We start from the raw sequence: 55,403 nt of genomic DNA on the forward strand, positions 1-55,403 counted from the left end.
TCAACCCCAAAGTCGTCGTCTACGAGGTATTCGAAAGCGGCACAACAGCAATCGTCAATTACACCGACCTCAACGGTGTCCCGCGCCGGGCCGAGAACGTGAGCCTGCCGTGGTCGCTGCGACTGGAGACCACGATCCCCTCTGTCATGCCCAACCTGCTGGTACAAGGCGACGGGCGGGCAATCGGTTGCCGCGTGATCGTCGACAACCGCGTCAAGGACGAAAGGACGGCACACGGAGTGCATGCCGCAACCTATTGCTTGGTGAAGGCGGCATGAGCGCGCTCACCGACAGCGTCGCCACCGACGACGCCGCGACCGACGCCATCCCGGTCACGCACCGTGCCGCCGCCCGTCCCCGCTTGCCGCGATTCCTGCGAACATTCGCCGTTCCGATCGTGCTGCTGTGGATAGCGATCGTCGCGGTCCTCAACACATGCGTTCCTCAACTGGAGGTGGTCGGGAAACTCCGCGCCGTCTCGATGAGCCCGAACGACGCGCCGGCACTGGTCGCCACCAAGCGAGTCGGTGAGGTGTTCAAGGAGTACAACACCAACAGCAACGTGATGATCGTGCTGGAGGGTGATCGGCCGCTCGGCGCCGACGCACACGCCTATTACGACCAGATCGTTCGAGAACTTCGCGCCGACGGCAAGCATGTGCAGCATGTTCAAGACTTCTGGGGCGACACGCTGACAGCTGCGGGCGCGCAGAGCATGGACGGCAAAGCCGCTTACGTCCAGGTCTACATCGCCGGCGACCAAGGCGAAGCCCTGGCCAACGAGTCGGTGCAGGCTGTCCGCACGACAGTCAAATCCGTGAAAACGCCGCCCGGCGTCCACGCCTACGTGACCGGCCCGGCAGCCACGTCGACGGATCAAAACGCTGTCGGCGACGCCAGTATGGAGATGATCGAGGGCCTGACCTTCGCTGTCATCACGATCATGCTGCTCCTGGTGTACCGGTCGGTGGTGACGGTGGTCGTCACCCTGGGCATGGTCGTCCTCGGCCTGTCGGCGGCGCGCGGCATCGTCGCGTTCCTGGGTTACCACCAGGTGTTCGGCCTGACGACCTTTGCGACCAACATGCTGGTGACGCTCGCGATCGCTGCCGCTACCGACTATTCGATCTTTCTGATCGGGCGGTATCAGGAGGCACGGCGTTCTGGTGAAGACCGAGAATCGGCCTACTACACGATGTTTGAGGGCACCGCGCACGTCGTGCTGGCGTCCGGCCTGACCATCGCCGGGGCAACGCTGTGCCTGCGTTTCACCCGATTGCCGTACTTCCAGACGATGGGCATCCCGTTGTCGGTCGGCATGGCGATCGTGGTCGCCGCCGCGCTCACCCTCGGACCTGCGCTGATCTCGATCCTCACCCGTTTCGGCACCGTCCTCGAACCCAAGCGGTGGGGCCGTGCGCGCGGGTGGCGACGCGTCGGATCGGCCACGGTGCGCTGGCCCGGGGCGGTGCTGGTGATGGCAACGGCGTTGGCCCTCGTCGGCCTGCTCACCCTGCCCGGGTACCACACCACCTACAACGACCGCATCTTCCTGCCCGAGGACGTGCCCGCGAACGTGGGAATGGCTGCCGCCGACCGGCATTTCTCCGACGCCAAGATGAACCCCGAGCTGGTCATGGTCGAAGCCGGTCACGATCTCCGCAACCCCGCCGACTTCCTGGTGATCGACAAGATCGCCAAAGCCATGGTCCGGGTGCACGGAATCGCACAGGTACAGACCATCACTCGGCCCGACGGCAAACCGATCGAGCACGCGTCGCTGGCCTACACACTGGGCCAGAGCGGTATCGGTCAGCTGATGAACAACGACTATCAGCAGCGGGTCATCGGCAACACCCTCAAGCAGGCCAACGAGATGCAGACGACCATCGACTCGATGACGAAGATGCAGAGCATCACCTTGCAGATGGCCGATGTCACCCGCAAGATGGCCGACAAATTCGCCAATACCTCGGCCCATACCAGCGAAATCCGCGACCACCTCGCCGACTTCGACGACTTCTTCCGCCCGATGCGCAGCTACTTCTACTGGGAACACCATTGTTTCGACATTCCGGTGTGCTGGGCACTGCGGTCGGTCTTCGATTCGCTCGACGGAATCGGCACCTTGTCCGACGACATCGAGGACCTGGTGCCGGACATCAATCGGCTGGCCGAACTGACGCCGCAACTGGCAGCGCTGATGCCGGCGATGATCCAGACGATGAAAAATCAGAAGGAGTATCTGCTCAACCAGTATCAGGCGCAGAAGGCGCAACAGGATCAGAACATCGCCACCCAGCAGAACTCGACCGCGATGGGCCAGGCCTTCGACGCCGCCCGCAACGATGAGACGTTCTATCTGCCGCCCGAGGCGTTCCAGACAGCCGACTTCAAGCGCGGCATCAAACTGTTCCTCTCGCCCGACGGGCATGCGGTGCGGTTCACGGTCTTCCATCAGGGCGACCCGCTGAGCGAGCAGGGCACCGCGCACATCGAACCGCTGCGCGTCGCCGCCGCGGACGCGATCAAGGGCACGCCGCTGGAGGGCTCGACCGTGTACATCGGCGGCAGTGCGGCCATGTTCAAGGACATGCAGCAAGGCGCCGACTATGACTTGATGATCGCCGCGGTCGCCGCGCTGATCTTGATATTCCTGATCATGGTGGTGCTGACCCGGGCCGTCGCGGCCGCGGGAGTGATCGTGGGAACGGTGGTCCTGAGTCTCGGTGCCTCCTTTGGTCTTTCGGTTCTACTCTGGCAACACTTGATCGGCATTCCGTTGCACTGGATGGTGTTGCCGATGTCGGTGATCGTCTTGCTGGCCGTCGGCGCCGATTACAACCTCCTGTTGGTTTCTCGAATGAAGGAAGAACTCCACGCCGGACTGCACACCGGCATCATCCGGTCCATGGCCGGCACCGGTTCGGTGGTGACATCGGCGGGCCTGGTGTTCGCCTTCACGATGATGGGCATGGCGGTCAGCGACCTCACCGTCATCGGCCAGGTCGGCACCACCATCGGGCTGGGCCTGCTGTTCGACACCCTGGTGGTCCGATCGTTGATGACACCGTCGCTCGCCGCGCTGCTGGGCCCGTGGTTCTGGTGGCCACAACGCGTTCGGCTGCGTCCGGTTCCCCAACCCTGGCCTCGCGCCACAGGATTGGCGGCCGATGAGCCCGCGAGGCATTCGAGGATGGAATCATCGCAGGTGTGACACGAGGTGGCTGGACGGGACGGTTGTGGGCTGAAGCCGAGGGCACGTATGCGGCGATCTTGAAGCATCCGTTCCTGGCCGGCCTGACCGACGGCAGCCTGGACTCCGAACTCTTCGCCCACTACGTCGTTCAGGACGCGCACTACCTACGCGAGTTCGCTCGCACGCTGACCGTTGTGGGCAGCAAGGCGCCGACGCATACCGGTGTCGGCATGTTCGCCCGGCACGCCGCCAGTACCGCCGAAGTCGAACTCGCCCTGCACGAGTCGCTGCTACCCGAACTGGGAATCACGAACGTCGACACCGTGCCGGTCGCGCCCACCACCCTCGCCTACGCGAGTTATCTGTTGGCCACTGCTCACCACGGCACGTTCGTCGACGGGCTCGCCGCGGTGCTGCCGTGCTACTGGATTTACGCCGAGGTGGGCGCCGAGCTGCTCGAGCACGGTTCGCCTGACCCGCGCTACCAGCGCTGGATCGACACCTACGCCGACGACGAATACCAGACCATCGTCGCCGAAGTGTTGGCGCTGGCCGACCACGTCGGCCTCGACCTGTCCGTCGCCGACGAGGCCCGCGCCCGAACGCATTTCGCCACCACCGCCCGCTACGAGTGGATGTTCTGGGACGCCGCGTGGCGCCGTGAGGTGTGGCCTGTCTGACGACGCGGCAGAACTAGATCGCCGCGGTGCCGCCGTCGACCACCAATTCAATGCCATTGACGTAGCTCGAGTCGTCCGAGGCGAGGAACAATGCGGCCGAGGCGATCTCCTCGGGGCGGCCCATCTCTCCGCGCGGAATCAGGGATTCGAACTGCGCCTTGGTCTCCTCGTCGAACAACTCCTCCTGCTTCGCGGTGGCCACCTGGCCGGGGGTCAGCACGTTGACCCTGATCCTCCGGTCCTTCAACTCGGACACCCACACCCGTGCGTAGGCCGGCAGCAGGGCCTTGCTCGCCGCATACACGCTCCACTCGGGATAGCCCTTGAGTGAGGCGTTCGACCCGGTCATGAAGATCGAGCCACCATCGTTGAACAGCGGCAGCGCCTTTTGAACCGTGAATAATGTGCCGCGGGCGTTCAACCGGAACGTGGCGTCGAAATGCTCCTCGGTAATCTCGCCGAGCCTGCCCTGCTCGCCCGTCCCCGCACTGGCCCACAGCACGTCGATCGCGCCTTTTTCCTCCATGACCGTGTCGAACAAGCGGTCCAGATCGTCGAGGTCCGCGGAATCGGCTTGCACGCCGGTCACATTCCGGCCGATCAGCGCCACGGCGTCATCCAGCGCGTCCTTCCGCCGGCCCGTGATGAAGACGTAAGCGCCCTCGTCCACGAACAACCTGGCACCCGCCAGCGCCAAACCACTTGTCGCGGCCGTGATTACCGCAACCTTGCCATCGAGCTTTCCCACGACCACTCCCGCCGTTCGAGTTTCTTATGTACACCGCTCTGAGTACCTAATGTAGCGACGAGTTGCTCGTACCGCAAGCTATGTACACCGATTCGTACCAAACCGAGCTACGCTGAGTGGGTGACGGAGTTGGAGAAGGGGCCGCGCGGCTTGCGCCGTGGCCGGGGCGCACGGGAGCGTATTCTCGGCGCCTCGCATCAACTGTTCCGCGATCAGGGCATCAACTGCACCGGCTTGGATCAGCTGTGCTCAGTGGCCCAGGTGTCGAAACGCACGTTCTACCAACACTTCACCGGCAAAGATGAGCTGATCGCCGAACATCTGCGCCGATTCGATCCCGACCTCCTGCCCGAGGTGTTCGACCGCACCGACCTCACACCCCGCGAACGGCTGCTGGCCGCCTTCGACATCCACGGGCCGCTGTGCCCGTTCATCGCGGCAGCCGTTGAAATCAACGACCCCACCCACCCCGCGCGGGTGTGGGCCTGCGATTACAAGAAAGCCTTCGCCGCGCGCTTCACCGACGCCGCCCGGGACGCCGGTGCGACCGACCCCGAACAGCTCGGCGAACAATTGGCACTGCTGCTGGACGGCGCCTCGGCCCGCAACCGCGTGCTCAACTCCGACACCTTCGCCACCGCCGCCTCCATCGCGGCAGTGCTCATCGACAACGCCATCCCCGCCGCACCGCCCGGTTGACCCCAAATGAGTTGGGCGGCATCATGTCTTCCTTCAAGATGACATTCGAGGGCGTGCGTCAGGTGAGCAAATCCCGCCATCTCGGGTGCCAGAGGAGCCAGACAGGTAACGATGGCCCGTGGCTGGATGCGTCGGACACGTTGCCGGAGAGGTGTTTCCAGCCACTTCGTCGCCGTTCCCAGACACCGCCGTAGTCGGCACCGAAGGGGCTCTGGTTGAAGCCTTCTCGTACCACGGAGAGCAGCGGAAGTGATGCCAGTTCGTCTCGGCTGTCGATCGACTGCAGTGGTATCGCCATGTGCGATTTCATCCTGCTGCTCCTTTCTCTCCTAGTCCCGTCGACCGGCAGTTGAAGCGAGTCGCGGCGCGGATCGGGCGGCGTCATGGGATGGGCCGCGGAATTGATTCGGCGATCACCCGGGCACAGAGGGCCGGATCGTCGATCATCGGTACGTGGCCCACGTCGGGCAGCGTGATGAATCGTGCCTGGGGCAGCCGGCAGCGCGCGGCGGGCCCGAAGACCGACGGCGGAATGATGCGATCTTGCGCCGACCAGGCAACGGTGATCGGGCAGTGATCGGATTGAAGTGGCTGCAGGCTCTCGGTGGTGTCAAGTAGATCGTCGGCGGCTTCGCATCCGACGATGTCTCGGTAAGCGTCGACGGCTCGACCGACACTCAGACGCTCGGCGTGCTCGGCGACGTCCCGCAAGGTGCGCCGGCGCAGCGGCCCGAATCTCAGCAGCAAAGGTATGAGATAGCGGTTTGCATCGGCGAATCGTTTGGTGCGGCGCAGTCTGTCGCGGCTGTGATGGCGGGTCTCGCCCGGGTTCCACAGCCCGGTAGGGGACAGCGCGCACACCGAGCGGGCGCGGCCCCGTCGAGCGAGTTCGATTGCCATCCACCCACCCATCGAATTACCGGCGACGTGAACGGTGGCGAGATCGTGGTCGTCGAGCAGTGATTCGGTGGCGTCAGTGAGCGCCCGGATCGTCGCCTGTCCCGATATTTCCGGACCGCCGCGATGCCCGGCCGCGGTAGGCACGATGAGCTCGAACCGCTCAGCGAGCAGGGGCGTGACGTCAGCCCATACCGCGGCCGACATGGCGGCGCCGTGGAGCAGCAACAGCGGGGCTTTGGGGGTCATGGTCCTCGAAGGGTCGGCGGCGGTCTGCCTCTGGTTCCGGGGGTCATCGAACCCGGCCGAGCACCCGGGGCGGTCGCGATGGCGTTGCTCTTTCGCACTGCACAGCGCGCTGTCCAAAGCCCTCATCGGCCGATGCTAACAGTCGTTGGTTTCACTACACTTGTTAATTATCGTAGGAATGTCATACTCCTCGGGTGGACGTCAAGGTCGACTCGACACCGGCCGATCGGGCCGCTGACCGCCGGGTACGCCGGTCACGCGCCGCTCTGATGCGGGCCGCGGTCGAAGTGGTCATCGAGCGCGATACCGCCAACATCACCGTCTCCGAGATAGCCGATGCCGCCGACGTCAGCCGCCCACTGCTGTACCAGCACTTCCATGACCGCGACACGTTGCTGCTGGAAGCCGCTCTCGACTTGGCCGAGCGCGAACTCATGCCGCAGATCACCCGGGAACCACGACTGGAAGTCGTCGTCGAGCACTTCGCTCAGCACCGGCGGTTCTACCGAGCAATCCTGAAAAGTTCACGGTCCTACGACCTGACGCACGCGCTGAATACGATGCTCGGCCCGTTCAACCAGTCGCTGATCGATCTGGTGTCGAGAGACCGGCTCGAACCGCATGGCGTCGAGGACCTGACTCTCTTCATCGCCGGAGGCTTGTCCACCGTCATCAACACGTGGCTGATCGAGACTCCCGACCCTCTCGACGTGCCTGCCTTCACTCAGCGACTTCTGAAGATCCTGCCGCGTCTCGCCGACATCGGCGCGGTCGAACTACCGTGAGACATTCGAGGCGCTCACCTGTCCGACAGCAGCAGTGTCGGATCGACGCCCGAACAATCCCAGACCCAGCCCGATCATCGCGACGGCCAGCCCCAGATGCAGCCAATTGTCGGCGTTGTTGAACGGAACGAAATCGAGGCTTTTGCCGGGTTCGACGAGCAACCCGTAGATCCAGAGCAGCAAATAGACGATGCCCCCGCCAATCAGATAGCCCTGCGCCCGACCGAAATGCCGCGCTGACCTGACACCGGCGACGCCGAAACCCAGGTGCACGATATTGTGCAGGACCGAGACGTTGAATATCCCGAAAAGCATTGCCCCGGAGTGGTGGCCGGCAAAAGCGAGCTGGTCGTAGTGCGTTGTGCAGCCGGGTATGAACCCCAGTACACCGACCACGAGAAATACTGTCCCCACGGCTGCCGCCGCGATCTGAGCCGGCGCCCACCGCATAGGCAATCGGAACTCAGTGGAGTTGGCGACTTCGTGAGTTGGCATGGTAGAGAGTCTCTTTCGACTGATCGGTGGAGCTAGGGTGTCGGATCCGGTGCCGACGGTTTGGTACGCGACAGTGCGCCGTCAGGCACCGACAGGTGGGGTCGAGGCAAGTGGGAGCGCAATCCCACACGAAAAGCCGTCCACTTCAGGTGATTTGACGGCTCAGGCAGCATCGACCGCGGTGATCTCGTCGGCACGTCCGGCGTGAGTGTCTACTCGGCGGGGCCAGCGGCGAACCGGAGGCCTCGACCCGGACCGGGCTGGGCGTTCAGCGCTACCCACGCTACACCCGGCGAGCCGACGTGCCACGAGAAATTTGTGGCGCACGACCCTCGGTGTTGAGGTCAAGTCCAGCGGCGTGGCAGCCGGTCATGAGTGGGTGTACCGTCAAAATTGCTGAGACCGCAGCCAGTCCGGGAAGAGCCAGCAGTTCTGCGTTGGCTTAGTTGAGTCGAAGACTCGTGCCGAACATTCGCTCGCCAATCGTCCGTCTCGAATCCTGCCGCGATCACGCGCCAATCCCCCAATCCGCTTGCTGCACAGAGATTTTCATTTGAGAACCAAAATTCAGGAGATGCCATGACTTCAGTAATCGAGTCGGTGGACGTAGAGGTGCCGATTGCGGCGGCCTACAACCAGTGGACGCAGTTCGAGTCCTTCCCCGAGTTCATGGGCGGCGTCGAGCAGATCACCCAGACCGACGACCAACACACCCACTGGGTGACGAACATCGGTGGCGCGCATCGCGAGTTCGATACCAAGATCACCGAGCAACACCCCGAGGAGCGGGTGGCGTGGCAAAGCACGGACGGCACCACTCACGCCGGTGTGATCACGTTTCATCGTCTCGGCGAAAAGCAGACCCGAGTCACGGCGCAGATCGACTGGGAACCAGAGGGTTTTGTCGAAACGGCCGGCGCATTGTTGGGCATCGACGATCGTCAGGTGAAATCGGACCTGAAACGGTTCAAGGAGTACATCGAGTCGCGCGGTAGCGAGACCGGTGAATGGCGCGGCGACGTCCCCGCCGGATCCTGACGCAGCCAAAGGACCACGCCCGCGAACAACCGAATGAGGGTTCATGACTGAGACCGAACGGTGTATGCGGGTGTGGCGTGGTGACCAAGCCGGCGGCGCACTGCGGGACTTCACCGTCGAGGTCAACGAAGGCGAGGTGGTGCTCGACATCATTCTTCGCCTGCAGCAGACCCAGACACCCGACCTCGCTGTGCGGTGGAACTGCAAGGCGGGCAAATGCGGATCGTGTTCGGCAGAGATCAACGGCATTCCCCGGTTGATGTGTATGACCCGGATGTCGGGCTTCGCCGAGGGCGATGTCATCACCATCACACCGCTCAGGGCGTTCCCGGTGATCCGTGACCTGGTCACCGATGTCTCGTTCAACTACGCGAAGGCCCGCGAGATACCAGCGTTCGCTCCACCGAAGGACGTACAACCGGGTGAATACCGAATGGCGCAAGCCGATATCGAGCGGTCGCAAGAGTTTCGCAAATGCATCGAATGCTTCCTGTGCCAAGACGTCTGCCACGTGATCCGCGACCACGACGAAAACAAGGAAGCCTTCGCGGGCCCGCGCCATCTGATGCGCATCGCCGAGCTGGAAATGCATCCGTTGGACACCGTTGACCGACGCAAACAGGCGCAGGACGAGCACGGGCTCGGCTACTGCAACATCACCAAGTGCTGTACGCAGGTCTGCCCCGAGGGCATCAAGATCACCGACAACGCGCTTATCCCGATGAAGGAACGCGTCGTCGACCGCCAATACACGCCCCGGGTGTGGTTGGGAAACAAGCTGTTTCAACGTTAACCGGTCGGCGGACTGCGACCGCGCTGAAAACATTGCTGCAACAGCTAGGTGTGAAAACCACCCGCCGGGGGGTAGACCGAAGCGTGGCGCTGACAACGGTCTCAAGACGGGGCCCATCGTGGCGCTCAAACCAGTAACCGACGACTTGCGTGATTTGGCCGAGGCCCACGGAGTCGCTACGCGTTACCGCAACGAGAAACGTGAGATCGTCGACGTCGATGCAGACGTGGTGATCAAGGTGCTGGGACTCCTCGAAGTAGAAGCCGCCAGTCCGAGCGACCGGCGTCGCGAGTTGGCCAGGGTCGCCGAAGTCCGGCAGACCAACCTGCTGCCACCCACGATTGCCGTCCGCGTCGGCGAACGACCCCGGCCGCTGCCCGGAGCCGCCCGGTTGATCGCGGACAACGGCGACGAGTTCGCGGTCCGCGACGAACTGCCCTCGGACCTGTCACCGGGCTGGTACCGGCTGCATACGGCGACGGGCGGACAAGCGACCGTCGTAGTCGCGCCGCCCAAGCTGCCGCCGACGCCGAATACGTGGGGGTGGATGCTGCAGCTCTACGGCGTTCGCTCGCAACGATCCTGGGGCGTCGGCGATCTGGGTGACCTGAAGGAGTTCGTGAACTGGACGGCGTCTGAGCACGACGCGGGCGCGGTGCTTCTCAACCCGCTCCACGCCCCCGGGCCTACCCATCCGGTGCAACCGTCGCCCTACACTCCGTCCAGCCGCCGCTTCGTCAATCCACTCGCCTTGCGTATCGAGGACCTCGAGGCATACCGGCGAGCCGACCCCGACACCCGTGCGGAAGTCGACGCACTGCGGGTCTGGCACGGTACTGAACGTATCGATTACGACCTGGTGTGGGCTGCCAAGCGGGCGGCGCTGGAGTTGCTATGGCGTGCCGAAGGCCGCCCCGACTCGTCGACTCTCGAAGTGTCCCAAGGTTTGCGCGATTGGAGTACCTACTGCGCGCTGGCCGAACGCCATGGAGGTCGCTGGACTCAATGGCCCGAGCCGTTACGCCACGTCGGCGGGTCAGCGGTGGCGGCAGCACGGCGGCAGTTGGCGCCGCGGGTCGCGTTGCACGCCTGGATTCAACAGCAGTGTGCAGCGCAGCTGAGCGCGGTACGCGAGGTGGCGCACGATGCCGGGATGGCCATCGGCTTGATCCACGATCTCGCGGTGGGCGTCGATGCCGCGGGCGCCGATGCGTGGGCACTTGCCGATGTGCTTGCCACGGGCGTGACGGTCGGGGCGCCGCCGGACAACTACACGCCGGCGGGCCAGGACTGGGGGCTGCCACCCTGGCGGCCGGATCGCCTGGCCGCCACCGGTTATCGCGGGTTACGCGACATGCTCGAGGCCGTGTTGGGCCATGCCGACGGCCTCCGGATCGACCACGTGGCCGGGCTGTGGAGGCTGTGGTGGGTTCCGCCGGGTGACGGTCCCGACCGTGGGACCTACGTGCATTACGACGCGAACGTCATGCTGGCCGTCATCGCGTTGGCCGCCCACCAGGCCAAGGCCGTCGTCATCGGCGAGGACCTCGGCACCGTTGAACCGGAAGTGACGCAGGCACTGGCGGACAACGAGATGCTCGGATGTGCTGTGTCGTGGTTCGTCCGCGACGAGAGTGCGCCCGGTCAACCGCTACTACCACCGGCGCAGTGGCCGAAGCGCGCAGCCGCCAGCATCTCCACGCACGACCTGCCCACCGCGGCAGGATTCCTGCGAGGCGAGCATGTGCGGGCTCGCGCTGAACTCGGGCTGCTGAAGGATGTCCCGGCCGAGCAAGCGGCGGCCGACAAGGAGCGCGCTGAATTGTTGGATATGCTGCGATCCTTGAACCTGTTGCCGCCCAACGACAGTCAAACCGAACCGGACGAGGCGACCATCATCACCGCCATGCACCGGATGCTGGCGTCGACGCCGAGCCAGGTGAAGCTGATCTCGCCCTACGACGTGATCGCCGAGGCGCGACAACCCAACCTGCCCGGCACGATCGACGAGTACCCCAACTGGCGACTGCCCCTGCCGGTGACTCTCGAGGAACTCCGCGCCGAACCCCGAGTCACCGCAATTGTCAACGCTTTTCGAAGCAACCATTGAAAAGCAGCTCAACAGAGCCCGGACACGCGAAGAACGGGCGGAACCCGCGCATCGGGCCCGCCCGCCTTCGCGGTTCAACTGGCTACTCGGCGGCCTTCTGGCGGGCCTCGGCGGCTTTCTCGGCCGCCCGGGCGGCGTCGGCCTCTGCCTCTTTTTTGGCAACGTCACGAGCGGCCTCGGCCTTGTCCTGCTGAGCCTTGCCCTCTTGGCGAAGAGTTTCGTTGTCGGTCACCGTGCCGATGACCTCTTTTGCCTTGCCTTTGACGTCTTCCACGACGCCCTTGACTGCTGCTTCGGGTCCGCTGTCGCTCACCGGGTTGTCCTTTCTTTTTTAGGTGGCCGTTCTGTACCCATCTCCGCGTCTCTTTTCACCTGGTATCGCGAGCCGATTTTTCGTGATCGTCATCACGGCCGCCTGATGGCGCGGTCCCGGGTGGTCTCGACCGACGCGGATCCGCCGCGGGCCCACTAATCCGCGGGCGTGTCTTCACCCGGTGGGCAGGGTGAGCCGAAATTGAGCTCCGCCGTCGTGCGCTAGGCAGACGAGGTCGCCGCCGTGGGCGCGGGCCAGCGCTCGTGCGATCGGCAGGCCCAAGCCGGCTCCACCGTGGTCGCGAGTGCGGGCGGTATCCAGCCGCACCAGGCGCTCGAAGACGCGTTCGCGTTCATCCTCGGGAATGCCGGGACCGGTGTCTGTGACCGTCACGACGGCGAGATCTTCACCAGCGCTGGACTCTTGACGATCCAGGTGGATGGTGATGAGCCCGGCGCCGGGGGTATGCCGGCGAGCATTGTCGAGCAGGTTCGACAAGACCTGTGCCACGCGGGTCGCGTCGGCCCGAATCCCGAACTCTGTCAATCCAGTTCGGGTAACGGTCAGCTGGGGCGCCAGCATGGCGGCGCGGTCGGCCTCGGCATCGACGATCGTCGCGATATCGGTGGGTTGGACGTCGAGCGGCAGCCCCGCGTCGATACGACTCAGGTCCAGCATGTCGGCGACAAGACGCGCCGCGCGGCGGGCGTCGGAGATCAGCAAGGTCGCGCGGCGGTGCTGGCGGAGCCCCGCGGAGTCGGTGTCGTCGTCGCTGACGTTGCTGGCGAGTTGTTCGGCGGCGACCTGGATTCCGGCAATCGGAGTGCGTAGTTCGTGAGCGGCGTCGACCAGGAAGCGCCGGGTCGCGGTCTCGGCTCGCTGCGCGGTTTCCGCGGCGTGCTGGGCGCGCCGTTCGGAGGTTTCCAACACGTCGAGCATGCCGTCGAATGCGCTTGCGGCGCGGCCGAGTTCAGTATTGTCGCGGTCCGGATTCAGGCGTAGACCGCGATCTCCGGTGGTGATGTCTTTGGCAAGTGCGGTGAGCCGCTCGAGTGGTCGTAACGCCACCCGACTTGCGGCCACCAGCAGGGTGGCCGCCACCGCGAGGGTGATCAGCCCGGCAACGATCATCAGCCGGCGCAATTGTCGGGTGACCTGCGTGGTCTGCGAGGTGTCGGCGACCAGGATCAGGCGCGCTCCGCCGGGAAGCGGGTGCACGACGGCCGTGGCGGTGGATTCCGGTGGCGGTGGCCCGCCGGGTGGTGGCGGCGGCGGTCGCTCGCCGAATGGCGGCGGTGGCGCGCCGAACGGTGGCCCCCACTCTGGAGGAGCCGGCGCATCCGGTGCGGCCGGGCCCGGTGGCCCCGGTGGTCGGTGCCACCAGGGCGGCCCCGCGGGCGGAGGTGGCGGTGGGGGTGGTGGCAGCAGAGGTGTCGCCGGCCCGGCCGTGGTGTCCGGTCTGATCGCGGGGTCGCCGTAGGTCGCGCCCTGTCCGGTGATCAGCAGGGCTCGGATGCTGCCTCCGTTCAGTTCGGCGGCGATCTGGCTCGGCGCGGTGTGGGCGGCGACGAGCGCATCGGCGCGGGAGGTGGTGGCGACCAGCCTGTCGTTGAGGTTTCTGCGGGCTTGCGCGTCCAGGCTCACGTCGATGACGACGCCGAGAGCGAGCATCAGCAAGGTCAGCAGACCAACCACGATGAGGGTTACCCGACGCTGCAGCGACGGGGTCGCCGTCGTGGCCCGATCCGGTACGGGCAATGTCATGACCGTGGTGGTTGCAAGCGGTAACCGATGCCGCGGACCGTCTGCACAATGCGCGGTCCGTGGGCTTCCAGTTTGCGGCGCAGACTGCTGATGTGCACCTGGGCAAGGTTTGTGTCGTAGGCGTCATAGCCCCAGACCGCAGTGAGAATCTGTGCGGCGCTGACGATCCGGCCGCGCTGCTCCACCAGAAAAGCCAATAGCCGCAATTCGGTGGCGGTCAGTTCCAGAGGATGACCACCGCGAGCGGCGAGGCCGGCCCCGACGTCCAGGGTGAGATCGTCGACCTGGATCACCTGCGGCAGGCGCCCGCGTCGGCGCAGCACTGCGCCGACCCTGGACACCAGTTCGGCCAGTTCGAAAGGCTTGACGACGTAGTCGTCGGCACCCCCGTCGAGTCCGCGTAACCGGTCGGGCAGGCCGTCGCGAGCGGTGATCAGCACAATCCCGGCGTCTCCCCAGGCCCGGATGACGTCGATCAGGGTGAATCCGTCTCGCCCGGGCAGCATCACGTCGAGCACCACCAGGTCCGGGCGCACGCCGTCCAGGACCGTTTCCAGGCCGTGTCCGTCGGGCCGGGAGTCGGTGTGATACCCGACGTCGGTCAAGGCTTCGGCGACCATCTCGCGAATGGTTTCAGAGTCCTCGACCACCAGTACCCGTGGCACGCCGGCGCTGAATTTTCCCGCCGCAGGCGCAGCGGAACGGCGGCTTGGTGGCGCGGCGCGGGAGCGATCGAGCATGGTCCATTGTTAGCGCCGCGATCCTGAAATGGGTCTGAAGATCTGCCGTGCCGGCCGCGTTCTTCAGATTCACCTCAATTTCGCTGCCTAGCTTCCGTGGTATCGACCACCGAAGGGACACATGCGATGACAACCGATGACAACGGGATCGAACACGTCGGCGACCACGACTCCGGAGCCGAGGAGAGCCATTCCGACCGGGAGCTGACGTCGACGGAGGCAGATCTGCCGGAGGCGAGCCCGGCCCAGACTGGAAGTCCGCGCCGTCGCCGATGGGTTGGCCTCGGTGAAACGTCGCGCCGGCGTCCGGTGCTGGTGCCGATCAGTGCAGGCGTGGCGGGACTGGTGGTGGGTGCGGGTGTGACGGCGGCGCTCTTCACCGCCGGCGCCCCTCCCACTCCCGCGCTGTCGGCTGCCGACGCACCTCCTGCGCCTGGCGCCATCGCGTTCCCGCCGCGAGCCTGGGCAGGTCCGCCCCCGCTGCACGGCCCGCGGGGCCTCGACTACCCGCCGGCACCGCCGCCCGCGTGGGGTCCACCGCCTCCGCCGGCGTGGGGTCCACCGCCTCCGCCGGCGTGGGGTCCGCCGCAGCCCGGTTGGGGTCCACCGCCGCCTCCAGGATTGGCACCGCCCCCGGCCGGTCCCGGTGCGCCGCCCCCACCCGGGTGGGGTCCGCCGCCACCGCCGCCGGGCGGCCCACAACCACTGCCGATCGGTCCGCCACCGCCGGGCCCCGGTGCACCCCCGCCGCCTCCGGGCTGAATCCATCAACCGCTGGTAGCCGAAGGAGTGCTGTCCATGCTGCTGTTTCTGCTCGCCGTTGTCGCGGTCGGGGCCTTTTGGGCCGGACAACAAAGCCGCCCTCGTCCTCCTGCCAACGTGACGCGTGGTCCGGTCACCCCGGACCCGCGTCACGACAAGGTCGCTGACGACTCGTCCGCATCGATGTGGCCGTGGGTTGTCGTCGTCACGCTGCTCGGCGTGCTGGTGTTAAGTGTAATCGGCGGCGGGACAGCCATCTTCGGTGATCCGGGCGGCGTGTTCACCGGGCTGCTGGGGCCGTGATGATCCGTCACCAGGCACGGTAGGGCAACAGACCAACCAGAGATCGGTGCGCCTCCTGATGGGGCGCGGTGCCCTGACAGGCATTACGGTCATCGTTGCCGCACCTTGTCGCGTGTCGGGGTTGGTCATCATCGCCTGCGGGCGCGGGGAGGAGCTGGACGGGTGAGTGCGGCAGTGGCGGAGTCGCTTTCGGCTCTGCTGTTACTGATAGTGCTGGCGGCCGCGGTGATCCGTCCATTCGGGTGGTCCGAGGCCGTCTTCGCGGTACCCGCGGCGGCCATCGTGGTGGGTGTGGGGGCGGTCTCGATAAGTGACGCGCGAAGCGAAGTATCTGAGCTTGCCCCGGTGGTGGCTTTCCTCGCTGCCGTGCTGGTGCTATCCCAATTATGTGGCGCCGAGGGGCTTTTCGATTGGTGCGGGGCCTGGATGGCGCATGCCTCAGGCGGGACGCCGCGGCGGCTGTTGGTCGCAGTGTTCGTCGTCGCCTCGATCGTGACCGTTGTCTTCAGCCTCGACGCCACGGTGATGTTGCTCACCCCGGTGGTGGTCGCCACCGCGTCACGGCTGCGGGTCAACGCCCGCCCGCATCTGTATGCGTGCGCCCACCTTGCCAACAGTGCATCGCTGTTGCTGCCGGTGTCGAACCTGACCAACCTGCTGGCTTTCAAAGCCAGCGGGTTGAGTTTTGTGCGGTTCGCGGCACTGATGGGCTTGCCGTGGCTGGCCGCCATCGCGGCCGAATTCTTGGTGTTGCGGTTCTTCTTCTCCGCCGACCTCGCTACGAGCGACATCGCCCGGCCGACGGAGGAGCCGACACCCGCCCCGCCGTGGGCGGCAATCATCACTGTTGCTGCCACGCTCGCGGGATTCATTGTCGCTCAAGCGTTTGGCGTCAGCCCCGCCTGGTCCGCCGCTGCCGGCGCCGGGTTCTTGTCCGTGCGGTCGCTGGTGTTGAAGAGGGCGAGCTTCGCGACGATCGTACGAGCCGTCGAACTGCCGTTCCTGGTGTTCGTGCTCGCCCTGGCGGTGGTGGTTCGGGCGCTGATCGACAACGGACTAGGGGCACACCTCCACGACTGGCTGCCGCACTGGGGCGGGCTGGCGGGATTGCTGGGAATCGCCGTCGTGTCAGCGGTTGCGGCCAACGTCGTCAACAACCTGCCCGCGGTGCTGATGCTGATCCCGATAGCGGCTGGTGCCGGGCCCGCCGTAGTGCTGGCGGTGCTCATCGGCGTCAACGTCGGGCCCAATCTCACCTACACCGGATCGCTGGCCACCATGTTGTGGCGGCGGGTTTTACACCAGCACGGCCAGAAGACATCCTTCGGCGAATTCACCGTGGTGGGCGCGCTGGCCACACCCGCCGCCCTGATCGCGGCCGTCGCCGCGCTGTGGGCGTCGTTTCAGCTGATCGGACCGTGAGTGACACCGCCGAGCCGGCCGAACGCCGGCGTGCGACGAATAGCCAAGTGACACCCGAACGAAGGAGTTTGAGAATGACGCCCACGAGCACGCTTTGGCTGTTCCCATTGATCGCGGCAGGAGGTGCGCTGCAGGCCGTCGGTGGTCCGATGAACAACACCCTTCGGGTTTCGCTGGTGAACCCCTGGCTGGCAACGCTGGTGTCGTTCGGACTCATCGTGCCGGTCTTCCTCGTCGTTGCCGCGGTGTTCGTGCGACCGTTCCCGACCGCCGCCGGCATCGCCGGAATGCCATGGTGGGCACCGCTGGGCGGAATCGTCGGGTCGCTGGCGGTGGTGTGCGGCTTGCTGTTCATCGGCACGATCGGCGCCGGCGCCTACGCCGCACTGACCGTCAGCGCCAACCTCGTGACCTCGTTGGTGATCGACCACTTCGGCTGGCTCGGCGTCCCGCCGCACCCCATCACGCCGTCGCGCATCATCGGTGCGCTGGTGCTGGTGACGGGGGTCATCCTGATCACCCGGTAGCCGGCACCACGTGCAGTCGCGCTGTGCCGCAATGTAATCGCCTGCAGGCGTCGGCCGGGGTTGTCGACAGCTGTGAATGGGTAGCCACTGCTGTGTCGCAGACGCCTGCGGCGTGCAATCAGAGAGGCAACGATGTCTGCACAGGACAGCACAGCGGAGAACTCCGGCGGCGATTCCAGCAATGCCGCGGAGCAGACTCAGCGAGCAGCAGAACAATCCGATCGAGTCGGGAGTTACAGCCCGGAGCAGTATCCCGAGGATCCCAGCGCCGCCACTCCGCCACTGGATGATGAGAGCGCGTCCGAACCACCCAAAAGCGACTAGAACGGTGAAACCCGTTTGCCGCTGGCGTCATGTGGTGAGCAGGTAACGGGCGATCGCGTCTTCGTCCCAGGAGATACCGTTGCCGGGTTCGGAAGTAGCTGTCAGACAACCACTGTGAGGGCGCAATGGGTGCGCGAGGATCGGTTCGGCGAGCCGAATGTATTCGAGGTAGCCCGGCTGCGCCACCAGCGGCATCAGGTGGGCGCTGGTCTCGTGGAACAAATGCGAAGACAGCGGCACGTGCGCGGTGTCGCATAGCGCCGCGGCGGCGAGCCAGCCGGTGACGCCCCCTGTTTTCATCAGATCCAGCATCGCGAGGTCCGCCGCATCACTGCGAAGCGTCGCCCCGGTATCGGCTGGCCCCCGATGGACTCGACTGGGTGATCAACCAATTCCCTTTGCCGGCAGTCATTCTCAACCGGTGTCAGGATGTGCTCGCGGCCAATCCCTACGCGCGGACGCTGTCGCCAGAGTTCACGATCGGCGAGAACATCTTGCGCTGGCGGCTTCTCAGCGCGGCCGCCCGCGAGCTGTACGTGGACTGGGAACCATCCGTCGCGAATCTGGTGCGGGGGCAGCGCGAAGTCGCCGTCGCCGACCTCAACGACCGCCGGTTGCACGCGTTGATCGACGAACTCAGCGCCGGCAGCCCACTTTTCCGCAGCTCGTGGAACGACGCTGATGTTGGCTACCGCTCGGGGCAAGGTCCGAATGCGCCACCCACGCATCGGCGACGTCGAGCTGCGCCGTAACCGGCTCGGCCTCGGCAAAAATTTTTCTTGCTTGGCTCTTGCGTCGGATGCCTGGCCAGTGGTAAATAAAATCTACACCAGATGGCATAGATAAACCAGCTGGGTTGGCATAGATGGCAAAGAGAAAGGACAACTGGAGGTGGCCACCATGCTGATGCGTACTGATCCATTCCGCGAACTCGACCGATTCATCCAGCAGCCTTTGGGAAGCGCTGCGCGGCCGGTCGCGGTGCCCATGGACGCCTGGAGGGACGGCGATGAATTCATCGTCGAACTCGACCTACCGGGCGTCGATGTCGATTCTCTCCAGCTCGATGTCGAACACAACGTCGTGACTGTGCGTGCTCAGCGGGCAGCCGCACCGTCGCGCGAGATGCTCGCCGCCGAGCGGCCCCGCGGGCAATTTTTCCGGCAACTGACGCTGGGTGACACCCTTGACACCGCCCGGATCGCCGCGGACTACCACGACGGGGTGCTGAGGTTGGTGATCCCGGTGGCCGAGAGGGCCAAGCCGCGCAGAATCTCCGTCAACCGCTCGTCCGCGATCGTCGACGACGCGACGGAGATCACGAAGAGCGCCGCCGCGGGGTCTAACTCCGGTTCCGCAGAGGAGCCGGTTCGCGCCTGACAGCCTCGTGACTGCAGTCCGAGGGCCCACCGTTGAGTACGGCCGGCGATTCAAAGCAGGGAGGTGATGACCAACCACCGTGCCAGCCGAGCCGGTCACCATGGTAGTCCACGAAGATCGAACTTGGGCAACGCTTTTCATGGTGGCCGGCCGGTTGTCACGACCGCGCCGAAACAAATGCGAACTCATGTTGACCAACCAAAGCACTACCCGCAGAGGAAGGTGAATCATGATCGAATACCCGCCCCTGACCGCAAGCCCTCCGTCAACGGTCGAAGCGGATCTGGTCGACTGGGTCGACCAACACCAACCCGTCTCGTTTCCCGATGAGGAATATCCGTATCTCGGCAGGCGCTAGCCACTGCCGGTTGTGGCGCACCACGTCGGACGCGGGTGCCCGCACTGTTTCCCCAACACCGTCGCGGGGCATGCCCCCCGGATGGTCGAGACGGCGTCACGTCGCGCGGCGTCGGCTGTGCTGCCGTGACCACCTATGGCGGTGCTCCGTCGTTGATGCACGGATGGGTGCCGCTTTGCGTCGAGATCGTCGCCGCGGTCGCGTTGGGATACGCCCTGACACGACGGCGCCCGTCGTGCAGCCCATTTCACGTCGGCGTGGCTCTGGCTGTCGGTGTGGCAGCGGTGGTGGCCGCGCAGTGGGCGTTGCACGACTCGGGTATCTCCGGCGAGGTGGCGCCATGGCCCATGTGGGCGTGGACCTTTACGTCCGCCTTCGCGATGACCATCGCGGTGTCGAGATGGCGTGCGGGCAACGGGTGGTGGCGGCACGGCGCGGTGCTGGCGTCTTCGCTGTGCCTGCTGAGCACGGGCCTGGTTGTCAACAGCTGGATCGGCTATCTGCCGACCGTGCCTGTCGCCTGGGACCAGTTGACGGGGCGTCCCCTGCCGCATCAGCGCGACTGGAGTACTGCGGCAGCGATGCGGTCGCGTGGTGAGGTGCCGCCGGACGGGCAGATGATCCCGGTGGACACCGGTGATCGGGCTTCGGGCTTCCGCCATCGCACAGAGTGGGTCTACCTGCCTCCGGCATGGTTTCGCAGCAGACCCGGTACGACGTCCGCGGTCATGATGATCGGCGGCGAGTTCAGCACCTCGGCTGACTGGGTGCGTGCGGGTCAAGCGGTGGCCACGGCAGACAGCTACGCCGATGCGCATGACGGGAACGCCCCGGTCTTGGTTTTCGTCGATGCCAACGGCACGTTCGTCAATGACACGGAGTGCGTCAACGGGATTCGCGGCAGGGCCGCCGACCATCTGACGAAGGACGTGGTGCCACACATCGTCGGCCAGTTCGGTGTCGGGGTGGGACCCGCCCATTGGTCGGTTGCCGGGTTCTCGTCCGGAGGCACCTGCGCTGTCGACCTGGCGGTCATGCATCCCGAGACGTTCGGCACCTTCGTCGATATCGGCGGCGACGAGCGGCCCAACGTAGGAACCCAGGCGCAGACAGTTCAGCGTCTCTTCGGTGGGGATCGACACGCGTGGTCGGAATTCGACCCCGCCACGGCTATAGCGCGCCACGGCCGTTACGCAGACACCGCCGGACTGTTCGTCGTTGCGGATTCGGCTCATTCCGACATCGACGCGGCGAACCGGCTTTGCGACGTGAGCGCCGCGCACGGCATCAGGTGTTCGGTCACCGCGCTGCCCGGGCGGCATACCTGGCCGTTCGCCGCCGCCGCGTTCGAGATGGCGTTGCCGTGGCTGTCGGGTTATCTCGCTATCGCCCAGCCGCCGAGTCGGAGCAGCGCTAGCTGACGTGCTCGGTACTGGCGGGATGCTTCGCCAGCACGTCGGCCACGTGATCAAATGCGTTGTAGCACTGCATCTCCCGGCCCAGACGCTCTGCCGAGTTGCGAAAGCGGGGTTGGCTCAGTACTTGATCGATCGCAGCGGAGAGATCGCGGCGCTTGGGGCGCGACGTGCGCAAGTCGATTCCCGCGCCGGCATGGGCGACTCGGGCGGCCACCTCCGGCTTGTCCGACGTCGCACCGGCGACGACCAGCGGTATGCCATGGGACAAAGCATGCTGCACCCCGCCGAAACCACCGTTGGTGACCATCACATCGACAACCGGTAGCAGAGCCGCGTAGGGCACGTAATCAGTGACAAACACGTTGCGCGGCAGCGTGATCGGCAACGTCACTCGACCGCGCCGGCCGGTTGTCGCAACGACGACGGTGTCGGCGCGGGAACCCAGCGCCTGCACGGTCGGGATGACGAGCTCAGTGAGGTCTCCGTTGTCCCATGTGCCCTGAGTGACATGAACGACCGTTCTCGTGCCAACCCGTCGCTGATCCGCCCGACGGAGCGGCACGCTCTGCGGAACCACGGGACCGGCGAAGGTCACCGTCGCGGGCAGGTCGCGGCGCGGGTATTCCAGACCCGGAATGGACAGCTGCAGGACATGGTCGGCCAGCAACGGCCAATCCGTCAGGAACACCGGCATCGGCGCAGCACCTACCGACCGCAGTGCGTCGTCAAGCCGGGACCGGATGCCGCGGAACAGGACGTCGCTCACGACTTGGTTCATCCTGCGGTAGTCGAAAGACTTTGGTTGCCAACCCATTCCAAACGGTGGCGTATCGCAACTCGACAGCATCAACGGACTGACGCCACCTACGACGACGCGAGGCCGCGGCAGCGGCGACAACAACAACGGCAGCACACCGGTGAAGGCGATGTCGCACAGCATCGCGTCGACACACTGATCCTCCAGCACCTGCCGTAAGGCGTTCCATTGTGCCGCCATCGGAGCGATGAAAACCGACGACATGTCCTGCCGCCCATTCAGGAATCGCTGCATCAACCCGGGCGCAGCGACACTAGGGCGTTGTGGTCGCGGTGCCGCGGTCGCAGGCAGGGGGTGATGCCGCATGCGTCGTTCGCTGATCGCGTCCCGGTACTGCCCGTCGGCGAGGAAGGTCACCTCGTGACCGCGCCGCACGAGATCGCCGCCGAGTTCGAGAAGCGGGGTGAGGTGGCCGGGGATGCTGCCGGCCGCCAGCAAATAGTGAGCCACGGGCCTCTTTCGTTCCGATGCTGGTCGCAAGCGTTCTCTGACGACAACGCGACCGGCGGGGGTTCGAGGCGCACACTTCACGTAGCGACAGACTGGGTGTTTGATACCCCGGGTGACGGTAGCGAAAACGCCGTCGTGATCTCGCGACGGTTTCAGTTCCGCAAAGGTACGGCAGCCCACCTGCGACGCAAGGATCGACGGCGCGTGCCTGGCTTACCGTTGCATGTTATGACCGGAATGGATCGTCGCGCGAAGCGATGGCGCGCAGCGCTGCACATGATCGTCTCGGTGTTGTGCGCTGCCGCCCTTGGACTCGCAGTCGCCCCGGCGGCTCGTGCGGCGGCCGTGACGGCGACGTTGGCCGTCTCATCGACCTGGCAGACGGGTTTCATCGCTCGCTTCGCCATCAGTAATGCCGGCACCGCTCCGTTGACGGATTGGACGCTCGAATTCGATTTGCCGGCAAACGAATCCATCTCACACACATGGAACAGCAGCGTTGCGCGATCCGGGACGCACTACATCCTGACCCCCGCTAATTGGAATCGGATCATCGCCCCTGGCGGCTCAGCCACCGGAGGTTTCCGAGGCGTTGTGAACGGCCAGTACACATCGCCGTCGAACTGCCTGCTCAATCGGCAGTATCTCTGCACTGCGATGTGACGACCGGACCGTCAAAATAGTTGCGACAGAACGCTATCGGGGTCCGTCGACTTCGTAGGTGCCGTTGTCGTCGGCGACGAGGACCGTGACGTGCCGTCGAGTACCGTTGACGGTGGCGTCGCAGGTGAACGTCGTCCCTTTGGCCGCACTCGGATTGCGGCCGCCGTTGCACGTGACATCGGTGACGGTGTTCGCGCCGTAGCCACTGGCAGGGTCGGACAGCGTCTGCTGCACGCCCGCTTGGACCCGATTCACGTCGAGGGCCTTCCCGCCGGTGAAACTGGAGAGGTTGGCGAAGGCAACAGCGACGACGACGACCACAGCTAGTCCACCGACCCCGGCAAGCACCCGCGTCCTGTATCGGTTGCGGGCAGTCGCGACGCCGACTTCAGCTCTGCTGCTGGGCTTTTGCGGCTCCGCCACGGGCGGCGGCGGTGCAGGGCGATCTGGCCGCTGCAGGTACCAGGGAATCTCCGGCGCCGGGGAGCGATGCTGCTGCGGCGGGGGCGGGTACGCCGACGGAGGTCTCGGGGGTGTGGATCTGGGGGGCGGAGGCGGTTGGGGGCGCGCAATGTGCGTGCTGTCACCGGGACTCGGGCGGCGCTGATGCCACGGCGGCTGCGGACCGGGGTCGTGCCCGGAATCTCGCTGGGGTGGCTCGTTCACGGGAAATTGCCGTAACACTGATCGGCGTCGCCGACCAAACCGGAACGGAACGCGACAATCCGCGTGAAGCCGGCCGGCACGCTGTCACCGTCGGCATCGCTGGCGACGAGGTGATTGGTGAGCAGTCCGGACACTGCCTCATCGAGGTCGCCGGCGTTCAAGACCAGGTGACTGCCCGATGGCGTGGTCACGGGGGTCGCCATGCCACGCTGGGCGACTCCGGTGAGGCAGGCGGTGCGCAGCGCGGCGCGTTTGCCGGTCAGCGGCACACCCCGTTCCTGTTGGACGGCAAGCATGTAACGCGAAGTGACAACCGAAAAGGCAGTGTCGTCGCCCTGCAGGAGTTCACGGCTCTTGTCGTCGGCGTAGGTGCCAATACTTTGTAGCCCGGGAAGATCGACGTTGATGGTGTTCGTCGCGGGGCAGTAGGACGCCGGCGGGCTGGGCCGGGCGTTGGCGCACCCAGCGGAGCCGTCGACGGTCAGGGTCGGCGCATGTTGCGGGTGGAAGATCTCGGTCAGGGTCTCCGTCAACTGATTCAACGAGTTTTCGGTGATCGCCATCTCGCCGGGTGTCGAACCGTTCGGGGCATCGCTCTGCAGGGCGGGCGGGAGGCCCACGTGCCGGCGCTCGATTTCCTTGTGGTCGATGGCGGCACAGGTGGCGGCGTCGCCGTCGAAGCCCTCCTGGAATGCGCCGACCCGGTCGAGGGCGGAGCCGTGCGCGCCGGGGGCATTCTGCGATTCGTCCGTGGGGTCGCGCAGCGTGATTCCGCCGGCGATCACATGGTCGAGGCCGTCGGTGGTGTTCATCGCAAAGCGTGTCGAATGGCCCTCGGCGACCCAGTGCAAATAGACCCCGGCGAAGCAGTCGGCCTGTTGCTCCTTGACGATGGTGCGCGTCCCGGTGTGGACCGTGCGCGCCTTGGTCTGCACGGCGTGACCCATTTCGTGTGCGAGCACACCGGCCACCGCGGCATCCCCGAAGTACTTGCGCGCGTTCGGCATCAGCGACCCGCGGTCCCACGATATGGAGTCGTCGAGGCGGCAGTACGACGCGTTGGGGTCGCCGGCAACACGGCTCTTGCCGCACACACGTGGGCTCGCCGGATTGGTCGAGTCGTATGACCTGATCGTCTTCACCGGTCGGTACTGTCCGGAGAAGAATCGGGGGTAGGTCGCAGCCCAGAAGTCCTGAATGTCGTTGATAGCCAACAGGGAAATGCGATCGACGTCGCCACCGTCCGTGGACTTCACCACCCCGGTCGGAGCGGGCGCATCGGGTCGAACGCCGCTGAATCCGTCGGTGGCCTGCAACCCCCCGACGCGGTCAGGGTCGTACAACATCGAGGCCGCACGACCATCCATGACAGCGGGAGTACATCCAGCGGCCATCGGGAGCAACACAGCGAACAGCAGCGCTGCGCCGCGGTGCCAGCGATCCAGGAGCGGCACAATGGCACGCCGGTGCGGGCGGTGCTGCATGAGGTCCCTCCCGGCGGTCAATGCCGTTGGCGCTGGCAGGTAGGCGTTACCCGTCAGCGACGTTAGCCCAAACTGGCGGGCGTCACGCTGCGAACAACGCGCAATCAGTCCGCCACGACATGCACCGCGGCCCCGCTTGCCAGCAATTGCGACGCGGTCAACCCGAAGGTGGCCTTGAATGTGTCGGACAGATGCGAGGGACTGGCGAAGCCGGCCTCGGCGGAGGCTTCGGTCAGACTCCGCCCCGCAGCGATGGCGGCACCGACGCACAGCAGACGCGCCCAGGACCGGTACCGGCGCAGGCTCGTGCCGGCGTCACGCCGGAACAGGTGCAGGAAGCGAGATTCCGAGAGGCCGGCCTCGGCGGCGAGCTCGCGAAGCGGTGGGGCCTCGGACGGCGCAACGTTGATCCGTGTCATCGCCGCCGCGATCCGCGGGTCCATCGTCTGAACCGACGCGGGTGCGGCCCGCTCGAGCCATTGCCACGCCCGGTCGGTGTCCGACGGCATAGTGGTGAGGGCACCGCGCGCGGAGTGGTCGACGAAGATTCCGTTGGGCGACTCCCGGCACTGGTCGCGGCACGTGCCGGCGCGCCCCGACGAGGGGTCGAGGTAGCAGGACATTAGCCGTCCGCCGTGCGTATCGAGCTCATGGTCCACCCGCGGCGGCACCAATGCGGTGCGGGAAGTGACTGTCCGGCCGTTGGCCGTCACGCTGAGGTCGCGATCGACGCCGACAACCAGACACCACACCGAGCCTGAGTGGTGACCCAGCTCCAGGCTCGGGCCCGCGTAGAGCCCGTATCCGGGCCACAACCACACAGCCGGGCAGCAGGTTTGTGGAAGCGCGGACGCGACCGTCGCTGCCATTGTTGTCTCCCATGGACCATCTGGACACAATTGTCACCGTCATCGTCGCAGTGTTCTTCGCCGGTATGGGCGTGTACGGACTCGTCACCCCGAACCGGCTGGTCTCGCCGTTCGGAATCGCACTGGACTCGGTGACTGCTCGATCGGAGGTGCGAGCGGTCTACGGCGGCTTCGGTTTGGCGATTGCCGGCGTGCTGGGCACAGCGGTGGTCCGGGCCGATCTCCGGGCAGGCATCGTGGTCACGGTGGCGGCGGCGCTGGCGGCATGGCCTTCGGTCGATTGACCTCGCTGGTGGACGGCCGGTCGTCGTTCTGTCGCAACTGGTTTTACTTCTGTGTCGAGTCTGCCGCCGCCGCAGCGCTATTCGTCATTGCCGGTGCCGGTTGAAGCCGTCGCTTACGGCCTCAGGGATGCAGGTTCCACTGGCCGCAGTCCTGGGCCAGAACGTCGTTCACGTCGACCTCCTGACCGCCGACGATAGGCCCCGGACTCGATGCGGTGCTCACAATGCGTTGATAGAGCACCGCGGCGGGATCGACCTGGCCGTGCGACCAGGACCGGGTCTGCCAAGCCCATCGGTGACCAGGAGTGCGGGAATTTCCGATGACGCCATCGGCGGCGGCCCACTGGCACACGTTGATACCGCCGTACACGCCGGTGCGCTGCACTCCGATCACCGAGTTGATGCCGCGAAACCACTGCAGCGCCACCCTGTTCCAGGTGTCGCGATTGATGTCGTCGTCGACGGTGAAGAAGATCGGCGCGCTCTGGCCCCCACCAGCCGCCGCGTGCAACTGCGCGGCGGTGCGGGCGTCTGCAACACCGCCGGCGAAACCGCGAAGGAAGTCCGACGGTGCGGTTCCGCCCGGCTTGCCGTACTGGTAGTTGCTGACGATCACCAACCCGTTGGCGGTCAGCGACTCCGCGTAGGGCCTCGTAATCGGTTTGGCGCCAAAGGACGATCCGGGACGTGACAGCGAAACGTAGTTGACCACCCCGGAATGGCCGGCGGCCCGAATGTCCTGTGCCGGAATCTGATGCATGGCGAAGTCGATGAGCGTGGGGGCCGCGGCCCTGGCGGTCGGGATACCGGCACCGACCGATGCCGCCCCCAAGCCGGCCAGCGCCGATGCGGCGGTGGCAAAACGAAGCGCGTCACGCCGGGAAACCGGGCGTGATCGCCGGAGGCCGCCAGTCGCCGACGAGTCCTGCATCGCGCGATGTTAACAATGTGACTGCTGTTAACCGGTGAGGCCACGCTGACCGTGTTGGTTTCGAAATGGCAACGTTCCACGACCCACTTCAACGGGCTCTCGTCGCTTTACGGTCGCCCGATCGGTGATCGCTAAGCTGGCTGTGAATCGTCGTCGAAAGAGAGTGCCGCCAGCATGCCAGCGGAAAGTCCGGACAGTGAAGACAAAGGGCCCGTCCGGAGGATCGTGCTCGGTTACAGCGCACTGCTGGCTCTCACCGCGGGATTCGTCAACGCTGTTGCGTTGCTCATCTTTGCGCTTCCGGTCGGTAACCTGACCGCGTTGACCACCCAGTTGGGCATGAAGACCGCCAATCCCTGGCTGTATGAAGGCCACGTGCTGCTCGCCGTGTTGGTGGGGTTCTTCGTCGGAGCAGTGCTCGCCGGGGTCGCTCTGCCGACTCCGCGGCAGGTGGTCGACAGCCGAGCAGCGGCCGTGCTCTGTCTAGAAGCGGTATTCCTGCTCCTCGCCGCCGCGGGCGTGGAGGAGACCTTCGTCAAGAATCTGATCACCAGTTCAGGCATCGAGGCGCCCGCCGTCCAAGCGCTGTTCGCTGCGGGAGCGCTAGGTCTGCAGAATGGGCTCACGTCGAGCTTTCGCGAGATGGCGGTCCGGACAACACATTTCACCGGGACAATCACCGACCTGGGTCTGATCGTCGGGCGCAGCCGGACGCAGGGGATCGACAGCTTCAAAGCCACCACGCTCGGCGTGACGTTGCTGCTGTTCCTGACCGGCGGTGCGGCTGGACTGCTTGCCGGCGCCCGTTTCGGTGGGTACGCACTCCTCGGCCCGGCGCTGGCCTGTATCGCGATGGCTGCAGTAGCACTGTGGCGGTCGGCCGGCCCTCGCGACCGGATGGCAAGCTCACCCGATCGCGAGAAGCGGGTTCCAGCCAGCGAGAATTGATGCGGCGTCTCGCGCGGTCACTACGGCGACGCCGGCCGCAGGGCTGCGGACAGGCCGGCTCGTGATCGGATGCCCAGTTTGCGGTAAACGTTACTGAGATGCCTTTCAACGGTTTTCGGAGCGACGAACAGCTCGGCGGCGATTTGTTTGTTGGATTGCCCGGCGGCGGCGCGTTCGGCGATTTGACGCTCAGCGGTCGTGAGCCCGATCTCCGCATCAGTCGGGCCGGCCAGGCGTACTAGTTCGGCGCGTGCACGATCGGCCCACAGCGGTGCGCCGAGGCGTTCGAAGGTGTGCAACGCCTCGCGCAGGTCAGGCTCGGCTGCCTGCTTGCGGCGCCGGCGCCGGCGAAGTTGTCCGAGCAGGAGCTGGGTGCGGGCGTTTTCGAACGGCATAGGCAACCGCCGATGGTGTGCCATCGCTTGTTGGGCTGCGTGCTCCGCGGCCTCGAGTTCACCCAACGCCGCGAGTAGGTGACTTCGGCCGCGGGCTCCGATTGCTTGCATCCATGGCCGGTCGTGTTGTGCACCATTGTGTTCGAGTGCGGCAACGAGCGATTCGGCCTCGTCGGTGCGTCCGAGCGCGGTCAGTGCCTCGATCGCATCGGGAAGCCAACCGCCCATGACGATTTCGGTATCATGGCTCGGGTCGAATGCCTCGATTAGTGGTTGCACCACCGTGACTGCTTCGGAGTATTCACTCCGGGATACAGCGAGGAATGCCAAGGCGGTGATGGGCGGGCGGACCAGGTAGAAGGTCGCGGTTGCCTGGGCGTTGTGGAGTGACTCACGAGCTGCCGTAGCGGCTTTGAGCTCGTCTCCGCTATGAGCGGCAATCATTGCCTGACATCCCCACAGGCCGACCATGACGTGGCGACCGCCAATTTGCTCGGCGCGCTGGAGGGCATCGTCGATGAGTTCGGTCGCCTCGCTGTAACGGCCCATCCACATGTTGATCCTGGCCGCTTCGGTGGTGGCCCAGAGGATGTCGATCTCGGTTCCGCTCTGCAGCGCACGTCGCTGCACCCGGGTCATCTGTTCGCGCGCCCGGTCGAGTTGGCCGGCCCAGGCGGTGGTGAGTGCGGCGACCGCGCTGGCTCGCAGCGTCACCGCCGCCTGCGTGTCGGGGTCCTCCAATGCCAGCGCCGTCTTCAGTGATCGCTCATCGAGGCCCAGCCCGTGCATGAAGCTGACCAGCACCCAGATGGCCAGGGCCTGGCTGCGGAGGCTGTCGATGCCAAGCCGCTCGGCTTCGGCGACGGCGATTCGGGCGTGTTCAACGCATGCACTCATCTGGCCGGCTTGATTCATTGCCGGTACCAGCAACAGGCGAGCGTGCAGTGTCAGTGCAGGTTGGTCGGCGACCTCGATGGCCTCATTGAGGTAAGCGATGGCACTGGCCATGCCTTCATCGTGTGCTGAGCCTCCGGCGAGGAGCATCAGCGCGCTCCAGCGCAGGAAGCCTCGGGCCGGCAGGTCGTCGATGGTCGACTGGACATGACTGCGGGCTTGGTGCAACGTGCCGGACCGGAAATGCTGTTCCGCTGCGCGCAGGCGCCGAATGGGTGTGTCGCCCCCGAGCTTGATGGCCAATTCCAGCAATTCGGCGGCGACGGCCGGAGCGCCCTTGGCCGCGGTCACCTCGGCGGCCTCGTCGAGCGCCTGCAATGTGGACGGGTCACCGGTGGTCGAGGCCAGCGCGAGGTGTCGCGCCTTGAGCTCCGGTTCTTCGACGACCGCCGCGAGTTTGCGGTGCATGTCCCGGCGTTGCGACGGGCTCGCGCCGGTGTAGATGCCGCGGGCGAACAAGGGATGGCAGAAGTGCACCGCGTTGCCCCTCAACTCGACGATCCCTGACGATTCGACAGAATCGATGATCTCGACCACGCGGTCGGCGGTGAGATCGACGGCGCTGCTCAGCCGCTCGACGGTGGGTGGCACAGCGCAGGCCGCTGCCAGCATCACCGCGGCGACCTCACGGCCGGGCCGGCCGATTCGCTGGCGTACCAACGTGGCAAGGGAATCGGGCAGGTCGACCACGTCGTGGGACGGCTTGGCTGCGACGGAACGGGCCAACTCCAGCGCGAAGAACGGATTGCCGTCCGATATTTCGTGTATCCGAGTGACGATCGGACGGGGCAGAGTGTGGCCCAGCCGCTGCGAGACGAGTGTGTGGATGTCGTCGAAAGTCATGGGACGCAGCCGGATCCGGGCCGTCGAGTCCGGACGAGCGAACCGCAGCCACGACAGCGGGTCCGCCGGTCCGGCATCACCGGTGCGGACCGAGGCAAGTATGCCCACCGGGCCGTTCAGGCGGCGCGCGGTGTAGCTCAACACGGCCTGACTCGACGCGTCCAACCACTGCGCGTCATCGATCAACAGCAGCACGGGCCCCGCGAAACTGGGATGCTGGACGACCGATAGGAACGCCGCGGCAACGATGCGCTCATTCGTGGGTGGACCGTCGCCCTCGAGAGCGATCACTCGCTCGAGGCTGGTTCGCTGCACCGCCGGCAGGTCCGCGTACACGTCGGCGTCGACGGTTCTCAGCAGATCAGCGACGACCCCGAATGCGTACCGCACTTCGGTGGGCGAGCCGCAGGTCGACAGGACTCGAATACCTTGGGCGCCAGCTGTTTCGGCGGTCTGCCAGACAAGCGTCGTCTTGCCGATACCGGCGGCGCCCTCAACCACCATCCCGGCTGGGCTGGACGACATCCTGGTCAGAAAGCTCTGCGTCGCCAGGGACTCTTGTTGCCGACGGCCCTGCCCCCCATATGAGCACGATATGAGTCTGACAGACAACTTACAGGGGCTTCACAGGACAGTCCGGGTTTCTGCAGGGATTTCTTCAGCCTCCCGCGGGCGCGATGAAGCGATCGAGGCCGGCGGCTGTCTGCGGCGTGGCGAAGTCTGTTGTCGCACAGACCATATGCAAGCAAAAGGGCCCCCGCCGGGACGGGGGCCCTTGCTGCTTTACGGGTCTACTTGGGTGGCATCCGAATGCCACCATCCACGCGAACGACTTCGGCGTTCATGTAGGAGTTGGTGAGCAGCTCGACGACCATGGAGGCCAGCTCGTCCGGCTTGCCGAGGCGGTGGGGGAACAGCACCGATTCACCAAGCTTGGCCTTGAACGCCTCCGACGCTTCTCCTTCGCCATAGATCGGCGTGTCGATCAAGCCGGGCGCCACAGTGTTCACCCGGACACCGACGGCTGACAGGTCACGCGCGACCGGCAGCGTCAGGCCCACGACGCCGCCCTTCGACGATGAGTAGGCCGCCTGGCCGATCTGGCCGTCGAACGCCGCGACGCTGGTCATGTTGACAATCGCACCGCGCTCACCGGTCTCGGTGAACTCGTTCTTGCTCATCTGGGTCGCGGCGATACGGATGCAGTCGAACGTGCCGACCAGGTTGATCGCGAGGACTTTCTTGTAGGCATCGAGATTGTGCGCCGACGCGAACTCGCCGTCCTTGCCGATCGTCCGCTGCGCCCAGCCGATACCGGCGGAGTTGACCAGCGCGCGTAGCGGGCCGAGATCCGCGGCGGTGTTGACCGCGTCGATGATCTGGTCGGTGTTGGTGACGTCGACGGCGACGAACACACCGCCGATCTCATGAGCAAGGGCTTCTCCCTTGTCGCCCTGGAGGTCGGCAACGACGACCCGGGCACCCTTGGCGGCCAATTGGCGGGCAGTCGCCGCGCCGATTCCTGACGCGCCGCCGGTGACGACTGCGCTAGCTCCATTGATATCCACGTCGACAGATTACGCACCGCGTGCTGTGCCTAGTCGGGAGGCTCGTTCTCCTCGACCCGGACGGTGACGTCTTCGCGATCGCTGGGTTTACCGGGAACGCCTTCGGCTTCGCGTTCGTCGGCAATCTTGCCGTCCAGCTGGTCGACGATGTCTTCCAGTTCGTTCGCCCGACCCAGCGGGTCTTCTTTTTCGGGTTTGGTCATATCACTTCCGTTGGCTTCGGGACTTTGGCCGGCGGCCACGTCGACGCGAAGGCAAGGTTGGTGATACCCCGCTGTGCCGAGCCCAAACGGGTACACAGTGGTGTCCGGGGGACGTCGTTGGCGAGACGTCTTAAAAAGCGAAGGGAAGCCGAAACATGTTGGACGGACTTATAGGCGTGGTTCGGAGCCTGACTGGGGTGGTCGGTGCGATCGTCGGGGTGCGACACGGCACCGAAGAACCGACATACACCGCCGAGCAGATCACGTCGCGGGTGGAGATCCGCCACTACGGTCCACGCATTGCCGCAGAAACAACGGTTACCGCTGAAGAAGTCGCAGCGCGCAGCGATGGGTTCCGTCGCCTCGCGGGCTACATCTTCGGGGGCAATCAGGTGCGCGAGAAAATCGCCATGACTGCACCAGTCGCACAACAGGACGGTACGGCCGGCGGCGAAAAGATTCCCATGACTGCGCCCGTGTCCGAGAGCGCTGCCGGTAAGGGCGAGTGGCTGATTCGATTCTTCATGCCGGCGGGCAAGCCGATCGAGTCCCTACCGCGACCCAACGATCCGGCGGTGCAGCTTGTCACCGTCCCGGCGGAGACCGTCGCGGTGCGGCGCTTTTCCGGTAGCACCAGCGCGCAAGCAGTCGCGCGCGAGACCGCGCAGTTGAGGCAGACGTTGAAGGAGACAGGTTTCGAGGCCACCGGTGTACCCGCAGCGTGGTTTTACGATCCGCCGTGGACTCTTCCGGTGTTGCGGCGCAACGAGATTGCGATACCGGTCGATTCGCATTCATGACGAAACAGGAGCCGCCAATCGTTCGACGGCCTCGTCGAGGGAATGCAGGTACGCCACTGCAGTCGGCAACCGCAGAGCTTCCCAACCCGGACCGGCAACCAGCACACGAGGTTGGGGTCGCGCTTTGCGAAGCGCCCGTACGGCGGCAACCTCGGCGGTGCGTTCAGTCTGTGCCCACAGCAAAACCGTGACCAGTTCGGCTCGACGCTCGATGGCGTCGAGGATGGCGGCAGTCGGAACCGCGGCGCCCAGCATCAATGCGGTGTGACCGCGCTCGCACAACGCGGCACGAACGGCTTCCAGAGCCAGAGTGTGCCTGTCGTTCGCAGCACACGCCAACAGAACGGTCTCGGCTGTATTGTTGGGCGACATAGGGATTCGCTGCAGGCAGCTCATCACCGTCCAGGACAGCAAGTGTTCGACATCGATGCAGCGATCACCGCCGGCTTGCTGGCTCGAGATTTCGGCAAAGACAGGCCGGATCAGCGAACGCCAGGTCTCCAGCACTCCGTAGTGACCGAGGTGACGGTCGATGAGGCGCGCCGCAGTGAGTTCTTCGAGCGCGAACAGAGCAGTGAGGAGCGCCGCCGTTTGGGTCGGCGCGGGGACCAGGGCCTGCATCGCAGTATTCGCAGCGCTGCGGGCGTCGACGCCCTTGGCAATCAGCCTGCTCATGTGCCGTAGCGCGGCGATGTCGGTGTCGGTGTAGAGACGGTGTTGACCCGGCGCATGGCTGAGGGGACCAACGCCGTAGCGGTGGCTCCAACTACGAAGCGTTGCAGTGGGTACACCGATACGTTGCGCGGCCGCGCGCACGGTGTAGCGCGGTTGCACTTGCTCCTTGAGGGCACCTGCCGACAGATCTCGGCGCCGGCGGCGACCTTTGACGCGCTGGTCCAAGCGACTCACCGATCCTCGTCCGGCACCGGCAGGGTTTCCCTGCACGGCGACAACCAGTCTAGGACACCGGCCGGAAGATCAGACGCTGATCGCGGAAAGCATTACTGCTTCGACAAATTCGACGGATCCGGTTGAGAAGCGTCGTCTCACAGATTCAGATCGGCCGATCGCTTCGCTTCGACCCGGCGGACGCGCCGACCCTCGACGAGCAACCACGCAGTGCCGGCTGCGCCGGCGGTGCCTGCGATGCCGCCCATCAAGTACGACCATCCCGTGCTGCCGTAGGCGGCGGCCGCCAAGCACACCACCATCGCCACTACGCCTACCGCTAGAAGAAAGATGCCCAGCATGTCGCGAGAGTTCTTGAACCACTCGCCGGCGCGCTGGTGCGTCGTCCGGGCGTGGTCGGTCGGATTCTGATGTGCGGTCACGCTCGTGGTCTTCCTGGTCGGTCGAAAGTCACTGTGGAAAAGGGAAAATCGGTCACTGCGCTTGTTCCCTCTTGACGCGATGCCGCTTCTCCTCGCTGCGTGCTTCCGCACCGCTCTGGCCGACGTCGAAAGGTGTGTCGGGGAAGGTTCGCCCGACGTACCTGCCCACCTCGCCGTCTTTACCCTCGCGCGAGTTTGCGACCTGGGGGTCCGACGGGACATCGGCCTCTCGGGTGTCGTGGGATCGCATGCTGTCCTTCAACTTTTCGGTCAGCTCGCCGATTTTGAGTTTGGCTCGGTCAATGAAAGTCATGGGATCTCCGTTCGGCGGCCCATGCGGGCCTACTTCGTTGGATAGGGACTACCCGCGTTAGGCGCGGGCAACACATCAATCGATGCAAAAACGCTGCAGAATTGCGTTGTCGACGATCCGTTTACGGGTAACCGCGCAGAGTCGAACAACGAAATCTAGGAGTAATCATGGCAAGTGGCATCGCAACGATCTGGCTTCCGGTGGATGACATGAATCGAGCAGTCCAGTTCTATGGCCAAACGTTGGGCCTGTCGGTGAAGAGTGAGAGTGACGAGTGGTCGGAGTTGGACGCCGACGGTGTCACCATCGGCCTGAACGCGCGCGAAGACACCCACAAGGGCGGCACCGGAGGAGCGGTCCTGACGTTCCAGCCCAGCGGCGATCTGTTCAACGAGGTCGCGCGGTTGACGGAGGCAGGCGTCGAGTTCGTCGACGAGGTCAGCACGCACCCTTGGGGCCGCATCGCGTCATTCAAGGACTCCGAGGGCAACGACCTCCAGCTCTTCGGGCCACCGCCGGAGTGATGTTATCGCGTGATCGCGCAATCGATTTGGCGCTACAGGCGGCGACCGTCTTTTATCACGGTCGCCGCCTTCGCGTGATTAGGAGTGGTCGCGATGGTGGCTACCGGACTTGGCCAACCCGCGGGCGACCATATAGCCGATGGTCAGCCAGGTGATGTAGCGCAGAGCCTCGGCCGCACCGAACGGGTCAGGGCTGCCCTGATCATTACCGCCGACGATGAAGGCGGTGACCATCACTGCGGTGACCGCGCCGATGTAGAGGATCAGCTCGGTGGTCTTGAACGAAGCCTTTGTCTCACGGCCACAGTTGGATTCGACGTTGTGACCCCTCGCCGAGGCGGCGCCGTTTCCGACGGGGGCATCGGTGCGGGGTGTTGCTACTGGTGTGCTGCTGGTAGTCATTGGTACTCCTTCTAGACGGCTGACTGATGTCAGCCGTGAGTTATTGCGCGCCCGGTCGAACGTGAACGGTCGCGTAGCCGGTGAGTGGCGGTCTCCCGGCGCGGATTGTTTTCGGCACGGAATCGTTTGGCCCGTGCCCGGTTTACGAGCTCAGGGCGCTCTGAGCGCGCTCCGTGGGTGTTGAGTAATTCAGTATGTCCGTGGCTCGAGCGATTGCTCACCGGATTCGACTCCTCCGGCCCGGACTCGGCGTTGTCTGCCGCGTCTCCAGTCTACGCGAGAAGCCTCCGTGGCGTATTTGCCCTGCTTCCAAACGGTTTCCTGGCGGCGCGGCCGGGGTACCACCTTTCAAATGACATCCCTATGGCTAAGTGACCGACCCGAACAGCCACGGGCTGCAACTGTGATTGACGACGCTGACCGGCGTGCCGATGTCATCGTGGTCGGCGCCGGGATCACCGGTTTGATGACTGCGGTGCTGCTGGCACGGGCCGGCAAAGATGTGGTGGTGCTGGAAGCCCGCACGGTCGGCGCCTGCACAACGGGAAACACCACGGCGAAGATCAGTCTGCTTCAAGGAAGCCACCTTTCGAAGATTCTACCCAAACACGGCGAGAGGGTCTCTCGCGCGTATCTGGACGGCAACCGCGAAGGCCAGAGTTGGGTAGTGAATTACTGCGCTTCGCACGACATAGCCGTGCAGCATGAAGACGCCTACACCTACGCGCAGTCCGGCGACGGCGTCGCGTCTGCCCTCGCCGAATACGAGGCGTGCCGGGCGGTCGGCCTACCCGCGACGTGGGAGGACGACGCCGACGTGCCATTCCCGTATCACGGCGGCGTCCGGTTGGCCGACCAGGCGCAGTTCGATCCGATCTCCTTCTTGGACGCGTTGGCCGTCGAATTCCTCGGCCACGGCGGGCGGTTGATCGAGCACACCCGCGTGCGCGGGGTGTCCGGCCACGGAAGAAATTTGCGCGTTCAGGTCAACGACGCTGCCGAGCGGGAGACGGAATTCACCACTGGGCAACTGGTTCTGGCCACGGGCATTCCGATTCTCGATCGTGGTGGCTACTTTGCCCGGCTCAAGCCGAGCCGGTCCTACTGCTTAGCTTTCAAGGTGCCCGGTGACATCACTCGGCCCATGATGATTTCCACCGATTCGCCCTCGCGTTCGGTCCGGTACGCACCTGTTGCGGACGGAGAGCGATTGATCGTCGGGGGTGCGGGCCACACCGTAGGCCGCGAGAAGAGCCCGTCGAAGGCCCTCGCGGAGCTGTCGGGTTGGACTCGCAAGTACTACCCGGGTGCTGAGCAGACGCATTTCTGGTCTGCGCAGGATTACACGCCGATCGACGACTTGCCTTATGTCGGGCCCATCTTGCCGGGCAGCGAAAGCATTTTGTTTGCAACAGGTTTCAGCAAATGGGGAATGACGAACGGCCCCGCCGCAGCGTTGGCGCTGTCAAGTCGCATATTGGGCGGACGGATGGATTGGTCGAGTGCTTTCGCCAGCTGGAGTACACACGAACTTTCCGGCCTGCGAACGGCGCTGCAGTCGAATCTCCAGGGTCGGATTCAACTTGACCAAGGGCTGGATCACCCCGTCGACTCGGACCGGCCATCGCACCCCCGGTGAGGACGAGGGTGGTGTGGTCAGCGGTCCCCCTTGGCATCTCGAAGCCAGATGTCGGGTAGCGGGCATCGAGCACCGCATCTCACCGGTGTGCCCGCACCTGGGTGGAATCGTGAACTGGAACGACGCCGACGAAGCCTGGGAATGTCCTCTGCACGGGTCACGTTTCGCCCCGGATGGCACCCTGCTCGAGGGCCCGGCCACGCGCGACCTCACCGCTTCACGCTGAAACGGGAAGTTGCGACGACATCGTGGCCACCATTGAAGACGAGCTCTTCGAAGCGATGGGCGAGCGGCGCGGAGCCGCGGCTGCCGATGAGCTGTGTGCGGCTTGTGTGAAGCTCCTGGAAATCGACGCCGCGGCAATCTCGCTGGTCTTCGAAGGTGCCAACATCGGCACGCTGGGCGCGAGCGGGTCGGCCGCGCGACGGTATGACGAGGAGCAGTTCACGCACGGCGAGGGCCCCTGTCTCGACGCGGTGGCCCGCCGCGCACCTGTCGCGGTGACCGATCTGGCCGATCCTGCCGAGAACCGTTGGCCGGCGTACGGGCCGGCGATGCTGGCGCACCAGATTCGCGCCGTGTACGCAATGCCGATCGCCGTAGCCGGTGAGTACGTGGGCGCTCTCGACCTCTACCATTCAGAACCCGCAGCATTGACTGTCGAGCAGGTGGCTGGTTTGGTGGAAGCAGCCGAGCTCGCACAGATACCGATTCTGGATCTGCTGGATCAGGACTTCGATCAGGCAGCCGCCTCACCCGGCAGCGACGCCTGGAACGAGCTCGCAGCGCTGACACGCGCTGAAGTCAGCCAAGCCACGGGAATGCTCATGGCTCAACTGGATATCTCCGCACCCGTCGCCCTTGTCCGGCTACGGGCACACGCCTACACCGTCGGCCGCAGCGCCACTGAGGTCGCCCGCGACATCTTGCACAACGGCCTGCGATTGGACCCCAACTGATGCATGACAGCAACCGCGCTGCTGTCCCGATCGCCCGAGAAGCCCCGACCGGCGAAGGAGGGACCCTGTCATGACCGACACCCCACGAGAGACCCGCATTCTCAACGCTGTCGTCTCCCTGGTCGACAGCCTGCTCGACAGTTTCGATGTTGTGGAGCTGTTGACCGATCTCAGCGAGCGCTGCACGGAGCTCCTCGACGTCGAAGCGGCCGGTCTGCTGTTGGCCGGCACGCGCGAGTATCTCCACCTGATGGCGGCAACGTCCGAGAGGTCCCAAGATGTCGAGTTGTTTCAACTCCAGACCGATGAGGGACCTTGCCTGGACTGCTACGCCCACGGGCATCCGGTCTCAGTGCCCGACCTTGCGGCCGAACAGCAGCGGTGGCCGCGCTTCGTCCCCGCCGCTGTCGACGCCGGGTTTGCATCAGTCCACGCCGTGCCGATGCGCGCGGCCAGTACGGTGCTGGGCGCCCTGGGACTGTTCGGAACCAGCCCTGGTGAACCAGACGAAGCCGATCTGCTGATAGCTCAAACCCTGGCCCACATCGCCTCCGTCGCGATCCTGCAGGGGCATCCCCCCACTCCCGCGAGCGTGCAGCCGCAATTGCGCACGGCCTTGACCAGCCGGATCGTGGTTGATCAAGCCAAGGGATTCTTGAGTGAGCGACTAGGCCTTCCCGTCGAGGAAGCCTTCACGCTGCTGCGGCACTACGCACGCGCTCAGGGCAACCACCTCACGGAGGTGTCGCGACTCCTGATCAGCGATCCGGCGGCGCGTGAACAGATCCTCGACGGAATTCGAAGCGAGCCAGGCACACGGCGCCGATAACCCTGCGACAGAGAGTCTTTCGCGATTAGGCGGCGGCGGGTCAGCTGCCTCGGCTCTTGGTGTCCGCGCTCCTGCTCAGCCGGGCCCGCAGCGCGTCTATCTCGCGACGTACGCCGCGCCGATGAGACGCAACTCGGTCACCGGTCATCCGTGGTGTCCGACCGGCCGCCTCGTCAGCCTCGACTGCGCTCAGCGCTGCGGCCTTGACTCCGGCTATCTCGGCGTATTCGACACGCTGCTTGCCTTCGGGCGTGTTGCGCTGCGCAGCAAACATTTCCACCGCGGCATCGTTGCGCTGATTCTGGGTTTTCACCTTCGCCATCAACTTGGCGACGACGAAGATGATCGCCGCGAAGGCGACTGTGAAAACAGCGATGAAAACAATGGATTCGGTGGGCATTGTGGTCCTCAAGTCTGATCGAGTGAAGTTGAGTGCTGGGCCGTGGCACGCCAAATACACGCCAATCGTGTTTGATCGGACGGTAGTCGGACGCGGACCATGCCTGCAAGGCATAGCAGCGTCGGAACAAGGGATTTGGCGTTGGAGCCTTGCCTGTCCACAGAGAGTGGTCGGCGGCTTCGAAAAGGCTGGAAACTCAACCACTGCCGAGTCTACGCGACCCACCGTGGCAGCCCCGTTAGATCAGCGATCAGCCAACTGTGATCCGGCGTACGGCCAGTTTGCCCGCCCTTGTTTCGGGTATTCGCCTGCCACGCGTTGAACACCAGCGTGCCTCTCTTCGCTTGTCCCCAGTGAGGCCGAGCGCACCTCCGGAACTGGATCGTTGAGGCTTCGGTCCGCATCCACCGGACGACGGCGAGCGTGGATGCTCTGTCTCACAGGTGGATTCGGCCAGGGACGTCGACGCCCTTACGGCGATGTGGCTTGTGGAAGAGTTGGCGAGTCTGCCCGGTAATCAGTTGATTTGCTTGGCTTTTGGGTATGGAGGATGCGGTGAGCGACCTGACAATTTCCGGCGAGGCCCCGACCAATCTGGCCGAGGGTCTGAATGCGCATCGAGACCGCGAAGTAGCCGTCGGTGTGCTGATGGGTCTGCGCGGCTGTTCGGTGGACGAAGCAACAAGCGAGATATCCGGCGCGGCAGAAGAAATGCGGATCAACGAACGAGAGCTCGGCTGCGCGCTGGTCGGTCTTGCCAGTGGTAACGACGCGTCGCCGTATTACGCGGCCGTCGCACACCGCTGGCGACACCTGCTGGCGTTGCGGGAACGGGAGAAGAGCCGAGTCTCCGCCAAGTCGCGGCAGCCACTTCGAGTGCGTTATGGGCCTGAAAACCAATCGGTCGTTTGCTGACCTGTCACCAATCCCGTTGATGCATAGACTATTCCGGCGCTTTCTCGAGCTGCTTCTTGGTGGCGTCCAGCAGCTTCGACCAGGCATCTTTGAACTTTTCGACGCCCTCGTTCTCCAACGTCAAAAACACATCACGCACGTCGATCCCGATCGCTTCCAGGGAGTCGAATACGTTCTGGGCCGCTTCAGAAGTCCCGCTGACGGTGTCGCCGGTGATGGCCCCGTGGTCGGCGACCGCATCGAGCGTGGCCTCCGGCATGGTGTTCACGGTGTGCGGCGCCACGAGTTCGGTCACGTAGAGGGTGTCTGAGTAGTCCGGATTCTTGACCCCTGTCGACGCCCACAGTGGGCGTTGCACCCGTGCCCCGTCAGCCTCGAGCGCAGCGTAACGGTCGCCGCCTTCAAAGACCTCTTGATATGCGGCGTAGGCCAACTGGGCGTTCGCCACCCCCGCGCGTCCGCGCAGCGCGGCAGCTTCGTCGGTCCCTATTTCGTCGAGACGCCGGTCGATTTCGGTGTCCACGCGTGAAACGAAGAACGACGCAACGGAATGGATCGTGGACAGGTCGTGTCCGGCGGCCTTCGCGGCCTCCAACCCATCGAGGTAGGCGTCCATCACCAGCCGGTGTCGCTCGACGGAGAAGATGAGCGTCACATTGACGCAGATCCCTTGACCGATCACGTCGCCGATGGCCGGCAGGCCCTCTTCCATCGCCGGAATCTTGATGAAGAGGTTTGGCCGGTCGACAATCTTCCACAGCTCGACAGCCTGGGCGATCGTCTTGTCAGCGTCGTGCGCCAAACCGGGATCAACCTCGATGGACACTCTGCCGTCCACACCGTCCGACGCCTCCCACTGCGGCGTGAGCAGATCGCACGCTGCGCGTACGTCGTCAGTGGTCACGGCGCGGATCGTGGACTCCACATCCGTGTCTCGCTCTGCCAGTTCGGCGATCTGAGCATCGTAGGCGTGGCCCTGGGACAGGGCCGCCTGAAAGATCGAAGGATTGGTGGTGACGCCCACCACGGTTTTCGTGTCGATCAAGTCTTGGAGGTTGCCGGACTCCAGCCGGTCCCGCGACAGGTCGTCCAGCCATACCGATACCCCTGCTGCGGACAGAGCGGCGAGGTTGGGGTTCTGAGTCATCAGTCGTGCTCCTGAATTTCGCGACCCGACCCGTAGGACAGCAATCGATTGTGAGTCCACGGTGGTCCGGTCAAATGAGACGGCGCCAGCCGCATGAGTGCGGCGGCTTCGACGAACAAACGCTACGAGTCGAACGGCTGCTGTAGCAGGGTGTACACCACTTCGGGTGGCCTGAAACCGCTTCACCGAATGTCACGTCCGACGCAGCTGTGCGTGTGCCTCATCCGCTAAGCGCAACGCTTACTGGCTGCGACGAATGTCTCTGTGTCGAGCCGAAAATGAAGCAGCCCCCGCCGGAGTAAACGCCGGCGAGGGCTGCAAAGACAAGGTCGGGTATCAGCCGCGGCCACGGGCTCCCGCGGGTCCTGCATCGACGACGGCGTCAGTCGTGTTGCGGCGTTTCAGTCCAGCCAGCCCAAACAACCCGAGCAGGCCGAACATGCCCCACTTGCCGTTGTCGTCGCTGTGGGTCTCACCAGTGCTGTTGTCGGCCAACGTGATTGACGACGGCGAGGGTGCAGTTGCACTGTCGGTTGCGGCGCTGGCGACGCCCGCACCGCCGAACAGCAGTGCTCCGGTGGCTGAGATTACTGCGATGGTCCTGTGCATGATTACTCCTGTTTCAGCGCAAGGCGCTGGATCAATGGTGAAGAATGAAATCCGCGGACCAGTTTGTTCTAGCTCCAACGAAGCGACGCACTCAGAGAAGTTCAGCGCGTCGAATGGTTGTACCCAATGGGCCTGTGCCTAAACGTTTCCCCCCATCGGTCCGGCGGCTATATGGAACCGTGGACTGCGGGATCAGCAATGGATTCCCGCTGTCATCAAGCCCCATCCACTGTCTAATTAGCTCCGAACAACTTTTATCGAGGAAACCTTGAAAGCAACGCATCCGAGGCGTTTTCTTGAGGAGCCGCCAAACCGTCCGGCCCGGTTCGTAGTAGCGAGCGCCCACAGCACGCGATGGCGCACCTAATGAGGAGTATCAGCAGTGACTGAGTTCGACGCCCAAGCTGAGCGCCAGCCACCTCGGGAGGCTGAGCTGAATGCCGAGCAGGTGGCTTCCGACGATGTCGATCTGGCGACGGGCTTGCAGGGGATTTCGGCGATCGTCGCCACCGGGCGAAGCCTGGAGCAGGTCTTGGGCGAGGTCGCGATGTTCGCCGCGCTGGCTATCCCCGACGCGCAGGAGACCGGTGTCGGTGTGACGGTGATCAAACCGGTCGGCACCACGATGGGTGTCCAAACGTGGGCGGCGACCTCGGCGGTCGTGCACGAGATCGACGTCATGCAGTACGAATTGCTCAACGAGGGGCCGTGTATCCACTGCATGCAAACCCGGCGAGCGGTGGTGAGCGGCTCGTTGGGTGCCGACGACCGGTGGCCGCGGTTCGGCGCCAGGGTGGCCCGCCTGGGAGTCGCGTCAGCGCTGGCCTTGCCACTGCTAATTCACGAGCAAGTAGTCGGCTCCATCAACGTGTATGCCCGCGGCAAAGATGCCTTCGGTGAGCATGCGGTGCGACTGGGCACGGCTTTCGCTGGGCCGGCTGCCGTGTCGGCGTACAACACCCAGTTGCTGATGGCAGCACAAGAACGAGCCGAGAACCTCCAGCGCGCGTTGGTCAGCCGGAAAACGATCGATCAGGCGATCGGCATCGTTCGGGGCCGCACCGGGCTCAACGAGGATGAGGCGTTCAACCGGCTCAAGCGCATCAGCCAGAACGAGAACACCAAACTCGCCGAAGTGGCGGAGAGGATCGTCGAAGAGACGGTGCGACGGGCTCGAAGTCGGCACAGCGGCCCGGGCGAGCGCCCGGAGCACTGAGAGTTACCGCGGGAGCGACGAAGCGCCTCAGGAGCTGGTGGCTTTCCGCTCGTGCATGAACGCGGCGGTGTCGTAGTAGGTGCGGAATGCGTTGATGGTGTCGCCGTTCGACTCGAGGACGCTCACACCGTCGTAACTGAAAGCGGTGCCATCTCGAAGCGTTCCCTTTGATGTCCACTCGAGGAACGCGATGTCGTCTCCGTCGACCCGGTGTCGGAACGACGCTTCGATGTCGTCGAACACGGCGCGGTACTGCTCCCAGAACGCCCGGGCTCCGTCCTTGCCTTCCTCACCACGGGGCATCCCCACCTTGTCGAGCGTGGCGTCGTCCGCGAAAAGCTCGACGAGTGCATCAACCTCGCGCCGGTGATGCAACTCGTCGAGCGCGGCCACAAACTGCTGCGTCATATCCTTCATGGCTTCATGGATACCCCGGCTCGCGGAGATGACACCATCAGCCGGTCCCGAATCAGTCGTTGAGCGCGGCGATTTCGGCGTCAGCGGTCGCTTGGATCAGGTCGAGCAGTTCGACGTCGAGGCCTGGTGCGAACTCTTCACGACGTTCCGGCGCGATGGTCATGGGGAAACCTTCGGGCATCACCGCGGTGCTGAGCTCGGTTCCATCTTTCGACGGTGACGCACCCCGGTACAGCCGGTCCGCCTGGCTCTGATCGTCGGCGCTGAACGTGTACTGGATGCTTTGCAAGCCGAGGTCGAGCAGCTTTTTGACTTCCGGGAACTTCTCGGCATTCGTCTTCGGGATGGGAAGTACCGAACCCCAATCGACCCCCAGCGCCTCCAAGGCTTTCGCGAACGCATTCTCGTGGGCCTGATCGCGGACGATCAGATAAGCGAGAGTGGAGCGCGCCGCCTTGTTGTCCGTCATCTGGTAGATGCGGCACTTCTGCAGGCGCCCAGTGGATTCCAACATCAAGTTGTACAGCAGATCGAGCACGAGGTTTCCGCTGTTGTAGACGTACGACCCGCTCCAGGGATTACCGGCCGCGTCGACCGGTAACGCACCTTGGGCGCCCACCAAATAGTGATGGATGTTGCCGGTGTCCAGTGCAATCTTCAACGGCGTGGCACCTTTGGCACCCGGCTCATCTACGGAATCGGTTGGTTTGCCTTTGTATTCAGGCGAGCCATCCAACAGACGGGAAATGGTGGTTCCGATGAGCTCGACGTGACTGATCTCCTCGGTTCCGACCCCTTGGAGCAAGTCCTTGAAAGGCTTCGACTTGATGTCGCCGCGAAAGTTGATGCTCTGAAACAGGTACTGCATCATCGTCCGCATCTCGCCGAACTGGCCGCCAAGACCTTCTTGTAGTGCATTGGCAGCAGCCGGATCTGGTTCGTCGACGGCGATTTCGTTGATGAACTGCTGGGTGTGCAGATACATATTCACTCCTGTGCGATGGCGCCCGTTGCATATGACGGGTCGGTAGTGCTGTCTGAAAAGGGAGACGTACGAGGCTGGACTGACAACCCGAACGGTTCCGACACACGCCGAAGTAGGAGCAAGGGCTAAAGCGTTGTGCGCCAGCGATTGCCACGACGTGCGAATCAAGTCAGAAACTGGGCGGCGGTGTCACGAGCCATCTGTGCCGGAGGCCTAGGTGCGGCTACGACACCGACCCCAGGCCGGCTGCATACTCAACACAGTCCAGAGAACGCCTTCACCACCGACTTGTCAACACGTCCGCTGCTCCGGCCCGGACACCACGAAGCTCAAGTCCAGTAGAGCGTCTGCGCCATGGGCAGCGTCGCGGCGAGTTCGTTGGCGAACCACGCGCGCAGTTCGGACATGACGTCTTTCGGATAGACATATTTGGCCGTACCGAACTTGCCGAACTTTCGGGTGCGCGACTCTTCATCCATTTCGAGCTTCGTACCGGGATACCAGCCCAACAGCACGTCCCTGCTGATCGGGGTGAACCGGTGGGTGATGCATTCGACGGTCAGATCGAGGTCCGGGACGTCGGCTACGGCATCGGCGACCTGACCCAGCAAGGCTCGATACCCGTCTCGCCAGTGTGGGATCGGCATGATCGGCGCGATGGTCAGTCCGATGGGGTATCCGGCCATCGCCAGCTTCTCCAGCGCCGCGAGGCGTCGCGGTAGGCTGGCGGTGCCGCCTTCGAACCGTCTGGCTACCGCCTCGGCGTTGACCGACATCCTCACGCGGGTGCGGCCGGCGTGCGGCAGGTCGAGCAGCGGTGCGACGTCGTCGAATTTCGTGGTGAATCGCAGACCGACCGGCGCCGCCCAGGCGTGGGTGCCCACGTGCGAGATGGTCGCTGACAAAGAGCCGGTCACCCGCTCCAAAGCCAGCGGATCGGTGTAGCACGAGGCCTCGAATGTGGTTCCCTCCTCGGCCCTTTCGGCCGATGTCGAGGTGATCGTCCCGCGACCGACGTGATCGTCCATCTCGGCGAGTATCTCGGGCAGGTTTGCGTAGACCCGGGTGATGGGCGGTCCCGACAGCGAACCGGCGAGATAGCAGTACTGACAGTGTGCGGGGCAACCTTGAGCGAGGTCGATACGCCAGTCGGCGCTCGGCGGAATGGGCTGGAGACGCCGCTTGCTGGGGGGCGCGACGACCACGGCAAGCGTGCGCTTGGCGAGGGCGTAAACGGCGCGCTCGTTTTCGCCGCGTATCGGCGGCAGCCGATCGCCCGGCAGCACCTGGATGTCGGTGACCCCGGCAGCTTCACACCGCGCGACAATGCTTGCGCCATGCGGCAGTTCGAAGGCCGATCGGGTCACCAACACCTGAGCCGGTGTCCAGGGTGTCATCGGTTCGGGCCGGGGAGGTTGAGCCGCGGAGGAAGAGAGCGAGGTAGTCGTCATTAGCTGACTCCGACGATACGGACCAACAGTCCGCCCGGCAGAAGCCCAGATCAAAGGCGGTATGCCGGTCGGCCGAGCAGCGCGCCGGCCTCAGGGCACATTGTGCTCGGCGATCATCGCGAGCCGCCAGGTGCATTCGCGGTTACGCGGCGCCACACCCAGCAGTTGAAGGCCGTCAGGCACCCAGCGAAGCGGGGCACTGGTGGCCAGTTCGCTCATCTCGACTCGGCAGCGACCGTCGCCAAGATCGCTCAGCCGCAGCGTAATCCGAGCCTCGGCCGCCGGCCGTACCTTCGCCAGTAGGACAAGCTCCTCGCCAGGGGAGCAGCTTTGCACTACGGTCTCGTCGTCGATGACGGCCGGCCACGTCCCGATGGAATGCAGAATGCGCGCACCGGGCGCCGGCCAGTCCGAGTCCACGGCACGGATTCGACTGTTGCCGACGACCCAGCCGGAATACGTCCAGCCGTCGGCCAGCACGTCCCACACCCGCTGACGAGTTGCGGCAATGTCTCGGGTCACAGTCACGACAATTCCTTCCGCTGAGGGGTTGCGAGATTCGCAACCAGGTCAGGACTACCCCCAACGACCGAAACCACGCATTACCGCCCTGCCGTAGGCCGAGGCCGGCGGAAACTGTGGTTGATGTGCGCCGACGCTGGGTATCACATGCGGGACGCATTCTTCAGCCCGCAGGAATCGACGCGCAAATAACAGATACAGATCCGCGCGTCGTCATCGGGATCGTTGCTGAAGGAGATAGTCGTTGCGTGTCGCGTCAGTGCCGGCTTCGCATGTCTACGTTCGCCACTTGTCGGATCCAGTCTGCGCGAATGGTGCAGTGCGGCTGCAGGACCCGGTCCCCGAAGATGGCCGGACCGTGCCATGGGGCTGGTGGCCTCCGGTGATGCTGGAACCCGGGTGGGTGACCGCCAACCATGCCCGCTTCGACGTGTTCCACGTGCATTTCGGATTCGATGCCGTGGAGCCGGTTGCGCTTGCCCGAGTAATGCAGGAGTTGAAGGAACACGGTAAGCCGCTGCTGTACACGATTCACGACTTGCGCAATCCGCACCATCCCGACCCCGAGGCGCACTCCGTACTGCAGGACATGCTCGTGAAGGCTGCCGACGACTTGATCACCCTGACGTCGGGTGCGGCACAAGAGATTCAGCGCCGTTGGGGTCGTGCCTGCCACGTCCTGCCACACCCGCATGTCCTCGAACCCGACCACATCGACCGGGCCCGGCGGGAATCCACCGAGTTCGTCATCGGGCTGCATGCGAAGAGCCTCCGCGCCAACATGGACCCCCTACCTGTTGTCGAAGCGCTGGCCGACATCGTGACGCGGTTACCTCGGGCCAGCCTCCGGATCGACGTCCACGACGAAATTTTTGATCCTGACAATTACTGGTTCGCGCCGCGGGCCGGCGCGGCCCTGTTGCGGTGTGACCGGCGCGAGCAGGTACACGTCCGCGTGCACCCTTATTTCTCGGATGACGAACTCTGGGACTACCTGGAGTCGCTGACGGTCTCGGTGTTGCCGTATCGCTTCGGTAGCCACTCCGGGTGGATAGAAGCCTGCTTCGATCTCGGCACGGCCGTCATTGCTCCGAGTTGCGGATTTTACGACCAGCAAAAGCCCTGCGGTGTATTCGGTTTCACCACCGAAAACTTCGACGCGGAATCGTTGCGACGCGCGGTTGACGACGCCTACCGCCGATGGAACACGGGCGAACCGGCTCCGCGTGCGAGCTGGCCCGCGCGGCGTGCCGAACGCACTGCGATCGCGGCGGCGCACGACCGTCTGTACGAAGACGCACTGCGATGACTGCTCAGCTCCGGATAGCGCTGATCGCGTCGAGTCGCTACCCCATCAGCCAACCGTTCGCGGGCGGTTTGGAAGCGCATGTGTGGCACCTGTCGCGAGCCCTCGCCGGTCGCGGCCACGAGGTGTCGGTGTTTGCCGCTCCAGGGTCGGATCGTGACCTGGACTGCCGCACCCTCGCCGTGCGGCACCTTGTGATCACGGAGTCAGCCCGGGCAGATGCGTCGATGTCGCCGGACGCGTTCATGGCAGACCACCACGCCTACCTGACGCTGATGATGCAGCTCGCCGCTGCCGGCCGAGGCGATTTCGACATCATCCACAATCACAGCCTGCATTACCTTCCGGTGGCCATGGCGTCCATGGTGCCCATCCCGATGCTGACGACGGTTCACACCCCGCCGACGCCCTGGTTGGAATCGGCCATCGACGCCTCCGGTGGGGTGGGGACGCAATTCGCCGCGGTGTCCGCGCACACCGCAGAACTGTGGCGCGGCACTATTCCGCAGATGACGGTGGTGCCGAACGGGATCGATCCCCATCGGTGGCCGCTGGGGGCCGGCGGCGGGCCGCTGCTGTGGTTCGGGCGGATCACCGCGGAGAAGGCGCCGCATCTCGCGATCGCGGTGGCCCGACGCGCGGGCCGGTCCCTGGAACTGGTCGGGCCGATCTCCGACCCGCGGTACTTCGAGGATCAGGTGCAGCCGCATCTGAACGAAAACATCCGCTACTCCGGCCATCTCGACCAGGGTCGGCTGGCAACGGTGATCGGCCGGGCCTCCGCGGTGCTCGTGACCCCGATGTGGGACGAACCATACGGCCTCGTCGTTGCCGAGGCGATGTGTTGCGGAACCCCAGTGGTGGCCTTCGCGCGCGGCGGAATACCGGAACTCGTTGTGTTGCAGTCGGGTCGGCTGGTGGCTCCCGGAGATGTCGAAGCCATGGCGGCCGCGATTCCGGATGCCATCAGGCTTCCGAGGCCCACGGTCCGGGATCACGCGCTCCGGCACTGCTCTTCGGAGGCGATGGTCTCGACCTACTTACGTCTATACCGAAAAATGCTCGAACATCGTGAGGACAGCCATGATCGGTTACTACATACACCACCAGGGCTTCGGTCATCTGGCTCGAGCGATCAGCATCTGCGAACAGCTGCAATACCCGACGACAGCCTTGAGTTCGATGGATATTCCCGAGCCGCACCCGTTCGCCGCAGTCGTGAAGCTACCGCGTGACGACCAGGAAGACCAGGTGGTGGAACCGACCGCGCACGGCGCTTTGCACTGGGCGCCACACCACCACCACGGTTTTCGGGCACGGATGAATGCGGTCTTGCACTGGATCGACACCGCCTGTCCAGCCGCTGTCGTGACTGACATCTCCGTGGAAATCGCAACGTTCGTGCGGCTGCTGGGTGTGCCGGTCATTGTTGTGGCGTTGCCGGGCAAACGTTTCGATGCTCCGCATGCGCTGGTGCACCGTCTCGCGGACCACATCATCGCGGCATGGCCGCGGGAGCTCTACCTTCCGCCGTGGCTGCAACCTCATGCGGAGAAGACGAGTTTCGTAGGAGGTATCAGCCGGTACGACGGGCGGGCATGTCCATCGGCTGAACCACCCGACGATGCCACCGCTTCGACAGGCACCCGGGTGCTGGTTCTATCCGGAGCGGGCGACAGTGTCGGAAGCCGGCTGAGCGATTGTGCGGCGGCCTGTCCCGGGACGACCTGGACCGCAATCGGCGGAGCCGACAATGGTTGGGTCGACGACCCTTGGCCGCACATCTGTGCTGCCGACGTCGTGGTCACCCACGCCGGACAAAGTGCCGTCGCCGATGTCGCAGCGGCGCGACGCCGGGCCGTGGTGATCGCCCAACCTCGGCCTTACGACGAGCAGCCGGCGACTGCAACGGTATTGCGCCGGTACCGGCTTGCCACCGTCGCACACCGGTGGCCGGATGTTCGTGCGTGGCCCGGTCTGATCGCGCACGCGACGGCAGGCGATCCGGAGAAATGGTCACGCTGGGAGGTAGCGGGCGCTGCGTCGCGCGCGGCTCGGGCGGTCGAGTCGACCGTGCAACGTTGCGCGTTGGCGAGTGTGTCGTGAGAACCGCGGTGATCACCGTCGTCCGAGGGCGTGGCCCCCACTTACGTCGTCAACTCCAGGGGTTGGCGCGTAGCACCCGGCGTCCCGACGTGCACATCGTGGTCGCACTCGACGACCTGCACGTCGCGGACATCGTCGCCGACGAAGGTTCATCGGCATCGGTCGTCGATCTGAAAGTGGCTGAGCCGTTGCCGATTGCGTACGGCCGCAATCAAGGCGCGGCGGCGGCACTCGCCAGGTCCGCCGAGTTGCTGGTGTTCCTCGACGTCGACTGCATCCCTGACACTGAATTGATCGCGCGGTACCACGACGCGGCCGAACAAATGCGGGGTGACAATGCTCTGCTGTGCGGGCCGGTGACATACCTACCTCCGCCGGGCCCGGGTGGCTACATACTCGATGACCTGCGGGCGCGAGTCGATCCCCACCCGGCGCGCCCCAGCCCACCCGACGACCAGGTGGTGGTGACAACGGACTACGCGTTGTTCTGGTCCCTGTCGTTCGCGGTCACCTCGGCCACCTGGACCAAGATCGGCGGCTTCTGCGAGCGCTATCGGGGTTACGGTGGTGAAGACACAGACTTCGCACAATGTGCTGCAGCGCAGGATATTTCGATGCAGTGGGTGGGTGGTGCACATGCTTTTCACCAATTCCATCCGACCAGCGATCCGCCCGTCGAGCACGTCGAGGACATCGTGCGCAACGCCAGGATCTTCCACCGCCGCTGGGGTTGGTGGCCGATGCAGGGCTGGCTGGCCGGGTTCGAACGAGACCGCATGATCACCCGTGACGTCGCGGGGCGACCACGCATGGTGGTCCCTTCCTGAGCGCGAACCGTCCGGGCCGGCCGACATCCGGCCGAGCGGGGTGATGGATTCGGATATTTCCTGCGCTCAGCGGGTATGACGGATGAGGCAGGGTCTCGGTGCTCGAGTGTTGAGTAACCAGCACCGAACGATTCAATTCGTAGGCGCGAGGCTCTGCCCCCGGGGCGAGTCCGGTTTTAGGGTCAGCCAACGCGGGGTACACCACCCGGACCATCAAAGAAGACTGTGAAGGGGGCGATGAGATGGGCGCCGAAGACAAAGCAAGCAACAAGATCGAAGACCTGGGCGGCAAGGCCAAAGAGGCTGTCGGCAAGGTAACCGGTGATGACAGCACGAAGAACGAGGGCAAAATCGACCAGGCCAAGTCGAGCCTGAAAGATGCCGGCGAAAAGGTGAAGGACGCCTTCAAGAGCTAGTGGCTATTGTCTGATGCTGGTCACCGAAAGATGCTGGTGGCCAGCATCATTCATGTTCCTGCCTGATGACCCAACGCGACAACGGTGGGACCGGTTAGCTGCGTCATGCGGTGTCCGCGCATTCGCGGTACACCGACCGGGGCTCTCCCCATACCTGAATGGTGAGGTCGGCGTCACTGTAGCGAGCCCGTAGTGGCAGGTCGAACACCGCAGCCGCTTGCGCGTGAGCGGTGGGTCCATCCAAAGGGATGTTCTCGGTGGGAGCAGACCAGTTGGCGATCAAGATCTCCCCGCGCGGGCGCAGTCGGCGACGTACCGCGCGCAAAGTCGCCAAAAGCTCGGGGCCATCGAGGAAGTACGTGACCTCGGACAGCACGATCAGGTCAAAGTCCGAGTCGGGAATGTCAGACGGGGCAGCGCCGAGGAGCCAGTCGACACTGTCGGATCGTGCGCGAGCTATCTCGAGCGCCCTTGCGCTGGCATCCATTCCGACGACGAGGTCGGCACGCTCACGCAGCTGGGCGGAGATTTGTCCTGTGGCGCAACCGATTTCCAGGACCTTCGAGTAACGCCGCCGACCCAGGCAGGCGAGCGTGATTTCGACGCGCCGTTTTTCGTACTCCGACGCATCAAGCTGCCACGGGTCGGTCATGCCGTCGTCGATCATCGTGTCGAACGGCTCAGCTATCTGCGCCCGCGAACGATGAGGTTCGACATCACCGGCAACACGCGAAGCGAGCTCGCGCGGTAGGGGAATCAGGACGGTCTCCATCACTCGGTGCGCTCGCGCCGAGACCGCGGATCCAATCACAGGAAAACCGTCGGCTGAGGTGAGTTGGCTTGTGTAGCAATGGATTGCGGCGGCCTTTGCAATCAGAGCCCGCAGTGGCGGCGCAATGACGCGCATCCGGTCCCAGTCGATATCGTCAGGTGTCGCCCAATGCCAGAGCCAGACCGGGTAGTGCAGCAACGCCGCCCCGCGGTCGCGTGTCACCGCCTCGGCGGCGGCGGCCAACGCTTCGTGGTCCGAGTGACCGTCACATTCGACCGGCGCGAACAACAGGGTCTGCGCGTCGACGAGTTCCAGGAGCCGCTCGCCCATCTCGCCGATCGCGTTGTGCAGATCGCCGTCGGGCAGGTTCCACCAGACTGTCTTGATGTGGGCACCCAGGACGGCAGTGGCGCGCTCGGCTTCGACGCGGCGCTCGGTGGAACCGGGTCCGTTGCCGCCATGGGTGGCGACCACGACAGTCACCGTCGCCGCGCTGTCGGCGAGGTCGGCCAAGGCGGCACCCAAAGCCAATGTCTCGTCATCGGGGTGGGGCGCCAGCAGCACGACATGGGGATATCGCTTAAGGAGGGAGTCGAGTCCCAGCCGCGGAACGTCGTCCCATCGGGAATCGAGCAGCCACGTCGGCTCGTCAGTCCCGCTCTCGCGGTGGGTGAATGGTCGCGTGTCAGGCATCGCCGAACCCCGGCAATTCAGCCTCCGAGGGAACAACTTTCAACGCAGTCGGCGGTGCGGGCTGGTCGGACTTGCGTGCGGGTGGCATCGAGGGGGCTCCGGAAACTCGGCGCTGGTCACCCGCGGGGCTGGCGTGGTGCGGTTCAACGATTCAAATACCCACTGGGCTGCCATCCAATCGCGGTACGGCGCCCGCGCAGATAGACGGAGCTGCCATACGAGAGCCGGAGCGCCCAGCTAACCGGCCGAACCGGCGCCCTCCAGTGGCGGCAGATCGCCCGTGGTAGCCACGCTCTCGGCGATGTCGGCAACCTTCACGTTGAGTCGCTGCGACGCACCCCTGAGCAGTGCGAACGCCTGGTCGGCGGTGATGCGATGGCGTTCCATGAGAACGCCTTTGGCCTGACCGATGAGGTCGCGGCTGGCGATCGCGCGTTGCAACTGGTCGGCGCGCTGGGCTTCGAGCAAAGCCAGGGCGCCGTGCGTCGCGTAGAGATCGGCGAGCCTCTTGGCGGAGTCGTCGAAAGCAACGGGTGAGCGGGCGTAGAGGCTCAACGAGCCCAGCCGGCGGTCGTCGACCCACAATGGGACGCACAACATCGAGTGAATCCCCAACTCCAGGCCTGCGGCGGCGAATTCGGGCCAGCGCTGGTCGACCGCGAGATCGTCGACGTGAATGCTCGCCTGCTTGCGGGACGCATCAATGCACGGCCCCCGTTTGGTGCGTTGCTGAAGCGCGTCCAACTGCGGAGGTGCCTTGCCGATTGTCGCCTGGGGTTCGAACCGGCCGCCCGCGTACAGATTGAGCCCGGCCTCGTCGGCGCCGTTGATGGCCGCGGTAGCCGCCGTGAGAATGGCGATCAAAGTGCCCTGGAGGTCGGCCTCTTCGACGTGCAACGCCCGGCAGAGCACGTGCAGCGCGTCGAATTCCTTGTCGCCCAGCGCTCGGAGGCCGTCGAGCTCTGAAAGCAACTCCAGATCACCGTCGACCGCCCCGGGCGCCGATTTCTCCTGCGAACGAGACATGCCGCAATTGTTGCAGCCATCGGGTTTGCCCTGCCACTTTCCGCGGTCTTTCGACCCCGGGGGATGGTCGCGCGGCAGTTCACGGCCTGCTGAATGTCAGCATGCCCTCTTCGTGGTCCAGCGCCCTCCCGAGAACACGGAGGCCCTGATCGGGAAGCATGCCGGCGTCGCGCCAGCGGACGAGTTCATCACGCTGGGCATCGATCGCCGCCCGGCGCATCTCGAGCAGTGCCTCATCTTGGGGAAATGCCGGGATGCCGTCATTGTCCGTCACTTCGAAGGCGTCGAGTTGTTGTTGCCGGGACTTGAGCCGAGCCGAGAGCTGCGCGCGTACGGTGTCGATGGCTTGGCGCTCGACGGTGTCGTGGCTCTGCTGGCTGAGCGCGTCCATCCGTTCGATCGCGGCCCGGATCGCGGCAACCCCGGCGAGTTTACGAAGCCGCGACTCGTCGGCGGGCTTCGCGCGAATACCCAAGGCGCGGGCCAGCGGGGCGAAGGTGAGCCCTTGTCCGACCAGCGTCACGAGGACGACGACGAACGTGCAGAACAGCAACAGATCGCGGCAGGGAAACGGTGTACCGTTCGCGGTCACCAGCGGCACCGTGAAAATCGCGGCGAGGCTCACGACGCCGCGGGTGCCGGCCCAACTCAGCACGAAAACCTCACGGCCGTTGAGCCGCTGCGAGTCGTGATCGACCGGGGCCCGGGTCGGGACGGAATCGGTGGAGTCGTCGAGGTCCGCACCGGAGACATCGCCGAGACGGGTGTGCAGCGCACGCGGCAGCATCTGGGTGACGAGTAACCACAGCGGCCGGATCACCAGCACCACCGCGACGGTGATACTCACGGCCAACACGATCGTGGACACCGGGAAAGCATGGAGTCCGTCGAGTATGTGGGGGAGTTGCTGACCGATGAGCAGAAAGACGAAGCCTTCGAGCAGGAAGTTGACCAATCGCCAGACGGCACGCGTCTGCAGCCGGCTCGCCCCGGATTCCGAACGGGGTAGATCGTGGCCGACGATCAGTCCGCACACCACCACGGCCAGCACGCCCGAAGCTGACACCTCTTCGGCCAACAGGTAGGCCACGAAAGGTGTGGCCAGGGACACCGCGTTGGCGGTCAGAATGTCCGAGGTCCATCGGCTGACGAGACGCCGCAGGACCGCGATTGCGACACCCACCGCGAGACCGCCGACCGCGGCCAACAGGAATGTGCCGGCCGCTGACGGCGCGGAAAACCCACCCCCGCTGGCCGCCGCGATCGCCACGGACAAGGTGGTGAGCGCCGTCGCGTCGTTGAGCAGGCCTTCGCCCTCGATCAAGGTGATGATGTTGGCCGGTAGGCCGACCCTGCGCGCGACAGCGAGCGCGGCCACCGGGTCGGGGGGTGCCACGGCCGCACCGAGCGCCGTGCCCACCGCGAACGTCGCACCTCCAACCAGCACAGCGAACGCGATCCCGACCGAAAACGCGGTCAGCAGCACGAGGACCACGGACAGACTGATCACCGCGCGCAGGTTGCGCCGGATCTCGATGAGAGACGACTCGAGAGCCGCGTAGTAGAGCAGCGGCGGCAAGATGCAGTACAGCGCAGGCTCAGGGCGAAGAGCGATATTCGGTCCGGGCAGAAACGCGTAGGCGATACCGCCCAGAGCCAGCAGCGCCGCGCTGGGTAACCCGGTGCGTTCCGCGATCCAGTGCACCGCCACGATGACGG

The 55,403-nt window shown here is 64.9% G+C and carries 59 protein-coding genes and 3 pseudogenes (2 of these 62 only partly in view); 33 read left to right on the forward strand and 29 right to left on the reverse strand.

The window, feature by feature from the left end:
• The 3 genes in view from CYU59_RS09620 to tenA are tightly spaced (each overlapping or abutting the next) and all read left to right on the forward strand, a layout consistent with a single transcriptional unit that may run on beyond the window.
• Window positions 1-278 carry the 3' portion of an MmpS family transport accessory protein gene (locus CYU59_RS09620; protein ID WP_292989030.1) on the forward strand. The gene continues 148 nt to the left of window position 1, outside the view, so the window shows 278 of its 426 coding nt (coding positions 149-426); the start codon falls outside the window, past its left edge; it ends in the stop codon at window positions 276-278.
• Complete coding sequence (locus CYU59_RS09625) at window positions 275-3,217, forward strand: MMPL family transporter (RefSeq protein WP_292988591.1); 2,943 nt, start codon at window positions 275-277, stop codon at window positions 3,215-3,217. The genes CYU59_RS09620 and CYU59_RS09625 overlap by 4 nt, the downstream gene beginning before the upstream one ends.
• Window positions 3,214-3,879, forward strand: a complete 666-nt coding sequence (gene tenA / locus CYU59_RS09630; protein WP_292988593.1) for a thiaminase II — start codon at window positions 3,214-3,216, stop codon at window positions 3,877-3,879. Before CYU59_RS09625 ends, tenA begins: the two co-directional genes overlap by 4 nt.
• A gap of 13 nt (window positions 3,880-3,892) precedes the next feature.
• Here the strand turns inward: tenA and CYU59_RS09635 are convergent, their stop codons facing one another.
• The gene (locus tag CYU59_RS09635; RefSeq protein ID WP_292988594.1) at window positions 3,893-4,627 is read right to left on the reverse strand and encodes an SDR family oxidoreductase; all 735 of its coding nucleotides are present in this window, start codon (window positions 4,625-4,627) and stop codon (window positions 3,893-3,895) included.
• 120 nt (window positions 4,628-4,747) lie between these two features.
• Between CYU59_RS09635 and CYU59_RS09640 the strand changes: the two genes are divergently transcribed.
• Window positions 4,748-5,326, forward strand: a complete 579-nt coding sequence (locus CYU59_RS09640) for a TetR/AcrR family transcriptional regulator (RefSeq protein WP_292988596.1) — start codon at window positions 4,748-4,750, stop codon at window positions 5,324-5,326.
• 58 nt (window positions 5,327-5,384) lie between these two features.
• On the opposite strand, the gene CYU59_RS09645 is transcribed toward CYU59_RS09640, so the two are convergent.
• Both CYU59_RS09645 and CYU59_RS09650 read right to left on the reverse strand, forming a co-directional pair.
• A complete protein-coding gene (locus CYU59_RS09645) occupies window positions 5,385-5,636 on the reverse strand; it encodes a hypothetical protein (protein WP_292988598.1) in 252 nt (83 codons plus the stop codon).
• 71 nt (window positions 5,637-5,707) lie between these two features.
• A complete protein-coding gene (locus CYU59_RS09650) occupies window positions 5,708-6,472 on the reverse strand; it encodes an alpha/beta hydrolase (RefSeq protein ID WP_292988600.1) in 765 nt (254 codons plus the stop codon).
• Window positions 6,473-6,666: 194 nt separating this feature from the next.
• On the opposite strand from CYU59_RS09650, the gene CYU59_RS09655 reads away from it, so the two are divergent.
• Window positions 6,667-7,257 carry a TetR/AcrR family transcriptional regulator gene (locus CYU59_RS09655; RefSeq protein ID WP_292988602.1) on the forward strand — a complete coding sequence of 197 codons (591 nt, stop codon included), beginning with the start codon at window positions 6,667-6,669 and terminating at the stop codon, window positions 7,255-7,257.
• On the opposite strand, the gene CYU59_RS09660 is transcribed toward CYU59_RS09655, so the two are convergent.
• The gene (locus CYU59_RS09660) at window positions 7,249-7,707 is read right to left on the reverse strand and encodes a DUF4383 domain-containing protein (RefSeq protein WP_292989032.1); all 459 of its coding nucleotides are present in this window, start codon (window positions 7,705-7,707) and stop codon (window positions 7,249-7,251) included. The genes CYU59_RS09655 and CYU59_RS09660 overlap by 9 nt on opposite strands.
• Window positions 7,708-8,331: 624 nt before the next feature.
• On the opposite strand from CYU59_RS09660, the gene CYU59_RS09665 reads away from it, so the two are divergent.
• From CYU59_RS09665 to malQ, 3 genes are all read left to right on the forward strand, one after another.
• The gene (locus tag CYU59_RS09665) at window positions 8,332-8,790 is read left to right on the forward strand and encodes an SRPBCC family protein (protein WP_292988603.1); all 459 of its coding nucleotides are present in this window, start codon (window positions 8,332-8,334) and stop codon (window positions 8,788-8,790) included.
• Between the two features lie 64 nt (window positions 8,791-8,854).
• Window positions 8,855-9,583 (forward strand): succinate dehydrogenase/fumarate reductase iron-sulfur subunit, encoded by a 729-nt coding sequence (locus CYU59_RS09670; protein WP_292989034.1) that lies wholly within the window; start codon window positions 8,855-8,857, stop codon window positions 9,581-9,583.
• Window positions 9,584-9,698: 115 nt separating this feature from the next.
• Entirely contained in the window at window positions 9,699-11,693 is a 1,995-nt protein-coding gene (malQ, locus tag CYU59_RS09675) for a 4-alpha-glucanotransferase (RefSeq protein ID WP_292989035.1), read from the forward strand.
• An 82-nt stretch (window positions 11,694-11,775) separates the two neighbouring features.
• Here the strand turns inward: malQ and CYU59_RS09680 are convergent, their stop codons facing one another.
• The 3 genes from CYU59_RS09680 to CYU59_RS09690 form a co-directional block, all read right to left on the reverse strand.
• Window positions 11,776-12,006, reverse strand: coding sequence for a CsbD family protein (locus CYU59_RS09680; protein WP_292988605.1), 231 nt, complete (start codon window positions 12,004-12,006; stop codon window positions 11,776-11,778).
• 174 nt (window positions 12,007-12,180) lie between these two features.
• Window positions 12,181-13,770 (reverse strand): HAMP domain-containing sensor histidine kinase, encoded by a 1,590-nt coding sequence (locus CYU59_RS09685; RefSeq protein WP_292988607.1) that lies wholly within the window; start codon window positions 13,768-13,770, stop codon window positions 12,181-12,183.
• The gene (locus tag CYU59_RS09690) at window positions 13,767-14,510 is read right to left on the reverse strand and encodes a response regulator transcription factor (protein ID WP_292988609.1); all 744 of its coding nucleotides are present in this window, start codon (window positions 14,508-14,510) and stop codon (window positions 13,767-13,769) included. The genes CYU59_RS09685 and CYU59_RS09690 overlap by 4 nt, the downstream gene beginning before the upstream one ends.
• Window positions 14,511-14,636: 126 nt before the next feature.
• Between CYU59_RS09690 and CYU59_RS09695 the strand changes: the two genes are divergently transcribed.
• The 5 genes from CYU59_RS09695 (at window position 14,637) to CYU59_RS09715 (ending at window position 17,848) form a co-directional block, all read left to right on the forward strand.
• Entirely contained in the window at window positions 14,637-15,272 is a 636-nt protein-coding gene (locus CYU59_RS09695) for a hypothetical protein (protein WP_292988611.1), read from the forward strand.
• A gap of 36 nt (window positions 15,273-15,308) precedes the next feature.
• A complete protein-coding gene (locus CYU59_RS09700) occupies window positions 15,309-15,575 on the forward strand; it encodes a hypothetical protein (protein WP_292988613.1) in 267 nt (88 codons plus the stop codon).
• Window positions 15,576-15,737: 162 nt separating this feature from the next.
• Entirely contained in the window at window positions 15,738-16,997 is a 1,260-nt protein-coding gene (locus CYU59_RS09705; protein WP_292988615.1) for an SLC13 family permease, read from the forward strand.
• Window positions 16,998-17,071: 74 nt separating this feature from the next.
• Window positions 17,072-17,524, forward strand: a complete 453-nt coding sequence (locus tag CYU59_RS09710; protein ID WP_292988617.1) for a DMT family transporter — start codon at window positions 17,072-17,074, stop codon at window positions 17,522-17,524.
• 132 nt (window positions 17,525-17,656) lie between these two features.
• Entirely contained in the window at window positions 17,657-17,848 is a 192-nt protein-coding gene (locus CYU59_RS09715) for a hypothetical protein (RefSeq protein ID WP_292988619.1), read from the forward strand.
• Between the two features lie 27 nt (window positions 17,849-17,875).
• On the opposite strand, the pseudogene CYU59_RS09720 reads toward CYU59_RS09715, so the two are convergent.
• Window positions 17,876-18,199, reverse strand: a pseudogene (locus tag CYU59_RS09720) (enolase C-terminal domain-like protein); the annotation flags it as partial.
• Between the two features lie 5 nt (window positions 18,200-18,204).
• Here CYU59_RS09720 and CYU59_RS09725 point away from each other — a divergent pair.
• From CYU59_RS09725 to CYU59_RS09740, 4 genes are all read left to right on the forward strand, one after another.
• Window positions 18,205-18,600 (forward strand): hypothetical protein, encoded by a 396-nt coding sequence (locus CYU59_RS09725; RefSeq protein ID WP_292989037.1) that lies wholly within the window; start codon window positions 18,205-18,207, stop codon window positions 18,598-18,600.
• Between the two features lie 148 nt (window positions 18,601-18,748).
• Entirely contained in the window at window positions 18,749-19,228 is a 480-nt protein-coding gene (locus tag CYU59_RS09730) for an Hsp20 family protein (RefSeq protein ID WP_292988621.1), read from the forward strand.
• Between the two features lie 229 nt (window positions 19,229-19,457).
• Window positions 19,458-19,586 (forward strand): hypothetical protein, encoded by a 129-nt coding sequence (locus CYU59_RS09735; RefSeq protein ID WP_292988623.1) that lies wholly within the window; start codon window positions 19,458-19,460, stop codon window positions 19,584-19,586.
• Window positions 19,587-19,711: 125 nt separating this feature from the next.
• On the forward strand, window positions 19,712-21,007 hold the full coding sequence (locus CYU59_RS09740) for an alpha/beta hydrolase-fold protein (RefSeq protein ID WP_292988625.1): 1,296 nt from the start codon (window positions 19,712-19,714) through the stop codon (window positions 21,005-21,007).
• Here CYU59_RS09740 and CYU59_RS09745 read toward each other — a convergent pair.
• Window positions 21,000-22,271: a nucleotide disphospho-sugar-binding domain-containing protein gene (locus tag CYU59_RS09745; RefSeq protein WP_292988627.1), complete on the reverse strand. Its 1,272-nt coding sequence runs from the start codon at window positions 22,269-22,271 to the stop codon at window positions 21,000-21,002. The genes CYU59_RS09740 and CYU59_RS09745 overlap by 8 nt on opposite strands.
• A 228-nt stretch (window positions 22,272-22,499) precedes the next feature.
• Here CYU59_RS09745 and CYU59_RS09750 point away from each other — a divergent pair, with 228 nt between their 5' ends.
• Entirely contained in the window at window positions 22,500-22,934 is a 435-nt protein-coding gene (locus tag CYU59_RS09750; protein ID WP_292988629.1) for a cellulose-binding domain-containing protein, read from the forward strand.
• Window positions 22,935-22,967: 33 nt separating this feature from the next.
• On the opposite strand, the gene CYU59_RS09755 is transcribed toward CYU59_RS09750, so the two are convergent.
• The 3 genes from CYU59_RS09755 to CYU59_RS09765 form a co-directional block, all read right to left on the reverse strand.
• A complete protein-coding gene (locus tag CYU59_RS09755; RefSeq protein WP_292988631.1) occupies window positions 22,968-23,282 on the reverse strand; it encodes a DUF4333 domain-containing protein in 315 nt (104 codons plus the stop codon).
• Window positions 23,283-23,596: 314 nt separating this feature from the next.
• A complete protein-coding gene (locus tag CYU59_RS09760; RefSeq protein WP_292988633.1) occupies window positions 23,597-24,967 on the reverse strand; it encodes a neutral zinc metallopeptidase in 1,371 nt (456 codons plus the stop codon).
• Between the two features lie 221 nt (window positions 24,968-25,188).
• Window positions 25,189-25,953 (reverse strand): AraC family transcriptional regulator, encoded by a 765-nt coding sequence (locus CYU59_RS09765; protein ID WP_292988635.1) that lies wholly within the window; start codon window positions 25,951-25,953, stop codon window positions 25,189-25,191.
• A 20-nt stretch (window positions 25,954-25,973) separates the two neighbouring features.
• Here CYU59_RS09765 and CYU59_RS09770 point away from each other — a divergent pair.
• Window positions 25,974-26,341 (forward strand): annotated as a pseudogene (locus CYU59_RS09770) (DUF4345 domain-containing protein).
• A 17-nt stretch (window positions 26,342-26,358) separates the two neighbouring features.
• On the opposite strand, the gene CYU59_RS09775 reads toward CYU59_RS09770, so the two are convergent.
• Complete coding sequence (locus CYU59_RS09775; protein WP_292988637.1) at window positions 26,359-27,168, reverse strand: DUF1906 domain-containing protein; 810 nt, start codon at window positions 27,166-27,168, stop codon at window positions 26,359-26,361.
• A 174-nt stretch (window positions 27,169-27,342) separates the two neighbouring features.
• Here CYU59_RS09775 and CYU59_RS09780 point away from each other — a divergent pair, with 174 nt between their 5' ends.
• On the forward strand, window positions 27,343-28,116 hold the full coding sequence (locus CYU59_RS09780) for a YoaK family protein (RefSeq protein WP_292988639.1): 774 nt from the start codon (window positions 27,343-27,345) through the stop codon (window positions 28,114-28,116).
• 20 nt (window positions 28,117-28,136) lie between these two features.
• Here CYU59_RS09780 and CYU59_RS09785 read toward each other — a convergent pair whose 3' ends face one another.
• From CYU59_RS09785 to CYU59_RS09795, 3 genes are all read right to left on the reverse strand, one after another.
• The gene (locus CYU59_RS09785; RefSeq protein WP_292988641.1) at window positions 28,137-30,920 is read right to left on the reverse strand and encodes a LuxR family transcriptional regulator; all 2,784 of its coding nucleotides are present in this window, start codon (window positions 30,918-30,920) and stop codon (window positions 28,137-28,139) included.
• Window positions 30,921-31,099: 179 nt separating this feature from the next.
• A complete protein-coding gene (locus CYU59_RS09790) occupies window positions 31,100-31,876 on the reverse strand; it encodes an SDR family NAD(P)-dependent oxidoreductase (protein ID WP_292988643.1) in 777 nt (258 codons plus the stop codon).
• 29 nt (window positions 31,877-31,905) lie between these two features.
• Entirely contained in the window at window positions 31,906-32,079 is a 174-nt protein-coding gene (locus tag CYU59_RS09795) for a hypothetical protein (RefSeq protein WP_292988645.1), read from the reverse strand.
• 155 nt (window positions 32,080-32,234) lie between these two features.
• On the opposite strand from CYU59_RS09795, the gene CYU59_RS09800 reads away from it, so the two are divergent.
• The gene (locus CYU59_RS09800) at window positions 32,235-32,879 is read left to right on the forward strand and encodes a heme-binding protein (RefSeq protein ID WP_292988647.1); all 645 of its coding nucleotides are present in this window, start codon (window positions 32,235-32,237) and stop codon (window positions 32,877-32,879) included.
• Here CYU59_RS09800 and CYU59_RS09805 read toward each other — a convergent pair.
• The 3 genes from CYU59_RS09805 to CYU59_RS09815 all read right to left on the reverse strand — a co-directional run bounded on the left by CYU59_RS09805 (window position 32,874) and on the right by CYU59_RS09815 (window position 34,523).
• A complete protein-coding gene (locus tag CYU59_RS09805) occupies window positions 32,874-33,788 on the reverse strand; it encodes a MerR family transcriptional regulator (protein WP_292988649.1) in 915 nt (304 codons plus the stop codon). The two genes, CYU59_RS09800 and CYU59_RS09805, sit on opposite strands and share 6 nt — an antisense overlap.
• A 137-nt stretch (window positions 33,789-33,925) precedes the next feature.
• A complete protein-coding gene (locus tag CYU59_RS09810; protein ID WP_292988651.1) occupies window positions 33,926-34,210 on the reverse strand; it encodes a LapA family protein in 285 nt (94 codons plus the stop codon).
• A 52-nt stretch (window positions 34,211-34,262) separates the two neighbouring features.
• Entirely contained in the window at window positions 34,263-34,523 is a 261-nt protein-coding gene (locus CYU59_RS09815) for a hypothetical protein (RefSeq protein ID WP_363114321.1), read from the reverse strand.
• 167 nt (window positions 34,524-34,690) lie between these two features.
• Between CYU59_RS09815 and CYU59_RS09820 the strand changes: the two genes are divergently transcribed.
• The gene (locus tag CYU59_RS09820) at window positions 34,691-35,047 is read left to right on the forward strand and encodes a VOC family protein (protein WP_292988653.1); all 357 of its coding nucleotides are present in this window, start codon (window positions 34,691-34,693) and stop codon (window positions 35,045-35,047) included.
• 78 nt (window positions 35,048-35,125) lie between these two features.
• On the opposite strand, the gene CYU59_RS09825 is transcribed toward CYU59_RS09820, so the two are convergent.
• A complete protein-coding gene (locus CYU59_RS09825; protein ID WP_292988655.1) occupies window positions 35,126-35,449 on the reverse strand; it encodes a hypothetical protein in 324 nt (107 codons plus the stop codon).
• Between the two features lie 352 nt (window positions 35,450-35,801).
• On the opposite strand from CYU59_RS09825, the pseudogene CYU59_RS09830 reads away from it, so the two are divergent.
• From CYU59_RS09830 to CYU59_RS09850, 5 genes and pseudogenes are all read left to right on the forward strand, one after another.
• Window positions 35,802-37,314, forward strand: a pseudogene (locus tag CYU59_RS09830) (FAD-dependent oxidoreductase).
• Window positions 37,315-37,369: 55 nt separating this feature from the next.
• Window positions 37,370-38,047 (forward strand): GAF and ANTAR domain-containing protein, encoded by a 678-nt coding sequence (locus CYU59_RS09835; protein ID WP_292989039.1) that lies wholly within the window; start codon window positions 37,370-37,372, stop codon window positions 38,045-38,047.
• A 70-nt stretch (window positions 38,048-38,117) separates the two neighbouring features.
• The gene (locus CYU59_RS09840; protein WP_292988657.1) at window positions 38,118-38,876 is read left to right on the forward strand and encodes a GAF and ANTAR domain-containing protein; all 759 of its coding nucleotides are present in this window, start codon (window positions 38,118-38,120) and stop codon (window positions 38,874-38,876) included.
• A 121-nt stretch (window positions 38,877-38,997) separates the two neighbouring features.
• Window positions 38,998-39,294, forward strand: a complete 297-nt coding sequence (locus CYU59_RS09845; RefSeq protein ID WP_292988659.1) for a hypothetical protein — start codon at window positions 38,998-39,000, stop codon at window positions 39,292-39,294.
• A 525-nt stretch (window positions 39,295-39,819) separates the two neighbouring features.
• Window positions 39,820-40,191 carry a hypothetical protein gene (locus CYU59_RS09850; RefSeq protein ID WP_292988661.1) on the forward strand — a complete coding sequence of 124 codons (372 nt, stop codon included), beginning with the start codon at window positions 39,820-39,822 and terminating at the stop codon, window positions 40,189-40,191.
• Between the two features lie 28 nt (window positions 40,192-40,219).
• On the opposite strand, the gene tal is transcribed toward CYU59_RS09850, so the two are convergent.
• Together tal and CYU59_RS09860 are read right to left on the reverse strand one after the other, a co-directional pair.
• The gene (tal, locus tag CYU59_RS09855; RefSeq protein ID WP_292989040.1) at window positions 40,220-41,341 is read right to left on the reverse strand and encodes a transaldolase; all 1,122 of its coding nucleotides are present in this window, start codon (window positions 41,339-41,341) and stop codon (window positions 40,220-40,222) included.
• A 333-nt stretch (window positions 41,342-41,674) separates the two neighbouring features.
• Window positions 41,675-41,947 carry a WGxxGxxG family protein gene (locus CYU59_RS09860; protein WP_292988662.1) on the reverse strand — a complete coding sequence of 91 codons (273 nt, stop codon included), beginning with the start codon at window positions 41,945-41,947 and terminating at the stop codon, window positions 41,675-41,677.
• Between the two features lie 382 nt (window positions 41,948-42,329).
• On the opposite strand from CYU59_RS09860, the gene CYU59_RS09865 reads away from it, so the two are divergent.
• The gene (locus CYU59_RS09865; RefSeq protein WP_292988664.1) at window positions 42,330-43,163 is read left to right on the forward strand and encodes a GAF and ANTAR domain-containing protein; all 834 of its coding nucleotides are present in this window, start codon (window positions 42,330-42,332) and stop codon (window positions 43,161-43,163) included.
• Between the two features lie 27 nt (window positions 43,164-43,190).
• Here CYU59_RS09865 and CYU59_RS09870 read toward each other — a convergent pair whose 3' ends face one another.
• From CYU59_RS09870 to CYU59_RS09885, 4 genes are all read right to left on the reverse strand, one after another.
• Window positions 43,191-43,571: a nuclear transport factor 2 family protein gene (locus tag CYU59_RS09870; RefSeq protein WP_292988666.1), complete on the reverse strand. Its 381-nt coding sequence runs from the start codon at window positions 43,569-43,571 to the stop codon at window positions 43,191-43,193.
• 61 nt (window positions 43,572-43,632) lie between these two features.
• Entirely contained in the window at window positions 43,633-44,565 is a 933-nt protein-coding gene (locus tag CYU59_RS09875) for a manganese catalase family protein (protein ID WP_363114368.1), read from the reverse strand.
• A gap of 329 nt (window positions 44,566-44,894) precedes the next feature.
• The gene (locus CYU59_RS09880) at window positions 44,895-46,016 is read right to left on the reverse strand and encodes a spore photoproduct lyase family protein (RefSeq protein WP_292988670.1); all 1,122 of its coding nucleotides are present in this window, start codon (window positions 46,014-46,016) and stop codon (window positions 44,895-44,897) included.
• A 90-nt stretch (window positions 46,017-46,106) separates the two neighbouring features.
• The gene (locus CYU59_RS09885) at window positions 46,107-46,544 is read right to left on the reverse strand and encodes an SRPBCC family protein (protein WP_292988672.1); all 438 of its coding nucleotides are present in this window, start codon (window positions 46,542-46,544) and stop codon (window positions 46,107-46,109) included.
• Between the two features lie 253 nt (window positions 46,545-46,797).
• Here CYU59_RS09885 and CYU59_RS09890 point away from each other — a divergent pair, with 253 nt between their 5' ends.
• The 5 genes from CYU59_RS09890 to CYU59_RS09910 all read left to right on the forward strand — a co-directional run bounded on the left by CYU59_RS09890 (window position 46,798) and on the right by CYU59_RS09910 (window position 51,193).
• Window positions 46,798-47,847: a glycosyltransferase family 1 protein gene (locus CYU59_RS09890; RefSeq protein WP_292989042.1), complete on the forward strand. Its 1,050-nt coding sequence runs from the start codon at window positions 46,798-46,800 to the stop codon at window positions 47,845-47,847.
• On the forward strand, window positions 47,844-49,079 hold the full coding sequence (locus CYU59_RS09895; protein ID WP_292988674.1) for a glycosyltransferase family 4 protein: 1,236 nt from the start codon (window positions 47,844-47,846) through the stop codon (window positions 49,077-49,079). The genes CYU59_RS09890 and CYU59_RS09895 overlap by 4 nt, the downstream gene beginning before the upstream one ends.
• The gene (locus CYU59_RS09900) at window positions 49,027-49,950 is read left to right on the forward strand and encodes a hypothetical protein (protein WP_292988676.1); all 924 of its coding nucleotides are present in this window, start codon (window positions 49,027-49,029) and stop codon (window positions 49,948-49,950) included. Before CYU59_RS09895 ends, CYU59_RS09900 begins: the two co-directional genes overlap by 53 nt.
• Window positions 49,947-50,777, forward strand: a complete 831-nt coding sequence (locus tag CYU59_RS09905) for a galactosyltransferase-related protein (protein ID WP_292988678.1) — start codon at window positions 49,947-49,949, stop codon at window positions 50,775-50,777. The genes CYU59_RS09900 and CYU59_RS09905 overlap by 4 nt, the downstream gene beginning before the upstream one ends.
• 242 nt (window positions 50,778-51,019) lie before the next feature.
• The gene (locus tag CYU59_RS09910; protein ID WP_292988680.1) at window positions 51,020-51,193 is read left to right on the forward strand and encodes a CsbD family protein; all 174 of its coding nucleotides are present in this window, start codon (window positions 51,020-51,022) and stop codon (window positions 51,191-51,193) included.
• Between the two features lie 103 nt (window positions 51,194-51,296).
• Here CYU59_RS09910 and CYU59_RS09915 read toward each other — a convergent pair whose 3' ends face one another.
• From CYU59_RS09915 to CYU59_RS09925, 3 genes are all read right to left on the reverse strand, one after another.
• Window positions 51,297-52,658: a PIG-L family deacetylase gene (locus CYU59_RS09915; protein WP_292988682.1), complete on the reverse strand. Its 1,362-nt coding sequence runs from the start codon at window positions 52,656-52,658 to the stop codon at window positions 51,297-51,299.
• Between the two features lie 237 nt (window positions 52,659-52,895).
• Entirely contained in the window at window positions 52,896-53,684 is a 789-nt protein-coding gene (locus CYU59_RS09920; RefSeq protein ID WP_292988683.1) for a GAF and ANTAR domain-containing protein, read from the reverse strand.
• Between the two features lie 79 nt (window positions 53,685-53,763).
• Window positions 53,764-55,403, reverse strand: partial view of a sodium:proton antiporter gene (locus CYU59_RS09925; RefSeq protein WP_292989044.1) — the 3' portion only. It continues 31 nt past the right edge of the window; the window shows 1,640 of its 1,671 coding nt (coding positions 32-1,671); the start codon falls outside the window, past its right edge; its stop codon occupies window positions 53,764-53,766.

The organism is Mycobacterium sp. (genome assembly GCF_002863225.1).
In the GTDB taxonomy this organism is placed as follows: Bacteria; Actinomycetota; Actinomycetes; order Mycobacteriales; family Mycobacteriaceae; genus Mycobacterium.

Coding starts and splice junctions, on each gene's coding strand:
- CYU59_RS09800 (WP_292988647.1), top strand. CDS start 32,235: ATGTTGGACGGACTTATAGGCGTGGTTCGGAGCCTGACTGGGGTGGTC.
- CYU59_RS09820 (WP_292988653.1), top strand. CDS start 34,691: ATGGCAAGTGGCATCGCAACGATCTGGCTTCCGGTGGATGACATGAAT.
- CYU59_RS09650 (WP_292988600.1), bottom strand. CDS start 6,472: ATGACCCCCAAAGCCCCGCTGTTGCTGCTCCACGGCGCCGCCATGTCG.
- CYU59_RS09710 (WP_292988617.1), top strand. CDS start 17,072: ATGACGCCCACGAGCACGCTTTGGCTGTTCCCATTGATCGCGGCAGGA.
- CYU59_RS09850 (WP_292988661.1), top strand. CDS start 39,820: ATGGAGGATGCGGTGAGCGACCTGACAATTTCCGGCGAGGCCCCGACC.
- CYU59_RS09795 (WP_292988645.1), bottom strand. CDS start 32,079: ATGACCAAACCCGAAAAAGAAGACCCGCTGGGTCGGGCGAACGAACTG.
- CYU59_RS09735 (WP_292988623.1), top strand. CDS start 19,458: ATGATCGAATACCCGCCCCTGACCGCAAGCCCTCCGTCAACGGTCGAA.
- CYU59_RS09825 (WP_292988655.1), bottom strand. CDS start 35,449: ATGACTACCAGCAGCACACCAGTAGCAACACCCCGCACCGATGCCCCC.
- CYU59_RS09750 (WP_292988629.1), top strand. CDS start 22,500: ATGACCGGAATGGATCGTCGCGCGAAGCGATGGCGCGCAGCGCTGCAC.
- CYU59_RS09760 (WP_292988633.1), bottom strand. CDS start 24,967: ATGGATGGTCGTGCGGCCTCGATGTTGTACGACCCTGACCGCGTCGGG.
- CYU59_RS09730 (WP_292988621.1), top strand. CDS start 18,749: ATGCTGATGCGTACTGATCCATTCCGCGAACTCGACCGATTCATCCAG.
- CYU59_RS09845 (WP_292988659.1), top strand. CDS start 38,998: ATGAGACGCAACTCGGTCACCGGTCATCCGTGGTGTCCGACCGGCCGC.
- CYU59_RS09695 (WP_292988611.1), top strand. CDS start 14,637: ATGACAACCGATGACAACGGGATCGAACACGTCGGCGACCACGACTCC.
- CYU59_RS09910 (WP_292988680.1), top strand. CDS start 51,020: ATGGGCGCCGAAGACAAAGCAAGCAACAAGATCGAAGACCTGGGCGGC.
- CYU59_RS09700 (WP_292988613.1), top strand. CDS start 15,309: ATGCTGCTGTTTCTGCTCGCCGTTGTCGCGGTCGGGGCCTTTTGGGCC.
- CYU59_RS09775 (WP_292988637.1), bottom strand. CDS start 27,168: ATGCAGGACTCGTCGGCGACTGGCGGCCTCCGGCGATCACGCCCGGTT.
- CYU59_RS09920 (WP_292988683.1), bottom strand. CDS start 53,684: ATGTCTCGTTCGCAGGAGAAATCGGCGCCCGGGGCGGTCGACGGTGAT.
- CYU59_RS09915 (WP_292988682.1), bottom strand. CDS start 52,658: ATGCCTGACACGCGACCATTCACCCACCGCGAGAGCGGGACTGACGAG.
- CYU59_RS09670 (WP_292989034.1), top strand. CDS start 8,855: ATGCGGGTGTGGCGTGGTGACCAAGCCGGCGGCGCACTGCGGGACTTC.
- CYU59_RS09715 (WP_292988619.1), top strand. CDS start 17,657: ATGTCTGCACAGGACAGCACAGCGGAGAACTCCGGCGGCGATTCCAGC.
- CYU59_RS09900 (WP_292988676.1), top strand. CDS start 49,027: ATGGATATTCCCGAGCCGCACCCGTTCGCCGCAGTCGTGAAGCTACCG.
- CYU59_RS09860 (WP_292988662.1), bottom strand. CDS start 41,947: ATGCACAGGACCATCGCAGTAATCTCAGCCACCGGAGCACTGCTGTTC.
- CYU59_RS09765 (WP_292988635.1), bottom strand. CDS start 25,953: ATGGCAGCGACGGTCGCGTCCGCGCTTCCACAAACCTGCTGCCCGGCT.
- CYU59_RS09835 (WP_292989039.1), top strand. CDS start 37,370: ATGGGCGAGCGGCGCGGAGCCGCGGCTGCCGATGAGCTGTGTGCGGCT.
- CYU59_RS09875 (WP_363114368.1), bottom strand. CDS start 44,565: ATGTATCTGCACACCCAGCAGTTCATCAACGAAATCGCCGTCGACGAA.
- CYU59_RS09665 (WP_292988603.1), top strand. CDS start 8,332: ATGACTTCAGTAATCGAGTCGGTGGACGTAGAGGTGCCGATTGCGGCG.
- CYU59_RS09815 (WP_363114321.1), bottom strand. CDS start 34,523: ATGACTTTCATTGACCGAGCCAAACTCAAAATCGGCGAGCTGACCGAA.
- CYU59_RS09645 (WP_292988598.1), bottom strand. CDS start 5,636: ATGAAATCGCACATGGCGATACCACTGCAGTCGATCGACAGCCGAGAC.
- CYU59_RS09840 (WP_292988657.1), top strand. CDS start 38,118: ATGACCGACACCCCACGAGAGACCCGCATTCTCAACGCTGTCGTCTCC.
- CYU59_RS09880 (WP_292988670.1), bottom strand. CDS start 46,016: ATGACGACTACCTCGCTCTCTTCCTCCGCGGCTCAACCTCCCCGGCCC.
- CYU59_RS09780 (WP_292988639.1), top strand. CDS start 27,343: ATGCCAGCGGAAAGTCCGGACAGTGAAGACAAAGGGCCCGTCCGGAGG.
- CYU59_RS09690 (WP_292988609.1), bottom strand. CDS start 14,510: ATGCTCGATCGCTCCCGCGCCGCGCCACCAAGCCGCCGTTCCGCTGCG.
- CYU59_RS09625 (WP_292988591.1), top strand. CDS start 275: ATGAGCGCGCTCACCGACAGCGTCGCCACCGACGACGCCGCGACCGAC.
- CYU59_RS09870 (WP_292988666.1), bottom strand. CDS start 43,571: ATGACGCAGCAGTTTGTGGCCGCGCTCGACGAGTTGCATCACCGGCGC.
- CYU59_RS09685 (WP_292988607.1), bottom strand. CDS start 13,770: ATGACATTGCCCGTACCGGATCGGGCCACGACGGCGACCCCGTCGCTG.
- CYU59_RS09895 (WP_292988674.1), top strand. CDS start 47,844: ATGACTGCTCAGCTCCGGATAGCGCTGATCGCGTCGAGTCGCTACCCC.
- CYU59_RS09660 (WP_292989032.1), bottom strand. CDS start 7,707: ATGCGGTGGGCGCCGGCTCAGATCGCGGCGGCAGCCGTGGGGACAGTA.